The sequence below is a fragment of the Magnetovibrio sp. genome (genome assembly GCF_036568125.1).
In the GTDB taxonomy this organism is placed as follows: domain Bacteria; phylum Pseudomonadota; class Alphaproteobacteria; order Rhodospirillales; family Magnetovibrionaceae; genus Magnetovibrio.
In genome coordinates, this window is the sequence record NZ_DATCTF010000013.1 from 113,343 (window position 1) to 168,086 (window position 54,744).

Consider the following 54,744-nt stretch of genomic DNA (forward strand, 5'->3'; position numbering starts at 1 on the left):
TGTTGATCTCTTCCAGGTACGAGTTCTTGGTCAGCATGGTCAGGCTGGCGAACCCGCCGATCACCAATGCGCCGACCGGCAACACCATGTGCCATAAATAGTCAGTGATTTTACCGAACGTGCTCAAATCCGACCAATTGTCCGACGTCAGTCCGCGCAACGGAAACCAATCGAAATAGCGACCGCCCGCGAACAAGATGATCAGCAAGATGGCGAACAGAAAGCTGGGGATGGCGTTGCCGACGATCACCACCGACGAGGTCGCGATGTCGAAGCGCGAGCCGTCCTTGACCGCTTTCAAGATGCCCAACGGGATCGAAATCAGATACACCAGCAGCGTGGTCCATAGTCCCAGCGAAATCGATACCGGCATTTTGTCGAGCACCAGATCCACCACCTTGCGGTCGCGGAAATAGCTTTCGCCGAAATCGAAGGTGGCGTAGTTCTTCATCATCATCCAAAAGCGTTCGTGCGCGGGCTTGTCGAAGCCGTACATTTTTTCGATTTCAGCGATGAATTCCGGGTCCAGACCTTGCGCGCCGCGGTACTTGCTCTGCCCGCCGCCTTGAGATGTGGTTTTGCTTCCGCCGCCGCCGCTGCCGCTGCCGACTTCGCCGCCGTTGGACCCGGCGATGCGCGCCGTCGCGCCGACGTCGAGGCCTTGGATCTGGGCAATCATCTGTTCCACCGGACCGCCGGGCGCGGCTTGGATGACCGCGAAGTTGATGACCATGATCCCAAATAGGGTCGGAATGATCAGGGCCAGGCGGCGGAGGATGTATGCGAACATGACGGCTGTTTACTTCTTGCCTTGCGCGGCGGCCAGCTTCGCGGCCTTGGCCTCGTCGTACCACCACGTGCCGATTTGCGTGCCTTGCATCGGCACGATGTCGGGGCGGGTGAACTTGTTCCAGTAAATCAGGCGATCATAAGGGATGTGCCAGTGCGGCACCACGTAGTGGCCCCATTGCAGCACCCGGTCCAGGGCATGCACGCGGGTCACCAGATCTTCGCGGGTGCCGGCGGAAATGATCCCGTCGATCAACGCATCGATCACCGGATCCTTGATGCCGATGAGGTTGCGGCTGCCGGGGGTGTCGGCGGCGGCGGTGCCCCAAAAGCCGCGCTGTTCGTTACCCGGCGACATGGATTGTCCCCAACTGCTGACCACGATGTCGAAATCGAAGCTGCGGATGCGCTCGATGTATTGAGCGGTGTCGATGGTGCGCACCCGGGCCTTGACGCCGAGGCGTTCGAGATTCTTGGCGAACGGCAGCACCACGCGTTCGAATTCGGGCTGGATCAACAGCACCTCGAATTCCATAACCTCGCCGGTGGCGGTGTTGACGCGCTGCTTGTCCTTGATCTCCCAGCCCGCTTCCTTGAGTAGGCGGTCGGCCTGCCTGAGATTGTCGCGGATGCGGCCGTCGCCTTGAGTGGCCGGGGGGTGGAATTCGGTGGTGAACACTTCATCGGGGATGAGCCCGCGGTAGGGTTCGAGAATTTTCAATTCGTCCGCGCTGGGCAAGCCGGTGGCGGCCAGTTCGGAATTGTCGAAGAAGCTGCGGCTGCGGGTGTATTGGCCGTAAAACAGGTTCTTGTTGGCCCATTCGAAATCGAACGCGTAGCTCAGTGCTTGGCGCACTCGGGCATCTTTGAAAATGGCGCGCCGCGTGTTGGGCACGAAGCCCTGCATGCCTTGGGGACGTTCGTGGCCGACCTCTTCCTTGACAATCAGGCCGTTCGCGACTTCGGGCATGTCATAAGAGGTGGCCCAGATTTTCGAGGTGTTTTCGCTGCGAAAATCGATCGCGCCGCCCTTGAACGCTTCGACCGAAACGCTGGCATCGCGGAAATATTCGTAGCGGATTTCGTTGAAATTGTTGTGTCCGACGTTGACCGGCAAATTCCGCCCCCAATAGTCTTCGACGCGTGTGTAGGTGACGGACCGTCCGACGTCGAAGGCGGTGAGCTTGTAGGGGCCGGAACCCAGCGGCGGCTCCAGCGAGGTTTTTTCGAAATCGCGCGTCGCCCAATAGTGCTTGGGCAGCACCGCCATTTGCCCGATGATCAAGGGCAGTTCACGATTTTCCTTGGTCTTGAAGGTGAATTTGACGCTCAACGGGTCGATCACGTCGACCTTGTCCACATCGGCGTAATAAAAGCGGTACGACGGCGCGCCCTTTTCGATCAGGGTTTCGAACGTCCATTTGACGTCTTCGGCGGTGATCGGCTGACCGTCGTGCCATTTGGCCTCGGGACGCATGTGGAAGACGATCCAGGAGCGATCTTCGGGAACTTCGACGCTTTCGGCCAGCAAACCGTATTCGGTGAAGGCTTCGTCGGCCGAAGAGGTCAGCAATGAATCGTACAAAGAACCGATGCCGTCCGCGACCTCGCCTTTGGAAATGAAGCCGTTGAAACTGTCGAAGCTGCCCAGCCCGCCGTAGCGGATCGAACCGCCCTTAGGAGCGTTCGGATTGACGTAGTCGAAGTGCTTGAAGTCGGGGCCGTATTTCGGCGCGCCGTGCATGGCGATGGCGTGGATGGGTGCGATGTCAGCCGCCCACGTCGATGGCATTGAGAATACGACACTCAACACGGCGGCGGTTGCACAGAAAGCGCTCTTCAAGCTTGGCATGGAGGTCCCCGTTAACGGCTTGGCCTAAATCGCTTTTGAATGTGCACGTTGATTGTGGCCGGATCAAGGACATGTTGGCATTTAGCGCCCTTTGCCTTTGAGATCTTTGTAGAATTTGTAGTTGTTACGGCCTTCTTCCTTGACCGCGTACATGGCCTCGTCGGCGGCGCGGGCCAGCTCGTCCATGGTCTTGCCGTCCTCGGGGAACACGCTGATGCCGATGGATGCGCCCACCACGGCGTGTTGGCCGCCCGGCACTTCGATGTTTTCGGTCAGCTTGGAGATGACCTTTTTCGCGACCACTGCGGCGCTGTCGGGATGGTCGAGGTTTTCCAAGATGGCGACAAACTCATCGCCACCGAAGCGTGCCACGGTGTCCGATTGACGCACACAAGACAACATTCGTTCCGCCACGGTTTTGAGCACCGCATCGCCCGCTTCATGGCCCAGTTCGTCGTTGATGGGCTTGAACTTGTCCAAATCCACGAACATCAAGGCCAATGGCTTGTTGGAGCGCTCGGATCGATAAATCGCGCGTTCGACGCGCTCGATGTACAGATTGCGGTTGGGCAGTTTGGTCAGGGCGTCGTGGTGGGCGAGATAATGAATTTTATCGAGCGCTTTTTTGCGCTCGGTGATGTCGCGGACCACCCCGGTGAACAGGCGTTGATTGCCTTCCATCATTTCTGTGACCGAAAGCTCAATGGGGAAAACTGCGCCGTTGGCATGCTGGCCTTCGAATTCCATCGCCGAATTTATGATCTCGCCCTCGCCGGTTTTGACGTAACGATCCAGGTAATTGTCGTGATGGTCGGCGTATTGTTTGGGCATCAGCATTTTGATGTTTTGTCCCAAAACATGAGTTCTGGGATAACCGAACAAGCGCTCACCCGCGGCGTTGATCGATTGTACGTTGCCTTTTTGGTCGATGGTGATGATGGCGTCGCGCACCGTGCCGAGCACGTTGGCGAGGCGTTGCTCGCGCTTGCGGGCGTCTTCAGACGCACGGATGTAATTGCTGATATCGCGGCATTCGACCATGTAGCTTTTGGCTTGGCTCTCGAGTGCGCGCACCCGCATCAACACGTCGATGGGGACGGCGTTCAACGGACGCAGCTTCAGCGGCACACCCGCCTCTTCCTCGGCGAACGCGTCTATGCCCAGCGCGATCAAGTCGGCGTAGTCGGCGTGGATAAACTCCGCCAGCCCATGTCCGAGCACGGCGTTTTCATCACTCGCGCCGAGCATGTCGACGCCGGCGGGATTGATGTAGGTCAGGCGACCGTCTTTCAGCACGGCCACCAAATTGGAAATGGCGCGCAGAAGTTCGGAATCGCAGTCGTTCCGTGTTGTGTCGTTCACTCATTTCTCCCTTTGGGGAGTTGCGATTAGCTTTGAAGCTGTTTAAGGGCCGCCGAGTGTGTGTTTTTGTCTCCCGCCGCGAGCACGCGACCGTCTGATTGAAGCGTGACCGGGGCGCCATCCCAGTCGGTGATGATGCCGCCGGCGCCTTCGATCACAGGCGCCAGGGCAGCGAAATCGTATGTGCCGAGGCTGGCTTCGCAGACCAGATCGACATGACCGGCCGCGAGCAGGCCGTAAGCGTAGCAGTCGCCGCCGTAAACCGTGCGCCATGCCGCCTTGGACAAACGTTCGAAGGCCTCTTGGTTGGCGCCGGAAAACATTGCCGGCGTGGTGGCATAGAGCCAGGCGGTGTCCAGGGCGGTGCCCGTGCGGGTTTTGATGACCTTGCCGTTCAGCGTGGTGGGATAGCCTTGCGCACCGACCCAGCGCTCGTCCATGCCGGGCGCATCGATCACGCCGACGATGGGTTTGCCGTTTTGGCACAGCGCGATCAGGGTGCCGAACAGCGGCTTGCCGGTGACGAACGAATTGGTGCCGTCGATGGGGTCGAGAACCCAGACGAATTCGGCGTCGACGTTTTCGCTGCCGTATTCTTCGCCCAAGATGCCGTGGTCGGGATACGTATCGGTGATGATCTTGCGCATCACCCGTTCGGCGCTACGGTCGGCTTCGGTGACCGGCGAGGCGTCCGATTTCGCGTCGACGGCGATGCCGGTGCGAAAGCGGCTCATGATCTCCGGGCGCGCGGCATTGGCGAGCACCACGGCCAAGTCGATGAAGTTCTGCATGGCGGCCATAATGCGTCAATCCGCGAGGGTTTTGAGGAATGCCAACACATTGGCACGGTCTTTGGCGTCCTTCAATCCGGCAAAGGTCATTTTGGTGTCCGGCACAAAGGTCCGCGGTCCGGCGATGAACGAATTGATTTCGGCTTCTGTCCAGGTGCCGCCGAACATCGTCAGGGTCTTGGAATAACGGAAGGTTTCAGAAGCCGCTTTGTTGCGCCCGACGATGCCCCACAGATTGGGGCCGGTGCGGTCCTTGCCGCCTTTGTCGAAGGTGTGGCAGCTCATACATTTTTTGCGAAACAGGCTTTTGCCGCTTTCCGCGTCGCCACCCGCCGCCACCGCCGCGATTTCGGCGACCGGCTCGGTTGGTGCGGGCGCAGGGGCGGGCTCGGGCGTAGCTTCGGCAACCGGCTCTGCTGCAGGGGCAGGCGCGGGTTCTGCAGCCGGTTCCGGTGTTGGTTCGGGAGCAGGTGCAGGTTCTGGGGCTGGCTCCATTGCGGGCTCCGTCGTCTCTTCGGCGACCTGCGGCTCCGAGGTGCCGTGCTTGGGAATCGCCATGTCGCCGACGTAATTGACAAACGCGAACACCGCGAGGGTGAACAGGATGGCGCCGAGAACGTTTTTGATCATGAGAAAGCCCGCTTTTTTTATCTGCTGTAACGACCCGTGTCCCATCGCCGCACGCCTGTAAGTTGCCCGGATGCGCCGATGTGCGACTTTAACCACAAGACCGCATCAACATCAATGGTGCCAAGGCCTTGAATATGCGTAAGCTATATGGTCTCGTGACGGCAGTTTGACAATCCTTGAGGTCTCGCAGATGTCCAAATTGAACCCCATTGTGATCGTTCCCGCGCGGATGGCGTCGACGCGCCTGCCCGGCAAACCGCTGGCCGACATCGCCGGGTTGCCGATGATCGTGCAAGTTCTCAAGCGTGCCGAGGAAGCCGCCATCGGCCCCGTGGTCGTGGCGTGCGCGGAACGCGAAATCAAGGATGCGGTCGAGGCGGTAGGCGGGCGGGCGGTGTTGACGGACCCCAACCACCCGTCGGGTTCGGACCGTATTTTCGAGGCACTGCAAACATGCGACCCCACTGGCAACTTCGATGCCATCGTCAATCTGCAAGGCGACCTGCCGGTGCTCGATCCCGCCGTGGTGCGCGCCGCGCTCAGCCCGCTGGACGACGCGGATGTCGATATCGCGACCTTGGTGGCCGAAATCGAGTTGGAAGAAGAAAAGACCAACCCCAACGTGGTCAAGGCCGTGGTCGGCTTCAAGGATGGCGCGCGCATCGGGCGGGCGCTGTATTTTTCCCGCGCCACCGTGCCCCATGGCGACGGCCCGCTGTATCACCACATCGGCATCTACGCCTATCGCCGCAATGCGCTGGAACGGTTCGTCGGCTTGAGCCCCGGAATTTTGGAACAACGCGAGAAATTGGAGCAATTGCGCGCCTTGGAAAACGGCATGCGCATCGATGCGGCGCGCGTTGACACGGTTCCGTTCGGGGTTGATACTCCCGCCGACCTGGAGCGGGCCCGGCAGATTTTAGCCGCCCAATAACGTATATAGAGAGCAAGCTATGAGCGCAGACAACACCATCGCTTTTCAAGGCGAACTTGGGGCCAATTCCGACATGGCGTGCCGCGCCGTGTTCCCGGACATGCAGACGCTCGCTTGCTATACCTTCGACGACGCTTTTTCGGCGGTGCGTGACGGTCGGGCGCGTTTGGCGATGATTCCCATCGACAATTCGGTGGCCGGTCGTGTTGCCGACATTCACCACCTGCTGCCCAATTCCGGCCTGCACATCATCGGCGAGCATTTTCAGCGCATCGATCATCATCTGTTGGCGGTCAAGGGTGCGCGCATCGAGGATCTGACCCATGTGCACAGTCACGTGCACGCGCTCAACCAATGCCGCGGCATCATCCGCGAATTGAAGTTGGAGCCGGTGGTGCATGCCGACACGGCGGGCGCTGCGCACATGATCAGCGTGCGGGGCGACAAAACCCAAGGCGCGATCGCTTCGAAACTCGCCGGTGAAATCTATGGCCTGGAAGACCTGCGCGCCAACATCGAGGACGCCGAACACAACACCACGCGGTTTCTCATCATGGCCAAGGAAGCCATCATGCCGCCGCAGGGCGAAGGCTTGGTGATGACCAGCTTCGTGTTTCGCGTGCAAAGCATTCCCGCAGCGCTCTACAAGGCGCTCGGCGGCTTCGCCACCAACGGCATCAACATGACCAAGTTGGAAAGCTACATCATCGACGGCAGCTTTCAGGCCGCCCAGTTCTATGCCGAAGTCGAAGGCCATCCCTTTGACGAAAGCATGAAGCTGGCGTTCAACGAACTGCGTTTCTTCACCCACGAAGTCAAAATCATGGGCACCTATCCGGCGTCGTCCGTGCGCGCGGAGATGGGCTGAGCGTCGACCAAGTGATTGCGCCTTAGGTCTTGCAAAGGGGGGGCGTTTCGCCTTATCTCATCCCCACGCACATGCTAGACTATCCAGACTATAGGCCATCATTGAAGCGGGGACAGTGCAGATGTTGAGGCGTGAGCCTGATAAATTGGCGTTTCAAGGCATGGATCCTGCGAAGGACCCGCTTAAAATCCTGCGCATGACCGGCTTCAGCGCCCTGGACGAAGCGACGCTGTTGGGCGCGCTGTTGGATCTGAAAGCCCACATGCGCAAAGACGGCGTGATGGAAGACCTGCACAACAAAGGCCGCGAAGCCTTGCGGGTGCTGGCGGCGCGCAAAAGCAAGCCCTGACGCAGGACCGCGCACCTTGCAAGCAGCGCTGTATCTCGTGCGTCGAGCGATGTGCGGTTCCGTGCATATTTTAAACGAAATCAGTGTTTTCTGTCTTGGATCGGCGGGGCCGTGCTGGTACTGTGCATACGCGCCGTTAACGTAGGGGATTCTGCGTGCCTAAGTCCGTGTTTCAAATCAAGCCGATAGAGGGGATGTCTATGCTCTCCCGGCTCGCCAAATCCATGCGTGTCGCGGCTGTGCCTGCGGCGGCGTCTGTTTTGGCGGCGGTGGCTTTGTCGGGCTGCACGACCTTTCTCACCAACACCTCCGAAGCGTTTTTGGAAGAATGCATCAACGACCGACTCGACATCGTTGAAAACGTCGATTGGTCCACGGTTCCGTCCAACCGCATGCGCATCGTCGACAACAACTTCCGTCCGATGGTGATGTATCTGGAAAAGGGCCGCCCCTATAGCTTGACGGTGGAAAACGCCGATCCGGTGGTGCACGACATATGGGCGCCCGGCCTGTTCAAGCACGGCGTGGCGCTGGAGAGCGTGCAGATCGGCGACAAGACCCCGGCCAAGGGTTGCGTCAACGGCGTGCGAATCGAACCGCGCAGTACCGTGACGTTGCGATTCGTCCCGGTTTGGGAAGGCCGTTACGAATTTCGCGACAGCATCCTGGCGCTGATGCCCGGCCAATACGCCGACGGCGTGTTTCACATCGTCGAGCCGCGTCTCGGTTTGGCCGTCAACTGATTCGCCTTTCCCCTAACTTACTTCTGACTTTTCAATGCGTTGGAAGCGGCTGGGCCGACTTTGCACCGATCCGTCAAATAAACTTTGTTATGGGCTTTGCAGCGGGCGGGCGGCCTTGATATACTCCGCGCGGGAGATCGGCGCGGACGAAGTTCTCGCGAACCCGGTCAGGTCCGGAAGGAAGCAGCCGCAACGAGTTTCGCTTCGGGTCGCTGCTGGTCTCCCACCTCTTCTTTGCCTAGGACCTGAAGGCAGGCTCAGCGAACCATGTCCGACGAGACCAAACCAGACGCGCCCGCTGAAGAATACCGGGTCCTGGCGCGCAAATACCGTCCCACGGATTTCAACACCCTGATCGGCCAGGAAGCGTTGGTGCGCACCCTGACCAACGCCATTCAGTCGGGCCGTTTGGCCCACGCGTTCATGCTGACCGGCGTGCGCGGCGTGGGCAAAACCACCACCGCGCGGATCATCGCGCGCGCGCTCAACTGCATCGGTCCCGACGGTCAAGGCGGCGAAACGGCCGAGCCCTGCGGTGTGTGCGAAAACTGCACCGCCATCGCCGAAGACCGCCACGTCGACGTGATGGAAATGGACGCCGCGTCCAGAACCGGCGTCGACGATATCCGCGAAATCATCGAAGGCGTGCGCTACAAGCCCGTTTCGGCGCGCTACAAAGTCTACATCATCGACGAAGTGCACATGCTGTCCAAAAACGCCTTCAACGCGTTGTTGAAGACGTTGGAAGAACCGCCCGAGCACGTCAAATTCATCTTCGCCACCACCGAAATCCGCAAGGTTCCGGTGACGGTGCTGTCGCGCTGTCAACGATTCGACTTGCGCCGCATCGACATGGACACCTTGTCGGCGCACTTCAAAGGCATCGTCGCAAAAGAAGGCGCATCGGTCACCGACGGCGCGTTGGCGCTGATTTCGCGCGCCGCCGACGGCTCGGTCCGCGACGGTCTGTCGCTGCTGGACCAGGCGATCGCCCATACCGCCGGTGAAGTCGGCGAAGACGCGGTGCGCGACATGCTGGGCTTGGCGGACCGGGCGCGCACCTTCGATCTGTTGGATGCGGTGATGAAGGGCGATGTCGAAGAGGCGCTCGGCCAATTGGCATCGCAATACGACAGCGGCGCCGATCCGGCCCAGGTTCTCGAAGACATGTTGGAATTGGTGCATTGGCTGACCCGCATCAAGGTCACGCCGTCTGCTGCCGATGCTCCCGGCGTGCCGGAAATGGAACGCACCCGCGGCGGTGAGATGGCTCGCGGACTGTCGATGGCGGCATTGACGCGGGGCTGGCAGATGTTGCTCAAGGGCTTGGGCGAAGTGCGCTCCGCGCCCAGCGCGCTGCAAGCCGCTGAAATGATTTTGGTGCGTCTGATGTACGGCTTGGAATTGCCCGGCCCGGCGGATGTGCTCAAGAAATTGCAAGACGCGCCCACGACGCAACCGTCCTCGCCCGGTGGCGGCGGTGCTGCGATGGGCGGTGGCGGCATGACGACGATGGCGTCGGGTGCGCCGACCCAGCCGAGTGCGCCAACCACGACCCACGGCCCGACCATGTCGTCGGGTTTCGGCGCGCAGGCGCAAACCCAGGCCCAGGCCGAAATCAAGCCGCTGAGCGTGTCTGAGTTGCAGTTGCCCGATCCGCAAACCTTCGCCCAGGTGGTCGAGCTGGCCGAGACGGTCGGTGAGATGATCTTGCACGCCAACCTGATTTCCAATGTCCATCTGGTCAGCTTCCAGCCCGGGCGCATGGAATACCACCCGACCGAACACGCGCCCGGCGATCTGGCCCAGCGCTTGGGCAAGATGCTCAACGATCACACCACGCGCCGCTGGGTGGTGTCGATTTCCAACCAGCCGGGCCAGCCGACACTGCGCCAGCAAGCACAAGCCGCCGAGGCCGCCGAAAAGGCCCACGCCGCGGAAGATCCGCTGGTGCGCGCCGTGCTCGAAGCCTTTCCCGGTTCGGAAATCGGCGAAGTGAAAGACACCCGCGCCGAAATTCCGCCGCTCACCCGCCCGCTCGAAGATGAAGAGCTGGACGACGACGTTTAAAGGACGAAACGCGGGTGTATGAGCTTTACTATTATCCCGGTAATGCCAGCATAACGCCTCACGTGCTGTTGGAAGAGATCGGCGCGCCGTTTCAATTGCATCTGGTCGAGCGCGCGCGCAATGAGCAAAAGTCCGTAGCGTACAAAAAACTCAACCCACGCGGTTTGATCCCTGTGTTGGTGGACGGCGACACGGTTCTGTATGAGACCGCGGCGATCTGTCTTTATCTCAGCGACAAGCACCCCGACGCCGCGCTCGCACCGCCTTGCGGAACGGCGGAACGCGGGCATTTTTACAAATGGCTGATGTTTCTCGCCAACACCGTTCACCCCGACACGCTGATCTATTTCTACCCCGAGCGCTACACCCTTGAGGCAACAGGCGACGTCGGCGTCGGCGCGATCAAGGATGCGGTCGAAGAACGCCTGACGGAGATGTTCCAATTCATCGACGCACAGCTCGTCAAAGGCGGTCCGTACTTGATGGGTGAACAGGTTTCGCTTGCCGACCACTACCTGCTGATGTTGGCGCGCTGGGGGCGCAACATGAAAACGCCGCCGCGCGATATGCGACATCTGCGGCGCAATGTGGAGCTGATGCTTGCGCGTCCCGCCGTGCAGCGCGCGCTTGCGACCGAGGGCTTGTCAGCCCCCATTTTCTGATCGCAATAGCACACCGCGCGACGATACCTCAATCGGGAAGCGTCAGATCCAACGAGGCTTTCGCGCCATCGGTTAGGCTGGCGATGACGGTGATGTCGGTGCCGGCGTTGAATTCGCTTTCAAACTTGACCTTCCATTCGCCGTTGTCGCCGGCGGTGGTGTTCAGGTCGGCCGACATCACGCCGCTGGCCGGAATTTCGTAGTGCACGTGCACCCGTTCGCCCGCCGTGGCGGTGCCGCTGACGTCCAGACCGGTGTAATAGGGCGCGGTGCCGATGCCTTGTGCCTTGGAAATGGTGATGGTGGACATGATGCCTCCTCAAAGTTGGATTTCACGATTTGGGGTTTTCATTCCCGTTGACGAATCAGACGGGTCTTTGTGATGGAGAAACCGTGGAGCGGTTTAGCTTAAGCCTTGAATTTCTGTTCGGTTTTGACGCCGTTGCACACGATGGTCAGGACTTTTTCACCGCGGCTGTACATCTGTGAGTTCGAGACCGTCCACGTGTTGCCGCCGCAATGGGTCATGGGAATGCCCATGCCTTGGGCCGGGAAAAACACTCTGGGGGTGTGTCCTCGGGTGTTGGTGATGTCACAGGTGACGGTGACCTGGATCTCGGCCGGCGGCTTGGGGCCGTGGGTGGTGATGCGGATGTTGCCGATCGTGGTCGCATCGTCATCCGGCGCGGGCGGCAAAGGGACGAGATCATCGGCAATCGTGTCGCGATCGTCGCGATCGGCGCGATCCATCGGGACCGTGCCTTGTCCGTCGTCGTTCTGAACGCCGTCCTGGCTCCGTTCGAACGGATCGTCGGTGGATGCGCCTTGAGCTGAGCCGCCAGTGATGAGGGTGATTTGAATCTCGCGCGGGGGATTTGGTCCATCGGTGGTGATGCTGATGGTGTTGGTCGTGCTCATGGCGTCCTCCTGAACCGTAAACGGGTACGGCCTCTCCCCGGCGGACAGGGGTCAGTTTGCACAACCTATAATATATGTCAAATAATTATTCACGCATCACGTGCCAGAGCGTCTTGGCCGATTGGCCCCGGGAGGCCGCGTGCGTCAGTCCAGAAGGAAGACGTTATTGGCCGCTTCGCCCCACGCTTCGAAGAATTGGCCGAGGTGCGGGCGGGCTTCGCGCTCAGCCTCGATCAGCGCAATGACGTCGGCGACGGCACGGTTGTAGCCATCTTTGGTCACACGTCCGCGGGTCAGCTGATAGCGCAGATATACCAGATAGGTGTTGAGCACATCGGTTTCGCAGTAGTCGCGAATTTCGTCGATGCGGCCCTCGTCGTACATGGGCGCGACTTGCGAGCCGTCGACGCCGAACTTGCCGGGGAAATTCAACACTGCGCAGACTTCGTTGAGCTTCAGGCCGCGCGACGCGGCACCGAAATCGGTCAGCGCCTCCTGCAGATCGCAATGCCAATCCAAGGCGTAGCGCGAGGTGTAGTTTTCCCATTTGTTGGAGGTGTCGTGAAAACCGCCCGCCGTGATGCCGCACACCATGGCACGATGACGCAGGACGGGCAGGTCGAAACCACGCCCATTGTAGCTCACCAGACGGGGGTGTTTGCGGTCGATGAATTGGTAAAAGCCGCCGACCAAATCGCGCTCGGGGCTCTCAGATGTACCCCCGGAACGCAGTTCCTTGAGGTAATAGGTTTCAAAGCGGCCGTCGTATTCGATTTCTGCGGACAGAAAACTGACCGCCACCACCTTGTGAAACGGCTGGCGGGGAAAGGCGTTTTGCCCGCCGGTGGCTTCCAAATGATAGGCTTCCAGCGCCGCACGTCGTTCGGCGGCGTCGGGTCCGATATCGCGGCCAATCAAGTTGGGCACGGCGTCGGTGTCGGGTACGGTTTCGATGTCGAAGACGAACAGGCTTTGGTGTTGCATGAACGCAATGCTATACACGGACGAAACCGGACGCCAGTCTCTCTGGCGTCAGAGTTGTGGATAACGGAGCAAATATGAAGAATCTCGGCCAGATGATGAAGCAGGCGCAGCAGATGCAAGCCCGCATGAGCGAAATGCAAGAAGAGATGGAAGCCCACGAAGTGGTTGGTGCATCGGGCGGCGGCATGGTCAATGTGCGCGTCAACGGCAAGTTCGACGTGCGCTCCGTGAGCATCGACCCAAGCATCATCGATCCCAGCGAACCGGAAATGCTCGAAGATCTGGTCGCCGCGGCCATCAACGACGCGAAAACCAAAATCGACGCCTTCAAGCAAGAAAAGATCGCCGAAATGACTGGCGGTTTGCCGTTGCCGCCGGGCTTCAAGTTGCCGTTCTGAGGCGGCGGAGTATTTCGTTATGGTCAACCCCGGGCGTTCCAGCGGGATCGAAGCACTGATCCAGCTTTTGGCCAAGGTGCCGGGGCTGGGACCTCGTTCGGCGCGCCGCGCCGCGCTGCACTTGATCAAGCGGCGCGAATCGCTGATGGAACCGCTGGCCCGGGCGCTGACGCAAACCGCTGAAAACGTCAAAACCTGTTCGGTGTGTCAAAATATCGACGTCACCGATCCATGTTCCATTTGCACCGATCCGAAACGCGACCGCAGCCAGATCTGCGTGGTCGAAGAGGTCGGCGATCTGTGGGCGATGGAGCGCGTTGTCGGTTTTCGCGGTCTCTATCACGTGTTGGGCGGCACGCTTTCGGCGTTGGACGGCATCGGGCCCCAAGATCTGCATATCGGCGCCTTGGTCGAACGCGCTCGCGACCCCGGCGTCACGGAAGTGATCCTGGCCACCAACGCCACCGTCGATGGCCAGACCACCGCCCATTACATCGCCGATCGCCTGAGCGACGCCAACGTCACCATTTCCGGCTTGGCGCATGGGGTGCCAATGGGCGGCGAGCTGGATTATCTGGACGAAGGTACGCTTTCGGCGGCGCTGAAAGCGCGCAAACCCGTGTAGGCGCGGTTCATTATTTGCAATGCAATCAAAGGGAGAGTTGTAACAAAAAATTCTCCGAATGCATGATTTCCTTCTTTGATAGATATAGACAATATGATACAACCGGTGGTGAGCAGATAAGGCATTTCCTATCTGCTTCCGTTCCCATCAACTTTTTCCCATTCCGGGGGGTCTGGGTTGAAGTTGAAACTGCGAACGTTATCCACCTCAACACCCCCTCCGGATAACGTTCACCCCATGACCGCACCGACCCATGCCCGGGGCCGGTGCGGTCGCTTTTTGGGGGACACCACATGTCGAATGGATGCGAGAAGCGCGTTTCAGGAAAAGATAGCCAGACGCTAAAGATGCAGGGGGAACTGGGTGGATTTAGTCGATCCCGCTGGCATTTTGAACGGTACGGATAAACAGCGTGACGTCGTCGATTTGCTGTTCTGTTATATTCTTCACCGGTTCCATCGGGCCAAAGCGCCAGTTCTTTTCGCGCTTGCCTTCGCGCAGCACTTTTTTCAGCACATAATCGGGATAGAGATTTTCGCGATACATCGGATGGATCAGCGGCGGACCGGTGCGCGTGCCGCCCGCGCCGTCGACGCCGTGGCATTCTTGGCACGATTGTGCGAACACCTCACGGCCACGTTGCGCGGCTTCGCTCAGCGGCGGGATGGTGACCGACGCCTTGATGGAGACCTTTTCCTTACCCCACATGGAAATCGTGGTCAGCACCACCAACGTCACCATCACCAAAGCCATCCATTTGATCGGTGAGCCATGGCGCGGCGCATCCGGGTGCAGGCCTTGGGCATCCATGAGTTCGGGGGCCGGTTGCGTTTTTGGGGCTTGATCGGGCGCCATCGGGCTGATCCTTAACAGTGGTGTGAGCGTGTGCGGGTATAGTCCGCTAATGGACGGGGCGGATTATGGCTCGTTTGCCGTCGGTCCGGCAACCGTTCCTTGCGGTAGGCTCGGTTGCAACGCTTCGGCGGGGCCGTCGTCGGCCAATTGCACGGCTTCGATCTTTTCGCCCTGGCGGGTGACCTTGTCCGTGGAAATGCGGATTTGGCGGATGTCTTCTTCGGTCATGGTGAAATGTTTTTGCAACTTGGCGACCCGGTCGTCCAAGCGGGTCACGTCGTCGAGCATTTTTAGGACTTCCGCCTGGATGACCCCGGCCTGTTCGCGCATGTGGGCGTCTTTGAGCACCGCACGCACGGTGTTCAGCGTCGCCATCAAGGTGGTGGGGGAAACGATCCACACCCGTGCGCGATAGGATTTTTCCACCACGTCGGGAAGCGATGCGTGCAGTTCGGCGTAAACCGCCTCACTGGGCAGGAACATCAACGCGCTTTCCGCCGTTTCGCCCGCAACGATGTATTTTTCGGCGATGGTGCGCACGTGGTTGAGCACGTCGGTGCCGAAACTGCGCAACGCCACTTTGCGTACATCGTCGTTTTCGGCGTTGCGCAACGCCAGATAACTTTCCAACGGAAACTTGGAATCGATGACGATGGATCCGGGTGGATTGGGCAGCTTGAGCAAGCAATCGGCGCGCTTGCCGTTTTTCAAGGTCGCCTGGAATGTATAAGCCGACGGCGGCAGGGCATCGGTGACCAGATCGTTCAATTGAATTTCGCCGAACGCGCCGCGCGCTTGCTTGTTGGACAGGATGTCTTGCAAGCCGACCATTTGATCGGTCAGGGTGCTGAGGTTCTTTTGCGCCGCGTCGATAACCGCCAAGCGTTCGTGAACCTGCTTGATGACGTCGCCGGTGCGTTGGCTGTGCTCGCTGAGACCGTCGCCGAGGCGTTTGCTGACATGCTCGAAACGTTGTTCCAAGGTGCGCGTCAGCTGGCCCTGGCTCTCGGTCATCATCTGCAAGCGCGCCGCCAGATCGGCTTGGTTCGCGGACAGTTGCGCGATCAGCGCGTTGTGTGCGGCTTCCTGCGCTTGAGCGTGGTCGGTCGGTGCACGGCGACCGAACGCCGCCCACAATGCCACGATCAGGGCTGCGCCAGCTAAAACGATGAGGATGAGGCTCTGCGAATCCATGTTTGAAACAGTGCCTCAACGCGCCGGGAAAGGCAAACGCAGGAACAGTTGTTAAAGCCTATTCTGCAGCATGGGCGACGTCGCCGAATTTGTCGGCGATGTCCTTGAATTCGGTTTCGACGGCATCCAGGGCGTCGATGATGTCGGGGTCGAAATGGCTGCCCCGGCCCTCGCGGATGATGCCCATGGCTTTGTCGTGGGAAAAAGCCGGTTTGTAGACGCGTTTGGAAATCAGGGCGTCATAGACGTCGGCCACCGCCATCAAGCGCCCGGAGATGGGGATCGCGTCGCCCTTCAGTCCGTTGGGGTAGCCCGAACCGTCCCATTTCTCGTGGTGGGTGGCGGCGATTTCGCGGGCGTAGCGCATGAACGAATTGCTGCCCAGTTCACGTTCGGCGACCTCAAGCGCTTCGGCGCCGAGGCTGGCGTGGGTTTTCATGATGACGAATTCGTCGTCGGTGAGTTTGCCCGGTTTGAGCAAGATCGCGTCTGGGATGCCGACCTTGCCGACATCGTGCAGCGGCGCGGACTTGTACAACAGATCGATGGTTTCGGCATTGAGTTCGTGGGCGAAATTGGGGTGGTCCTTGAGACGTTCGGCCAATGCCCGCACGTAGCGCTGGGTGCGCAAGATATGTGCGCCGGTTTCATTGTCGCGGGTTTCGGCCAAGGTGGCGAGCGACAGGATGGTGACGTCGCGGGTGCGCGCCAGTTCGGCGGTGCGGTCCTTGATGCGATCGACCATGGTGTTGGTGTGCGCGGCGATCACGCCAAACTCGTCGTTGCTGGCGACGGGAACGTGCAGATCGTAATCGCCCAAGGTCACGCGGCTGAGCACCGAGGTCTGGTTGTTGAGGATGCGGTGTAAATTGTGGGCGTAGGATCGAATGATGTTCAGGGTGTGGGGCAACACCACCGCCAGGACAAAGGCGAATTCCTTCAAGATCGAAGCTTGTGCATCCTTCAAGGTGACCTCAGCGCCGACGCGAATGATCCAGTCCAGATCCTTGATCACCAGCAGCATGAACACGCCGACCAGGGCGGTGATGGAGATCGATGAAAACAACGCAACCTTGCGCGTCAGCGGGAAATAGTTTTCGTCGGGGTCAATGGTGATGTGTTCGCGTTCGATCCGATCGGCGACGGCGCGTTCTTTTTCCAACGCGATGTCGGCGGCGGCGTAGTAGCCCAGGCCGCTCAGCCCAAAGAGAACTTTCAGGCCGCTTTCCAAGAATGGGAAGCCGTACAAAATTTCATTGTAGGCCATGACCACCAATGCGCTGATGGTGAACATGGTGAGCTCAAGCCAAAACAACCGTTTGACCTGGCGTTTCAGCGGCGCAGCATCGACCAGCCGCGCGATCAGGGGTTTGCGTACCATGAATTGCAGCGCAAGCATGAAGATAATGGGCGTTGCGACCTGAAGCGGCGTCAGGGTTTCGATAAATGGGCACACCCGTATGCCATAAAACGGAATGATCACCATGGCTGTCAGGTAGTGCAAAATCGCGCGCATATGTCCCCTCAGCTTTCTCGATCCGGTTGTGTGTCGCCAGTATATAGGTTTTGCGGTGGTGGTGTTAAAGGAACCAAGTTTTGAACTTTTCTTGACGGACGCGGGTTGGAGCCTTAAGTCCTCTCGCATACACTGAGTTCGCTGCAAGACTAGGTAAAGTTACATGGCCGTATTGCCCATTTTGGTCGCTCCCGACCCCAGATTGAAAACCCAGGCCCAGTCGGTCGAAAAGGTCGATGGTGAAATTCGCCAGCTCATGGACGACATGTTGGAAACCATGTATGCGGCCAACGGCATCGGTTTGGCCGCCCCGCAAGTGGGGGTGAGCAAGCGTGTCCTGGTCATCGACGTTGCCCGCGACGATGAAAAGCCCAATCCCATTCGCATGGCCAACCCCGAAATCGTGTGGGCGTCAGAAACCGAGCAGTTGCACGAAGAAGGCTGTCTGTCGCTGCCCGAACAATTTGCCGAGGTGATGCGCCCGACGGCGGTGCGGGTGCGCTATCTGGATCATGAAAACGAAATCCGCGAAATCGAGGCGGACGAAATTCTGGGTATCTGCGTGCAGCACGAAATGGACCACCTGGACGGCACGCTGTTCGTCGACCATCTGTCGAACCTCAAACGCAACATGATCTTGCGCAAACTGCAAAAGGCGCGGCGCGGCCAGCCGGCCACGGTTTAAGCCCGATGCCCTTGAGATGCCCTTGAAAGGTGAAGCGATGAGCGATACCAAGCTGCGCCTTGTGTTTATGGGCACCCCGGATTTTTCCGTGCCGGCCCTCAAGGCCCTGCTCGACGCGGGGCACCACGTGCTCGCCGTCTACAGCCAGCCGCCGCGCAAATCGGGGCGTGGACAAAAGCTCACGCCATCGCCGGTGCATGCCTTCGCCGAGTCCCAAGGGATCGAGGTGCGCAACCCGCACTCGCTCAAAGACCCAGACGAACAGGAAGCCTTTGCCGCCTTGAATGCAGATGCCGCCGTGGTGGTGGCCTACGGTCTGATTTTGCCGCAAGCGATCTTGGACGCGCCGAAAATGGGCTGTTTCAACATTCACGCCTCGCTGTTGCCGCGCTGGCGGGGTGCTGCGCCCATTCAGCGCGCCATCGAGGCGGGCGACCTTGAGACCGGTGTGACCATCATGCAGATGGACGCCGGGCTCGATACAGGGCCTATGCTGCTCAGCGAAACCATCGCCATCACAGCGGACATGAACGCCCAACAGCTTCACGATGCCTTGTGCACGATGGGCGGGCGTTTGATCGTCGAGGCGTTGGCGGGTGTAATCGAAGGGCGCATCGTTCCCCAAACCCAGCCTGAAGACGGCGTGACGTACGCGAAAAAAATCGACAAGGCCGAGACCCGTATCGATTGGCGGCGACCCGCCGACGAGCTTGCCCGGTCGGTGCGGGCAATGTATCCGATGACATGGTTCGAACGTGACGGCCAGCGCGTGCGGGTGCTGCGCGCCGTGGCCGAAGATGCAGCCGGCACGCCGGGAGCCGTGCTCGACGATGCGCTGTTGGTGGCGTGTGGCGATGGTGCGTTGCGTCTGGTCGAGGTTCAGCCTGCGGGCAAGGCGGCGATGGCGGCCGACGCCTATCTGCGCGGCAATCCCCTCAAAGCGGGCACGGTCCTCGATTAAGCGGTTTTAAAAGCGGTCCGGATCGGGAATTTCATCGCCGATCACCGGCGCTTTGGTGACCCCGCGCGCGGCAGCGGCGCGTTCTTCCTGGCCTTGGGCGTAGGTCTTGAATTTCGACTGGCGGCGCACGTTGGGCTTGCTTTCCTTGGCCGATTTCAAAATCTTGCGCACCTCTTCGATGCCTTGGCGCATTTCCAGCATGATGAATTCAGACCGCTTCACCGGCCCGCCGACGCTGTCGCGCGGGAACAGGTTGTGCCATGCACCCATTTTGACCGACAACGCGCACAGCACCGCGCCGATGGTGGTGTGGTAGCTTTCGATCAGCGCCTCGACCTGGCGGAAGCGTTCGGCGGATACGTCGCTCCAGAAATCCTTGGTGCTGGCGTCGAATTCATCGAACAGGCGCTTGAGGTGCGCGCTCAATCCGGTGAAGGTCTTTTCCAGCATGTCGCAGGTTTTCATCAGATTCTGATCGCTTTTCAGTTCCCAATTGGCGCGGATTTTCTTCAAGCTGTCGAGGAAGCCCTGGGTGATCGGCGCGGTTTCGTCCAGGCAATGTTTGTAGTACGCCAGCGACAGGAAAATATCGCCGTAATCTTCCAAAAAGCGCGGCAGTTCCATCAAGTCGATGTCGAGCTTCTTGGCCATCATGTCGAGCTTTTCGCGTGCCATTTTGACGTCGGGATTGCGAAACAGATTGAGCAGGTCGTCGAATTCCTGCACCTGCACGTCGGTGCTGCCGTAAATGTCGCGGATCAGCGGGAAGGTGAAATCCTTCATATAACCGGCCAGTTCCTGGCTTTTTTTCGCCGACAGTTTCAACGCCGTGATGTCGTTGACCGGGATGTCTTGCTCCCTGAGCGAGACCCGCAGGCTGTAGACGTCGTAAGACGGCAGTCGGGCCAATTTGCGCAACAGCGTGATGTCGTGCGGCGAAGCGTTGGCGTGTTCGCGCAATTGCCGCGCGGCGGCGTCCACGGTCATTTGTCCGCTGCCGGCATCGACGTCTTGAAACAACTCGATCATGGTTTGCAAACGCGCGTTCTTGATCATCCGTGCGCGCGACAGCGAACGGTTTTCGAACGGGATGATGCTCATCGGCATGATGTGGAGGGTATCGAGATCACTTTCGAGGGTATCGGACATGGTCTTTCCTGCAACGCGGCGGGATAAGGATTGAAAACTCAATACCATATGTACGCCCGCCAAGGGGGGTAACGCAATACACGTCCCAAAAATGTGGATATTCGGTGCACTTGTAAAACATCTCGCGCTTGGGGGGGCAGTTGCTCTAAAACAGGCCCATGGTTCGATATCGGTTAACAGTTGAATATGACGGCGGCCCGTTTGTCGGCTGGCAGAGGCAGGACACCGGCCTCGGCGTGCAGCAGGTGGTGGAGGACGCAATTCCCGCGTTCAGCGGCGAACACCCGCGCGTCCATTGCGCCGGGCGCACCGACGCGGGCGTTCATGCCTATGGCCAAGTGATTCATTTTGACCTCGCGCGCACGGATATGAACGCAAAGACCGTGCGTGACGCCCTCAATCACCATATGAAACCGCGCCCGGTCAGCATCGTCGAAGTCGAGATCGTCGATGAGAACTTTCATGCGCGCTTTTCGGCGACGGAGCGCGCATACCTCTACCGTATTCTCAATCGCCGCGCCCGTCCGGCGATCGAGCGCGGTCACGTGTGGTGGGTGGCGCAGCCGTTGAACGCCGAAGCCATGCACGCGGCCGCGCAAGTACTGGTCGGACGACACGATTTCACCACCTTTCGCGCCACCATGTGTCAAGCCAAATCGCCCATCAAGACCTTGAATGAATTGACGGTATCGCGCAGCGGCGACGAAATCCGCATCAAGGCGCGGGCCCGGTCGTTCTTGCACCATCAGGTGCGCAATCTGGTCGGCACGCTCAGGCTGGTGGGCGAGGGCAAATGGACGGCGGACGACCTCAAGGCGGCGCTTGACGCCAAAGACCGCGCCGCGGGCGGTCCCACTGCGCCGCCGGACGGCCTGTATCTGATGCGCGTTGGCTATGATCCGTTTACGAGCGATGATGAGATATAGGTTTAATTTCAAAAATGTATATACATTGCAATCTCAATGTATATATAATGCATTGCGTTCATGAGGAGCGAGCCCGGTTATGACCGAAAAAACAAAGCCCAAAAAGAAGATCAAAAAGGATAGCCAGTTGGTGATCCGGATCAGCGGCGAGGTACGGGATCAATTCGTGGCATTGTGTGATGAGCTTGATACGAGCGCGGCGCGCGAAATCCGTCGTTTCATACAAGACTTCCTGCGTGAACATAAGGCTCAGGGCTAGAGGCCTTGCGCGTTTGCAACCCACATCAGGAGACACCAACATGTCCAAGAAGTCGAAAATCAAAAGCCTGAAAAAAGAAGTCAAGCAACGCAAGGCGAAAGTCGCCAAGCAAGAAAGCAAGCTGAAAAAAGCCAAAAAAGCGCTGAAGAAAGCCGCTTAACGGGTTTTTCAAAACACCGCAAAGAAGGCCGGCGATAACGCCGGCCTTCTTTTTTGCCAGGGTGTTGAGAGCCGGGTGGCTGGTAACTAGGCCTTATAGCCCATGCGCAACCCACCCCAGTGCCGCCCCTTGACGGTGATCGGCGCGGACACGTCTTTCATCACCGTCATGACCCCGCCGCCCATGTCGCGTTTGTAGGTTTTGAGCAAAAACGACTTGGTCTGGTTTTGCCCCGCCCCAAGTCCGGTCGGGTCGTCGAAGATGCGCCGGTTGCGGCAGTTGGCCATGTTCCACACCGGATCGTTCGATTGCGGTTGGGAATATTTTTTGTTGTGAGTCGGCAGATAGCCGTTGCGATCCACCGGCGCACTGAAGGTGACGCGGTCGTCCAGGTCGAGCAACGGTTCTTGGATCGGTGGCAGGACACGGTCGGTGAAGGGCACCATCTTGGCCATCACCTGTTGGGGGTCGGTGCCGGGGATTGGCTGGTAGTTTTCGTCGAACAGCTCGTCCATGGTGATTTCGCCCGCATCCACCGCAGCCTCAAAGGTGGTGCTGATTTGCTGCGCCGCCTTTCGCACCGCCACGATGAAGGGGGTGTCGTCGATTTCCAGGCCGTTTTCAACCACCTGCTCGATCAAATCTTCGCTGAGGCTCAGCAACCGCCCGACATGATCGTTGGCGACGTTCAGACGACGACTTTCATCGGTGACCTCAACGGCGAAGTTGCCGAGGCTGTCGGAAACGTGGGTGCACACCGACAAGTTGGCTTGCGACTGTTCGTGGATGTCCGCAACATGGGCCTTGAGCAGGTCGAAGATGGTCTCCAAATCGTCCATGGCCTCGGCGACCTTGGCTGTGTCTTGGCTGGCTGTATCGGCTTTTTCGAGGCTTGTGGCGCTGTCCGTGGCCAGCATCTCGATTTGCGTGCGCAATTCGGACACCGTATCGCTGATGTCGGTGGTGGCATCGCTGGTTTGCTTGGACAAGTTTTTGACTTCCCCCGCGACCACGGCGAAACCCTTGCCTGCCGCACCGGCGCGCGCCGCTTCGATGGTGGCGTTGAGCGCCAACAGATTGGTTTGTTTGGCAATGGCCTCGATGTTCTGCGCCACGCCGGAGACACGCTCCAAGGCGTGGGTCAAGGCATCCAAGCGCGCCGAGATCCCCGACACCGATTCGATCAGGCCGCCGATGCTGCGCGTACTGTCTTCGATGGTGCGCGACGTTTCCTCGGTACTGGACGTGGCTTGCGACGCGATGGAATTGGCCGTGGTCGCCAATTCTGAAATTTGGGCGTTGGATTCGTGCAGCCCGTCCATGTCGGATTTCAGGTCGTCCAAGTGCTGGGTCTTGCCGCTCACCGCGGCGGTGATGTCGTCGAGATCGATAGAAATCTCCGCCAGTTCACCCCACACGCCGGCGATTTGACGTGCGGCTTGTGCGCCAAAATCGGAGCCGACAGGACCAGAGCTGGATGTGTGCGATGTGTCGGTAGGATGGGAAGACGGTTCGGAATCCGAAATGGATTCATGTGTGGTGGTGCTTATGGTGTTCATGGTGGCTCCCCATTGGTCGTGTGCCGTCTGTTCGGCGCAATATACGCTCCTACCCGTATGGGCAGCATCATAACGACTTATTCAATTCTGCAAAGAGCGAAAAAGTAGGTGCGGATACCCAGAAAGTAGGTGTGAAGGTCTAGGGATTGACGGCAGCCATCTTGTTTTGCCTTCACCGCCGTGTCGCGATAGGATTGAAACATGACGGAAAAAGAACCCCTGATGACTTTGAGAACCCGTCCCGCCGCCGGGACTGTGGATGCTGCCGCTGGCGATGCGTCTCATGGCGGTGCGCACGGGGCGTATGGCGACGGGACTTACACCAGCAGCGACGGCTTGCCGTTACTCGGTTTGTTTGCGGTGGGCTTCGGGCTACTGAGCATCTTCACCATCGGGCCGGTGTTCGTGCCGTTGGCATTAATTTTTGGTCTGGTGGCGATTTTTGCGGGGCAGATACTTTTGGGGCTGACGGCGGTTGTGTTGTCATTGATTGGTGTTTTGACCTCGCCCACGTTGATGGTGGTGCTGGGCATCGGCGCATTCGCCGCCTGGCTGGGCATCCCGCTGCCGTTTTAATTCGACTACCTTGCTGCAATCTGATCGTAACGTTCAGGCGTCGTTCATGCGCGCAACGTTATGACGGTCTCAATCGCACACCACACCTCTCAGGTTGGAGACACAGATGTTGAAATCCATTCCTCTCGCCGCCGCATTTGGCGCCTTCGTTCTCGCGACAACCCCGGCCCGTTCAGCAGACACTGACTTCGGCGCGACCGCAGCGGACCCTATCACGGCAAAAGAATGCGGCGACTGTCATATGGCTTTTGCACCGATCAAGCTACCGGGGCGCTCGTGGGTGAAGATCATGGGCGATCTGGCCAACCACTTTGGCGAAGATGCCAGTCTCGACCCGGCCACGGCCAAGCACATTGAGGAATACCTGGTGTCCAAATCCATGGACGGCGGCGGTACCATGTTCGGCAAGATCAGCTACAAAAAGCTGATGAAAAAGCAGCCCAAGGATTACACCCCGATCCGCATCACCGAAACCCGGGACTGGCTCGGCGATCACCGGTCGGAAAAGTACAAGCGTATGCTGTCGGAAAAAAAGATGAATTCAGGCGCCAATTGCGTGCTTTGTCACAAAGGCGCGCCGGAGGGCAAATATGAAGAATTCGACAAGCTGCCGAAATAAGCGGCGCTTAAATCAATAACACCGCGCCCCAATAGCGGATCATAAAATTGATCATAACCGACAACGCCACCACCCCGCTGGCGGCCAATCCGGTGATGTTCAAGGTGTGACGCGCCACGAACCACGACAGGCCGAGGCTGTAGACGATCACCGACGCCAGCATGAACGACATGGCGCTGCCGGTAAGCACGCCCGTGGTGATGGCGATCTGCACGGGGATAGCGAACGCCGAAACGATCAGGTCGGCCCAGTTGTTGGCGACGCCGAACACCAAAAAACGTTGCGACCAGCCCATCAGGCGGCATACGTAAACCATCGCCAGCGGAAATGCGACCCAACCCATCGCGTACATGATGATTTCGACAGAAAAGTAACGCAGCCCCGGCGCGGAGACATCTTCCAAATTCCAGCGCAAGACGAATTCGAGAAAATACAAAGGCGCGATCAACGCAGCGACCCAGAACGAATTCCAAAAGCCTTGCAAGGTGGTGTTGAAAAACAATGCGCCTTTTTCGTCGAAACGCGCCAGCCGCAGTGCGCCCATCAGCGACAGAGTGGCTTCGCGCGGCGATATCATGCGCTTTGGCTTTCATTGGATGATAAAAAATAGCCGACTATCATTTCATAGTAAATGTCGGCCAGTTTGCGGATATCTTCGACGCTGGCGCGTTCGTCGACCTTGTGCGCGGTTTGGTTCATTAGGCCGAATTCCGCGACGGCGGCGTGGTCTTTGATGAAGCGCGCGTCCGAGGTGCCGCCCGAGGTGCTGAGTTCCGGCGTCAATCCGGTAATCTTGTGCACGGCCTGGGTCATCACGTCGGATAGAAGGCCCGGCGGGGTGAGGAAGCTGTCGCCCGAGACGCTGAATTCCAAATCGAAGTTGTCGCCCGCAGCGTTCAACTGATCGCGCAGGCGCTTTTTCAGGGTTTCAGGTGTGTAGGTGTCGTTAAACCGCACGTTGAACACCGCGCGCGCGGTGTTGGGAATGACGTTGGTGGCGGGATTGCCGACATCGACGGTGGTGACTTCCAGGTTGGAAGGCTGAAAATGTTCGGTGCCCAGATCCAGCGGTTCAGCGTAGAGCGCGCTCAGCAGCTTGACCAGTTTTGGCACCGGATTGTCGGCATGCTGCGGATAGGCGACATGGCCCTGGGTGCCGTGCTGGGTGATATAGCCCGTCAGGCTGCCGCGGCGGCCGATCTTGATGGTTTCACCCAAAGTGTCGGTGTTGGTCGGTTCGCCGACGATGCACGCGTCGACGGTTTCGCCGCGTGCGACCATCCAGTCGAGCATTTTGACGGTGCCGTTGATGGCCGGACCTTCTTCATCGCCGGTGATGAGGAACGACAACGAGCCCTTGAACGCATCGCCGCATTCGTCGAGATAACGCGCCGCCGCAGATGCAAAGCAAGCTATGGCCGCCTTCATGTCCACCGCGCCGCGGCCGTAAAGGACGCCGTTATGGATTTCCGCGCCGAACGGCGGGTGGGTCCACGCATCCGCATCGCCAACCGGCACCACGTCGGTATGACCGGCAAAGCAGAGGTTCGGCCCACCGTCGCCAAAACGCGCGTAGAGATTATCGACGTCCGGGGTGCCGTCTTCGGCAAAGGGCAGACGGTGACAGGTGAAGCCCAGTGGCGTCAGGGCGCTTTCCAGAACGCCCAACGCACCCTCATCGACGGGGGTGACGCTGGGGCACTGGATCAGCGCCTGAGTCAGCTCGATGGGGTCAATGAGCTTTGTGCCTGTCACGTTCGCGTGCTCCGATCAGTCGCGCAGCAGTTCGTTGATGCCGGTTTTGGCGCGGGTTTTTTCATCAACGCGTTTGACGATCACGGCGCAATAGAGGTTCGGTGCAGGCTCGCCCGTCGGCATGGTGCGGTGCGACGGCATGGAGCCCGATACCACAACCGAATAGGCCGGAACGCGGCCGTAGAAGACTTCGCCGGTGTTGCGGTCGACGACCTTGGTCGAGGCGGAAATGAACACACCCATGCCTAGCACCGAGCCTTCTTCGACGATCACGCCTTCGGCGACCTCGGCGCGCGCGCCGATGAAGCAGTTGTCCTCGATGATGGTCGGATTGGCTTGCAGAGGTTCCAACACCCCGCCGATACCGGCGCCGCCGGAAATGTGAACGTTCTTGCCGATCTGCGCGCACGAACCCACGGTCGACCAGCCGTCGACCATGGTGCCGCTATCAACATACGCGCCGAGGTTTACGAAGCTCGGCATCAGCACCACGCCGGGCGCGATGTAGGCGCCGCGCCGCGCGATGCAGTTGGGCACCGCACGGATGCCCGATGCGCGAAATTGGGCGTCGTCCCAGCCTTTGAATTTGCTGTCGACCTTGTCGAACCAATGTGCGCCGCCGGGACCGTTTTCGATCATCTTCATGTCGTTGAGGCGGAACGACAGCAAAACGGCCTTTTTCAGCCACTGGTTCACTTGCCATTCACCCACCGCGATACGTTCGGCGACGCGGGCCTTGCCGCTGTCGAGCAGCTCGGTGGCCTCTTCGACGGCTTCGCGGATGGCGCCTTGGGTGGTCAGGCTGACGTTGTCGCGGTCTTCCCAGGCGGCGTTGATGGTGTTTTCAAGGTCGGTGTAGCTCATGGTGCTCGCTCTTAAATCAAATGGGGGCAATTGGGGCTCGAAATTGGGGCTGGTCCGCTGAAAAGCTCCCGGAACATACGGTGTCCGGCGCGGCCTGTCCAGCATATGGGTGCACTTACAATGCGCGCAGCCACGCAACCAGATCGTCGGTGACGAAATCGACGTGATCGCCTTCGGGGGCTTCCTTGCACACAGCGCATTCGGTCACCGGGCGCACCCACACCGTGGCCATGCCGAGCTTGGCGGCGGGTTCTAGGTTGCGGGCGATGTCTTCGACCATCACCGCGCCTTGAGGCGCGATGTCGAAACGCTTGACCAGCTTGTCATAGATTTCCGGTTCCGGCTTGGGGATGAAGTCGGCTTCAACAATATCGAAGATGGCATCGAAATGATCCGCGACGCCGAGCCGCGCCATCACCCGTTCGGCATGGGCGACATCGGCGTTGGTGAAGATGATCTTGCGTCCCGGCAAGCGCGCCAAGGCGGCATCCAGCGCTGGATCGGCGGGAATCAGGGAAATATCGATGTCGTGTACATAATTCAGATACGGCGTCGGGTCCATGGCGTGATTGAGCATCATACCGCGCAGCGTGGTGCCGTATTGGCGAAAATAACTTTTTTGCACCCGGTGCGCTTCGTCTTCGTCGATCTCGAGAAAGCGCGCCAAGTAGCTGCGCATGCGCGCGTCGATTTGTTCGAACAAGCCATGCACACCACAATATAGCGTGTTGTCGAGGTCAAAGACCCATGTATGTGCGCGTATCAGATGCGCAGTGTCGGGTAACGGCGTGTGGTGTGATGATGAGTTCTGAACCATAGCGTCTCAAAGGTGGCGGGCGCGGCTCTGAAACGCAAGGGTGTTGTGCTCGAATTGTGATATTATGGTAGTCAAATATGCGTACTGTGATGAAAAAAAGGTTGTGCTATTTTAAATTTATAATCGTTTGAATTCATTGATGCGCACTTGACGTGATAGTTCATAGTGTAAGGCAGAGCCACAGGCAGAAGGGGGGGGGTGTATGCCGCAGGCAAGTACAGTTACGCCTCCACCTCAGAATCCAGGGCTGGACCTCAAGGCCGAGCGCGACCGCTTCGTCGCGCTGGCGTTTTGCTGGGCGGACTTCCTGCTTGAAGTGGATATGAACGAAGCCATCGTGTTCGCGGGCGGGCCGTGGCAGGCGATCACCGGCATGACCACGCAACAACTTGTCGGCAAAAAACTCGACGACATCGTGCTGGCCGAAGACATGGGATTGATGCGCAGCCTGCTTGGCGTCGCGCGCCGCCAAGGACGTATCGAAGACGTCGACATTCGTTTTAAGGGGCAGCGCAAATCGGGGCTGCCGTTCGGGTTTGCCGGTTACTTTCTGGAAGATCTGGGCAATCACTATTTTCTCGCCCTGCGGGTATCGCGCAATCCCGGCGCGGGATTGGTTCACGGTGGGCAAAAGGCAACCGAGAGCAATCTGTACGACGCCAATTCCTTCGCCGACGTGCTGGGCGGCAAGCTCAAATCGGCGAAGCCGGGCGAAGACAACCAACTGACCTTGATCAACATGCCGGGCATGGCGGAGTTGAAAGCGCGCCTCGATGCCGACCAGACGGCGGAATTGGATAAGATCTTAGGCACCTATCTGCGGGCCAACTCGGTGGATGGCGACAGCGCCGCAGAGTTGGATGAAGGCAAATTCGGCTTGGTCCACGCCGACGATTTGGACGTCAGCAGCCTGGAAAGCCAACTGGCCAACGTGGCCAAGGATTTCGACCCGGACAAAAAGGGCATCAGCGTCGAAGCCGCAACCATGGCTGTGGACGCGGAAAACATTTCCGAAGAAGACATGGCCAACGGGCTGGTCTACGCCATCAACCGCTTCAAGGAATCGGGCGGCAGCGCCGGCTTCAACATGCAGGAATTATCATCCAACCTGTCCAGTCTGGTCAGCGAGGCGGCGGAAAAAGTTTCCACTTTCAAGGCCACGGTGGCGAACAAGAATTTCCATCTGGTCTACCACCCGATCGTCAACGTCATGACCGGTGCGGTGCATCACTACGAAGCTCTGACCCGTTTCGAAGAAGGCGTGTCGCCTTACGAGATTATCACCATGGCCGAAGAAACCGGTTTGATCCCGGAATTCGATCTGGCGGTGGTGGAAAAGGGGTTGGAATTCCTCAACACCATCCCGCGCAACAATCCGATGTCCATTGCGGTGAACATTTCCGGCCAGTCCGTTGCGTCGGAATGGTACGTGAACGCCTTGCACAATATCATGAGCGACAACAAGTGGGCCAAGGGGCGGATGGTGTTCGAAATCACCGAGTCGGCGAAAATGGAAGACCTGGAAAGCGCCAACAATTTCATTCAGCGCTTGCGCAAGGACGGCTATCCGGTGTGCTTGGACGATTTCGGCGCGGGCGCGGCGAGCTTCGGTTATCTGATGCGTCTGGAAGTGGACGTGGTCAAGATCGACGGTCCGGTGGTCAAGGACGCCCAGCGCGCCCGGCGCGGCAAGGCGTTGTTCGAAAGCATGGCGACGCTATGCAAGAACCTCGGCATCGAAACCATTGCCGAAATGGTCGACGATCAGCAAGGTTTGGATTTCGTGCGCAAATGCGGCATCGATTTCGCCCAGGGCTATCTGTTCGGCAAGCCCAACGCCAACACCAAGGCCTTCAACATGGCCAAGCACATTCACATGTTTCCCAATCCAGCGTTTTCCACCGGACGGACATGGTGACGTCGGTAGCTTCATTTCGCCGCTGAGGCGCTGGGCATTAGGCGCGCGGGAATCGCTTTGCTATTGCGAATTTCCCTAAAAAACAGTATGTTCAGTACACGTTGCACTTTCGTCTAGTGTTCCCTGCTGACCGCGTTTGACTTTCTTCTGCGGCCCAACATGTTACCTCCTGACATTGTGAGCGTTACCAAAGCGGGCCGCCAAGGTGGTTGCCCGCCATTTCTCTATGTCAAAGGAATACAAGTTATGGCTAAAGGTACCGTGAAGTGGTTCGACGCCACCAAAGGTTTTGGTTTCATTGAGCCGGAAGACGGTTCTAAGGACGCATTCGTCCACATCACGGCTGTTGAGCGCGCTGGTCTGTCCGGTCTGCGCGATGGCCAAAAGGTCGAATTCGACCTGACCGCCGGCAAGAACGGCAAAATGGCGGCCGATAACATCGTCGCCCTGGACTAAGTCTCCGACTTAAGATCCAGACGGGGCTCGCGGGGCGTGGTCTCAATCAGAGGCCGCGCCCGCGCCTTTTGCCCCAATTTATGAAAAGAGATTATATGACTGATTTTAAAGGGCTCGGATTGATCGAGCCCCTAATGCGCGCTGTTGAGGCCGAGGGCTATACCACGCCCACGCCCATTCAAGCGCAATCCATTCCGGCCCTGTTGAAGGGCCGCGACCTGCTGGGTGTTGCCCAGACGGGTACGGGCAAGACGGCATCGTTCGTGCTGCCCCTGTTGCAGCGCTTGAACGAAGCCAACGCCCAGCCGGCCCGCAAAACGCCGCGCGTGTTGATTTTGGCGCCGACGCGCGAATTAGCGCTGCAAATTCACGACAGTATTGAAACCTACGCCCGCTTTCTCGACATCCGCTCAGCCGTGGTGTTCGGCGGCGTGCCGTTGCTCAAACAGGCGAAAGCCTTGGGCCAAGGCGTGCATATCGTCGTCGCGACGCCGGGCCGCTTGATGGACCTGATGAACCAAGACAAGGTCCGCCTCAATCGGGTGGAGACGTTTATCTTGGACGAAGCGGATCGCATGCTCGACATGGGATTCGTCAACGACGTGCGTAAGATTTCCGCCCAAGTGCCGGACAAACGCCAAACCGTGCTGTTTTCCGCGACCATGCCCGACAACGTGCGCAAGCTCGCCGACGGCCTGACCGACAACCCGGTGCAGATTGAGGTTACCCCGCAATCGACCACCGCCGAACGTATCGGCCAGCGGGTGTTGTTCGTGCCCAAGCAGAAAAAGCGCGAACTTCTGACCACGGTCCTCAAAGACAAAGACGTCAAACGCGTCTTGGTCTTCACCCGCACCAAGCACTCGGCCGATCGCGTGGCGCGCCATCTGGAACAAGGCGGCATCCGCGCCGGTGCGATCCATGGCAATAAAACCCAAAACGCCCGTCAGCGCGCGCTGGAAGGCTTCCGTAAGGGCCAACTGCGCGCCCTGGTGGCCACCGACATCGCCGCACGCGGTATCGACGTCGACGGCGTGACCCACGTCATCAACTTCGACCTGCCCAACGATGCGGAAAACTACGTACACCGCATCGGCCGCACGGCACGTGGTGGCGAAACAGGTGAAGCGATCTCGTTCTGCGACGCCGAAGAGCGTGGCTATCTGCGCGGCATCGAAAAAGCCATCCGCCAAGCGGTGGATGTGTTTGCCGATCATCCGTTCCATGCCGAAGCCATCGCCGAGCCGGAGCAGGACCCGCCCAAGCAAGGCGGCAATCGTGGCGGCGGACGCGGTGGTGGACAAGGTCGTCCGCAAGGCCGTGCCGGCCAGCCTGCCAAGGGCAAAGGCCACCGTCCCAAGGACGGCAAACGTCACAGTGACAAAGGCCATGGCGGTCATGGGCATGGCTCGACCGGTGCGGGGGCGAAAAACCACGGCGCCAAACGCGGCAGCGGTGGTAATCGCGCGAAAAGCGGCGGCCCACGCGCAGCCTAAAACGCATTATCGAAAAAAAAAGACCGGCCAATAGGCCGGTCTTTTGCGTTCACGGATCGTACGAGGCGCTTATTCCGACGTAATCAGCGTGCCCGCGCCGTGTTTGGTGAACAGTTCCAAAAGCACCGCGTGGGGGATGCGGCCGTCAATGATGACGGCGGCTTCCACGCCCCCGTCGATGGCGTCGAGGCAGGTTTCCACCTTGGGGATCATGCCGCCCTTGATGACGCCTTTTTTGATCAGGTCGCGGGCCTGGGTGGCGGTCATGCGGGCAATCAGTTTGCCATCTTCGTCCAGCACACCCTTGACGTCGGTCAGCATCAACAAACGCTTGGCGTTCATTTCGGCGGCGATGGCGCCGGCCGCCGTGTCGGCGTTGATGTTGAGGGTTTCGCCGTTGGGACCGACGCCGATCGGCGCGATCACCGGGGTGATGTCGCTTTGTTCGAAAAAGTCCAGAACGTGCGGGGTGATCGAGGTGGGCTCGCCGACCAAACCCAGATCGAGAATGCGCTCAATGTTGGAATCGGGATCTTGCACCGTGCGGCGCAGCTTTTCGGCGCGGATCAGGTTGCCGTCCTTGCCCGACAGGCCGACGGCAAAGCCGCCCGCAGCGTTGATTTCGGTGACGATGTGCTTGTTGATCGAGCCCGCCAGGACCATTTCGACCACGTCCACGGTTTCTTTGTCGGTGACCCGCAGACCGTGGATGAATTCGCTTTCGATTTTCAGCTTGTCGAGCATTGCGCCGATTTGCGGTCCGCCGCCGTGCACCACGATGGGGTTCGCGCCGACTTGGCGCAACAGGGCGATGTCGCGGGCGAACAATTCGGCCAAGGACGGATCGCCCATGGCGTTGCCGCCGTATTTGATCACCAGCGTCTCGCCCGAATAGCGGCGCATGTAGGGCAGCGCCTCGGACAAGGTTTTGGCTTGGTTCAACCAAGCTTCGGGCGGGGCTTCGGGATCGATTTTGATTTTTGCGTCATCTGCCATAATGGCCTCAAATTACATGAGTTGTTGCAAGTCCGCTAGAGACTTATAGCTAGGCCTGGACGAGCTGCGCCAGCTCGGCGCGCAGTTCTTCGATGCCGATTTTCTTGGCCGAACTGGTACAGCGCACGATGGGATGCGCAGCGACGTGGCGGGCCAATTCTGCGTGGGTGGTTTCGAGCAGCTTTTCCAGCGGCCCGGCCTTGATCTTGTCGACCTTGGTCAGCACCACCTGATAGGACACCGCCGCGGTGTCGAGCATCTTCATCACGCCGCGGTCGACGTCCTTGATGCCATGGCGCGCGTCGATCAGCACCAGCACGCGGCGCAATTCCTGACGGCCCTTCAGATAGGCGTTGACCAACCGGGTCCACTTGGCGACCTGGTCCTTGGGCGCTTTGGCGTATCCATAGCCGGGCAGGTCGGCGATGATCATCTTCGCGCCGAGATCGAAAAAGTTGATCTGCTGGGTGCGCCCCGGGGTGTGTGATGTGCGCGCAATCGACTTGCGCCCGGTCAGGGCATTGACCAACGACGACTTGCCGACGTTTGAGCGTCCGGCGAAGGCGATTTCGGGCAGGTCGGTGCCGGGAATTTGGCTCAGTCCAGCCGCGCCGAGCATGAACGTACACTCGCCCGCGAACATGACGCGTCCGGCTTCGATTTGTTCGGGCTCGAAGCTGTCGTCGAGGGGAAGTGGTTGAATGTCGTTCATTTCAGGACCTGACCGGCGGGGGACTTAGTCCCCCACCTTTACGCCCATGCGGCGCATGATCAGCCACTGCTGCAAGATGCTCAGCGTGTTGTTCCAGGCCCAGTAGATCACCAAACCGGCGGAGAACGATGCCAGCAAGAAGGTGAAGATGAACGGCAGGTACATGAACACCTTGGCCTGCACCGGGTCGGTGGGCTGGGGGTTCAGGCGCTGTTGCAGCCACATGGTGAAGCCCATGATGATCGGCCAGATGCCGATGTCGATGGGCCCGGGGATGTAGGCGAGGTAGTTCCAATCGACCAGACCGAACAGCGTCCAGACGCTGGCGGGGTCCTTCGCCGAGAGATCTTGAATCCAGCCGAAAAACGGCGCGTGGCGCATTTCGATGGTGACCAACAGCACCTTGTAGAGCGCGAAGAAAATTGGGATCTGCACCAAGATCGGCAAGCAACCCGCCGCCGGGTTGGCCTTTTCCTTCTTGTACAGCGCCATCATTTCCTGGTTCAGGCGCATTTTGTCTTCTTTGAAGCGTTCCTGCAGCTTTTTGATTTCCGGCTGCAGTTTCTTCATTTTGCTCATCGCAACGTAGGACTTGTTGGCCAGCGGGAACAAAACCGCCTTGATCGCCACGGTGAGCAGCAAGATGGCGATGCCGAAGTTACCCAGGACACCGTGCAAATAGTGCAGACCATAGAAAATCGGCTTGGTGAGGAAGTAGAACATGCCGAAATCGACCGCCAGATCGAAATTCACGATGCCGAGATTTTCAGCGTAGCTGTCGAGCAACGTGACACGCTTGGCGCCGGCGAAGAAGCGCGAGGTGTTTTCGGCGCTGGCGCCGGGTTGCACGTCCATCTGTTGGCCGGCGAAATCGCTTTGGTATTTTTCAATCACGCCGGATTTGGAATACAGCATGCGCGTGTTCACGGCTTTGGCCTGATCGGGGATCAAGGCCGTCAGCCAGTATTTGTCGGTAAAGCCAAGCCAGCCGCCGGTGGTGGGGATCTTCATTTCCCCATCGGATTGAACGTCGTCGTATCCAACCTCTTTCAGTGTGCCGTCGAACACACCGAGTGGACCTTCGTGCAGGATGTACAGACCGGACCCTTGCGGCGTGCCCCAACGCGTCACCAGGCCGTAAGGGCTCAACGTCACCGGCTGCGCGGAATGGTTTTCAACCCGCTGGGTGATGGTGAACATGAAATCCTTGTCGATTTCGATGATGCGTTTGAAGATCAAGCCTTGGCCGTTGTCCCAGCTCAACGTCACCGGAGCAGCGGGGGACAAAACGCCCTTGTCGGCGCTCCACACCGTGTCGTTGCCCGGCAGCTTGACGTTCTGGCCGACCCAGCCGTATTCGGCATAGTAGGCGTCTTCGGTGCCGCGCGGCTTGAGCAGGCGGATCTTGGCGCTGTCTTTGTCCAAGGTTTCGTTGTAGCCGTTCAAAATCAAATCGTCGATGCGCCCGCCCTTGAGAGCGATGGAGCCGGTGACGCTGGGCGACGTGATGGACACACGCGCGCCTTGGCCGAGGATTTGTTCGATACTTTGCGTGGCATCGACAACCGGCACGTCGGACATGGGCGCCACGCCGGGCTGGGCGGTGGACTGGGGTGCCGCCGGCATCTGAGGGGCGGTGGACGGGGGCGCGTCCGGGCTCGGCTGGCCGGTCGTCGTCGCGACGTTCGCCGGTTGCGGCGGTGCGGACGGAAACAGCGTCTCAAAGCCCAGCAGAATGGCGACGGAGAGCACGATCGCCAGTATCAGATTGCGGTTGTCCATGTTTAAGTCCAGTCCCCAGTGGCCCGCGCAATGGCGTTGGCCCCGTTTTATATACGTTTCGTGTTAAGCTTTAGGGTCCGCCCCGCAGCATATGTCGCCTGACGTGCCGTGATGGTCGTGCCGATGTGCGTGGGTGTGCATATCCGTGCCCGGAACGGGATCGAACCCGCCGTCGTTCCACGGATGGCAGCGGGCAAAGCGCTTCAGCCCCAGCCAGCCGCCTTTCAGCGCGCCGTGGGTCTCAAGGGCTTGCAGGGTGTACGATGAGCACGTGGGATAGAAGCGGCAGCTCCCCGGCAGAACCGGTGAGATGATCCACTTGTAGCCCAAAACCAAGGCGCGCATGACAAATGCGAGCGGGTTCATTGTGCGTCCTCTTGTTGTGGCGCGTCGACCGCGATGCCCATCTTGCGCAGCGCTTTCAACAAATCGTCGACCAACTTAGGGTAAGGCCGGGTCAATGTCGCGCGTCGTCCGATGATCACCAAGTCGTACCCGGCCAAATTCGGCTCCTGATCGCCGCCAATCAAGCAGCGGGGTAGAATTTCTGCGGCCAAGGCCCGTAACCGGCGTTTGGCGCGATTGCGCGCGACCGAATTTCCGACCTTGCGGCTGACCGTGAAGCCAACACGCAAAAAGCCATCCGTGCGGGCCGATAGACCGTCCGCCGGGTGGCTTTTGACCTGGAGGATTAACCCAGGAGAGGCCCACTTCTTACGCGTCGCCGCAACCCGGAGAAATTCCGGGCGCGTCTTTAGGCGCTCGATCCGGGGCCTCATGTCACCGGGAATTAAGCGGACAGGCGTTTGCGACCCTTGGCGCGACGTGCGGCCAGGATGCGGCGGCCACCAACGGTCGCCATGCGGCTACGGAAGCCATGGCGGCGTTTGCGAACCAGTTTGCTCGGTTGATACGTGCGTTTCACGTGACGTCTCCGTTATCTGAAATCAAGGTGCGGTGTATACGGGCTCAGCGCCCGGAAGTCAACGGCTGGGGAGTCTTTTCACTCAGCTTTTTTTTCGGCGTTTTCATTGCATTTCAAATGTGTTGGCTGGGCGGGCATGATAATTATTTAACTGATCGTTCCATATTGGCTGGGCTTTAAGGGTGCTATACTCACGACTATGGGCACTGAAATGGGGTGGAAAGATGGTCGATAGCCGACAAAATGGGGGCGAATTGCCACGCCCGCGCGACAAAGGCCTGAAGCGTTTTGCGCCGATCGCGGTGGTGCTTGTGGGGGTGATCGCCTTTTTCGCCAGCGGCGCGCACAACTATCTGAGCTTCGAGGCCTTGGCGCGTCACCGCGCCGATTTATTGGATTACGCCCAACAGCATGCTGTCGCCGCGGTGGTGGTGTTCATGCTGGCGTATGTGGTGGTGATCGGGTTTTCCTTGCCGGGCGGGGTGTGGCTGACCTTGGCGGGCGGCTTCGTGTTCGGCGGTTGGGCGACGGGGATTTACGTCGTGTTCAGCGCCACCGTCGGCGCAACCTTGATTTTTTTGGCCGCGCGATATGCCTTTGCCGACCTGTTTCGCGCCCGTGCCGGTTCGGCGCTGGCGAAGATGGAAGCGGGATTTTGCGAAAACGCCTTCAATTATCTGTTGGTGTTGCGCCTGGTGCCGTTGTTTCCGTTCTGGCTGGTTAATCTGGTTCCGGCGTTGCTGGACGTGCGTTTGCGGACGTATGTCGTGGCGACGTTCCTGGGCATCATTCCCGGCACCTTCGTTTACGCCCATGTGGGCGCGGGGCTGGGGGCGGTGTTCGACAGCGGCGGCGAGCCCGATTTGGGGGTGATTTTTCAGCCTGCGGTGTTGTTGCCGATCCTCGCTCTCGCGGCGTTGTCGTTGGTGCCGATTGCCTATCAAAAGCTGAAAGGTGCGTCATGAGCAATTCAGTGGTCTTCGATCTGTGCGTCATCGGCGCGGGGTCCGGCGGATTGTCGGTCGCCGCGGGCGCGGCGCAAATGGGCGCCAGCGTGGTGTTAATTGAAAAAGCCAAGATGGGCGGCGATTGCCTCAACACCGGCTGCGTGCCGTCCAAGGCTTTGCTGGCAGCGGGGCGTGCGGCGGAAAGCGCACGCCGTGCGGACCGTTTCGGCATCAAGACCGGCAAGGTCGGCGCCAACGGCAAAAAGGTCTTTGCCCACGTCGAAGACGTGATCGCGCGGATCGCGCCCCACGACAGTGTCGAGCGGTTCGAAAGCTTGGGCGTCACGGTCATTCAAGGCGCCGCCCGCTTCACCGCTCCCGATACGGTCGAGGCGGCGGGCGAGAGCGTGGTGGCGCGCAAATTTGTCATCGCCACGGGTTCAAGTCCGCGCATTCCGGCCATCGACGGGCTCGATGATCTGAACCTGCTCACCAACGAAAACATATTCGATCTCAAAGAAATACCGGATCACTTGATTGTCATCGGCGGCGGTCCCATCGGCTGCGAAATGGCCCAGGCGTTTCGTCATTTGGGTGCCGAGGTGACGCTGTTGGAAATGGCCAAGATCCTGCCCAACGACGATCCCGAACTGGTCGGCACAGTGCGGATGCGGCTGTTGGAAGATGGCGTGGTGATTCACGAAGACGCCCAGGTGGTGCGCACGAGCGGCACGGCTCAAGCGCCGGAAGTGGTCGTCGTCGACGAGGATGGACGCGAGCATCTGATCCAAGGCACCCATCTGTTGGTGGCCGCCGGACGCCAGCCCAACGTGATGGGACTGGGGCTGGAGCACGCGGGCGTTAATTTCACCCCCAAAGGGATCGAGGTCGACACGCGCTTGCGCACCAGCAACAAACGCATCTTTGCCATCGGCGACGTGGCGGGCGGGCTGCAATTCACACACGTCGCCAGCCATCACGCCGGCGTGGTGATCCGCAACGTACTGTTCAAGTGGCCATCAAGGACCAAGCTCGACCATGTGCCGTGGGTCACGTACACCGACCCCGAACTGGCCCAGGCGGGGCTCACCGAAGCCCAGGCGCGGACACGCTTCGGCGCGCGGGTCAAAGTTTTGACGTGGCCGTTTGCGGACAACGATCGCGCCCAAGCGGAACGCGAGACCGAGGGGCTGATCAAGGTCGTGCTGTCGTCGCGGGGTAAGATTCTCGGTGCCGGTATCTGTGGCCCGCATGCGGGGGATTTGATCCAGCCTTGGGTATTGGCCATGGAGCAAGGGCTGAAAATCGGCGCGATGGCATCAACCATAGCACCCTATCCAACGTTCGGAGAAATCTCCAAGCGCGCTGCGGGCGGCTATTTTACGGCGTTTTTGTACGGCCCGCGGATGCGCAAGATCGTGGGCGTTTTGCAGAAATGTTTCTAGGCTGTTACACGGTAATTCTTCGTTGTGTCACAGGTCCTTGATATACTGGATATCCCCGGTAAATGTGGGACTTGTCCGTGGAGGATGCCATGAACGCTGAGAAAACCCCCGTCAAAAAAACCAGTTATCGCGCCATGACCTCGTTGGTGACGACGTGGTCGTTTATCATCGCCACGGTCACCGGGGTGGTGTTGTACATCGTGCCGCAAGGGCGCATTGCATACTGGGTAAATTGGAAATTGTGGGAGCTGACCAAGGACGGTTGGACCGACCTACACGTGATTTTTTCCGTGGTGTTCGTGGTCGTCGGCGTGGCCCACCTAGCCTACAACTGGAAGCCGTTCAAAAATTACATGGCCGAACGCGCCGCGGGTCACGTTCACGTCAAACGCACGGTCTACGGCTCGCTGGCCATTACGGCGGTGTTTTTCGGGCTGTCGATTTTCAATCTGCCGCCCGCCAACTGGATTTTCGATCTCGGTGACTATTTCAAGGAAGGCTGGATCGTTTCCGCCGATTACGAACCGCCGTTCGGTCACGCCGAAGAGGTCTCTTTGGCCGGGTTCGCCCAACGCCAGCGCATCGACTTGAAAGCCGCAATTGCCGAATTGGAGGCTGCGGGCATCAAGGTGCCCGAGCAGCAGATGAAGCTCAAAGACATCGCGGCGCTCAATTCCATCACCCCGATGCAGATTTACTTGGTGATCAAGCCGCTGGAACAACGCCCCAAGCTTAAGGCCAGCTTCAAACCCGAAGACGTCGAGGCGCAATTTTCCGGAACCGGCATCGGCCGCAAAACTCTGGCCGAAATGGCCGCCGAGCTGAAATTAGACGTCGCCACCGCCGAGGCCCGCCTAGCCATGGCGGGCGTCAAAGGCAAAGCCGTCGACAAGATGAAAGCCATCGGCGAAGCGCATGATCTGGATGCCATCGAACTGGTGAAGATCTTGCTGATCGAAGGCTATCGCCCATGAGCGCAGCCAGCCCCCAGGCATGGGATCCCGGCACGTATTTGCAATTCGAAGACCTGCGCCTGCGCCCAGCCCTGGATTTGCTGGCGCGGGTGGGGTTGGAGCAGGCGGCGCGGATCACCGATCTCGGCTGTGGCGCAGGCAACGTCACGCCATTTTTGCGCCGCCGCTGGCCGGATGCGCAGATCACTGCGCTGGACAGCTCTGCCGAGATGCTGGCGCGCGCCAAGGCCGACCATGTGGACCTCACCGTCACGTGGCGGCAGGCCGACGTGCGCACCTGGGCCGCCGGCGAAACGCAAGACCTGATCTATTCCAACGCGGTGCTGCACTGGCTGGATGATCACGAAAACCTCTTTCCGCGTTTGATGGGGGAACTCAACCCCGGCGGCGTGCTGGCGGTGCAGATGCCCGATCAGTTCGCCCAACCGTCCCATGTGTTGATGCGTCAGGTGGCGGCTGAAGGACCGTGGGCGGCGACCTTGACGCCGTTGCTGCGCCCCGCACCGGTGGCGCATCCGGGGGCGTATTACGATTGGTTGCGCCCTCACGCCGCCAGTCTCGACATTTGGCAAACCACCTATACCCAGGTGCTGGATGGCGACGACGCGGTGCTCAACTGGATTTCGTCGACCGCGCTGAAACCACTGACGGAAGCCTTGGACGACGAGATGCGCCAAGCCTTCACGGATGCGCTGGGGGCCGAACTGCGCCGCGCCTATCCCAAACGCGCCGACGGCAAGACTTTATTTGCCTTTCAGAGGTTGTTCGTGGTTGTCGCGAAGACCTGATATACTAAGGCGGTGCTTTGCAATTTTCTGCGTTTAAGCGTATATTGTGCATTGCAACATAACTGAGGCGGGCCCGAAAGAGGCCCATCAGATCTGGGAATCGACATGAGCACACATAAACCCATCGATATCGAAGGCGCGTTGCGCAAGCTGACCGTGCCCGACATCCGCGCGCGCAAGCGCCGCGACGGGGCCGAGCCGCTGGTGTGTCTGACCGCTTACACCGTGTTGACGGCGCGTTTGTTGGATGCGCACACCGATCTGTTGCTGGTGGGCGATAGCCTCGGCATGGTGATCTATGGCCTCGACACCACCGTCGGCGTGACCATGGATATGATGATCGCCCACGGCCAAGCGGTGATGCGCGGCGCCAAGCGCTCGTGCGTGATCGTCGACATGCCGTTCGGCTCGTATCAGGAAAGCCCCGAAATCGCCTTTCGCAATGCCGCACGCATCATGAAGGAAGTGGGCTGCGCCGGAATCAAGATCGAAGGCGGTGTGGAAATGGCTGCGACGGTCAAATTCTTGTCCGAGCGCGGCATTCCGGTGCTCGGCCACGTTGGTTTGATGCCCCAATCGGTCAACACCGCAGGTGGTTTCAAAGCCCAAGGCCGCGGTGAAGCGGAAGCGGAAAAAATCGTCGAAGATGCCAAGGCGCTGGCCGACGCGGGCGCGTTCGCCATCGTCGTCGAAGGCACCATGGAACCGATTGCGCGCCGTATCACCGACGAAATCGACGTGCCGACCATCGGCATCGGCGGCTCACCGGCTTGCGACGGGCAGATTCTGGTGACCGAGGACATGGCCGGACTGTTCACCGAGTTCAAACCGAAATTCGTCAAACGGTATATGGATCTTGGCGCGGGTTTGGCCGAAGCGGCGCGTTTGTACGCCGAAGAGGTGCGCACGGGCGCATTTCCATCCGATGAGCACTGTTTCGGCGTAAAGAAAAAGGACCATCGCTGAGCGCGATTGGGCCCGATATGACGATCTCCACTCTTCGCACCGTAGCAGAGCTTCGCGCCACCGTGCGCGCCTGGCGTGACGCTGGGCTCAGCGTCGGTTTGGTGCCGACCATGGGGGCCCTGCACAGCGGTCATTTGCGACTGGTCGAAACCGCCCTGCAAGCCTGCGACCGGGTGATCGTGACGTTGTTCGTCAACCCCACCCAGTTCGGCGAAGGCGAAGATTTTTCCGTCTATCCGCGCGACGAAGACCGCGACCGCAGTCTGGCCGAAAACCAAGGCGCGCACGTGCTGTTCGCGCCGACGGTCGATGAGATGTATCCGCCCGGTAGTGTGACCGAAGTCCATGTGCCGGGCCTCGACAGCGTGCTGGAAGGCGCATTTCGACCCGGCCACTTCACCGGCGTCGCCACGGTGGTGACCAAATTGTTGTCGATGGCTGGGGCCGACCGTGCGTTTTTCGGCGAAAAGGATTATCAGCAACTTCAGGTCATCAAAATCTTGGCCCGCGACCTGTGCATCCCCACGATCATCGAAGGCGTTCCCACCGTGCGCGAAGCCGACGGTCTGGCGTTGTCGTCGCGCAATGCCTATCTCAGCGCGGCGGAGCGTCTCACCGCCCCCAAGCTCAACGCCGTGCTGCGCCGGACGGCAAACGAATTTCGCGCGGGTGGCGCGGGCGAGGCGCTGTCGCGTGCGGCGGAGCGGGAGTTGAGCGCGCTGGGCTTCGGTCCGGTGGATTATGTCGCCATCGTCGATGCTGCGACCTTGCAGCCTTTGGAGCGCTATGACGACCAGCGCCCCGCGCGGGTTTTGGCGGCGGCCAAATTGGGGCGCACGCGGCTGATCGACAATATTGCCGTAGACAGCGCATCTTAATGCGCTAGGTTCTCCGTCATGAATGGATACGTAGGCCTGTTCCTGTCGGCGTTTCTCGCCGCGACCATCTTGCCGTTTTCGTCCGAAGCCGTGCTCGCGGGGTTGAGCGTCGCGGGTGGGCTGGACGCGGCGCTGCTGTGGGCCGTGGCCACGGCGGGCAACACCCTCGGCGCGCTGGTCAACTGGGTGCTCGGGCGGTGGTGCTTGCATTGGCAGGACCGCAAATGGTTTCCGTTCAAATCCGATGATCTGGACAAGGCCGACGCTTGGTTCGCTAAGTGGGGCGTGTGGTCGCTGCTGCTCAGTTGGGTGCCGATCATCGGTGATCCCATCACCTTCGCGGCGGGCTTTTTACGGGTCCACCTGGGCGTGTTTTTGCTGTTGGTGACGATTGCCAAGGGCGGGCGCTATGTGGTGGTTCTGGCGATCGCTCAGGGCTTTTTGTAGGTGACCCGGTAAATCAGCCCCGCCGCATCGTCGCTGATCAACAGCGAACCGTCGGGCAGTTCTTCCAAATCCACCGGGCGGCCGGTGACGTCGCCGTTTGGCCGCAGCCAGCCTTCGATAAACGGTTCATGCCCGACGACCCGGCCCGTATCGTCGAAACGCACCCGCATGATCAAGTAACCCACCGGGCTGGAGCGATTCCACGAGCCATGCTGCGCGACGAAGGCATCGCCGCGGTACTCTTCGGGAAACATGCGCCCGTCGTAAAAATCCAGTCCTAAGGGCGCGACGTGGGCCTGAAAGCGCACCACCGGCGGGATCATGCCGCTTGGCACCGGCAAAAGCCGGAAATGCGGGGCGCGGTCTTCACCGCCGCCATACCAGGGGAACCCGTAATGTGCGCCGGGCGCGGCCATCGCGTTCAGCTCATCGGGCGGGCTGTCGTCGCCCATGCCGTCGGCGCCGTTGTCGGTGAAAAAGATCTGTCCGGTGGTGGGATGGTAATCGATGCCGACCGTATTGCGCACCCCGGTGGCGACGAGTTCCGGCTTGTCCCACTGTCCCGGGGTGAATTTCAAGATGCCGCCTTCATAGCCGCTGAGGCTGCACACGTTGCACGGCGCGCCGACGCCGACATAAAGCGCGCCGTCCGCGCCGAAGCGGATATAGCGGTTGCCGTGCCAGTCCTTGTCCGGCAGATCGTCGAACAGGACTTCGGGTTGGGCGTCGGTCAGCGCATCGATGGACGGCACGTGGTAGCGGGTCACGCGGTGCTGTTCGACGACGTAGAGGTAGCCGTCCTTCCACGCAATGCCGTTGGGCGACGTCAGACCGCGCAACACCGGATACGTGGGGCGCAGGTCGTCGTCATCGCTCAGCGGGACGGCGTATACGGTGTCGTGGCGGGTGCTGACGAACAGCACGCCCAAATCTTCGGCCAACGCCAGAGAGCGCGCTGCTGGGGCTTTGGCGAACACGGAAATGGAAAAATTGGGCGGCAGCTTCAGGCCATAGGCGGCGTGGGCGGCATGCCCAGACAAGGCACAAACGGACAGTATGACGCCCATCAGCAATCGCTTCGGGCGGGCTTTGCGCCAGATGGTTGCGATCAAATCCATGGCCGAATTTTGCCCGTTGTCCGCCAGCCATGCAATCCACAAAAAAACTGCCCATGGACCGAGCCATGGGCAGTTTTCATTGGATAGATTTCTAAGCGAACTTAGAAATCGTAGCTGATGCCGACTTCGAAATCGTGCTGCTTCATTTGCAGATCGATCGGAGCAGCTGCGCCACCAAAGATGTGGTTGACGTTGACGCCGGTGATGTTGGCGTTGAACGCGTGGGTGTAGGACATCGACAGAGCCAGGTTCGGGGCCATGTCGTAGGTGCCGCCAACGCTGACGTGCGTGTTCACAACGGCCGGGGCAAGGATGTTGAACAGCGTTTCGTGTTGGGAGAACGCCGCCGAGTTGTGGCTGATGCCAGCGCGCAGGTCGAGATCGTCACTGTACTTGTACTGTCCGCCAAGTTTAACAACGTCCATGTTCTGCCAGCCGAAGCCGATACCCTGGCTGTTACCAAGCGAGTTGTTACCGATCTTACCACCGGCACCGGTGTGGAACGACGCAACCGAGATGTTGTGGCTGTTCGCGATCGAGGGCACCGTGCTGTAGAAAATGCGCTGCAGGTCGACGGCCATCGTCAACTTGTCGTCAACTTTGTAAGACCCACCGAAGCTGACGGTCGGGGGAATGTCGAAATCACCCTTTTCAGCAAACAGACCGGCGTACTTGTCGAACTTCTGCATGTACATTTTCGTTTGAGCCATGGCGCCCAAGGTCAGCTTGTCGTTGATTTCACCCAACCAGCCCAAACGCACACCGTAACCGTAGGAATAATCGTATCCATTGTCGGTCAGTTTGGTGTTATCCGAAGAGATCGAACCAAAGCCTTGCAGACCCGTTGCCTTGAACCGCTGAGCGGCAAAGGTCGGGGTGATGCCGATGGAGTGGATGCTGTCGATCTGGTGGGCGTAGGTTAAGCCCAAGAAAGCCTGTGCAAGATCGATGCCGGTACGGCCGCTGGTGCCGCCGGTGAAGACGTTGGTGGCATAATCCGTGTTCATGCCGCCGTTGGCCGACAGCGTCACGCCGAGGGAATAATCGCCCATGTCCCAGTTCACGCCGAAGCTCGGGACGTAGAAGATGTTGTTGCTGCTCTTCTGGTCGTTGTCGTTCATGAAGTTCGTGGCGGCAGCGCCTGCAGTCGAATATTTGCGAAGCGGCGAGAAGATGGCCACAGCGCCCTCAACCTTGTTGCCGATTTTTTTCATGCCGGCAGGGTTGTTCATCGCGGCTTGGGTATCTTGCGGCATAGCCATGCCTGCGCCGGCCATACCTTTGGCTTTGGTGCCGTAGGCGTTGGAAAAATAGCCGTTGGTGGCGCTGGCCGTACCTGCAAATGCCATGACTACGGCGGCTGCGGCAACACCTGACAGTAGGGTCAGCTTAAAGTTGCTCTTCATATTATGTATTCCCCCTTGGTGCCGGTCTTCGTGGCTGAGCCCACGGTCGGGCCGGCATCGTTACGTTTGTGGTGCGTGCTGAGTATAGATCAATAAGTGCAATTTGATCCAGGTGTTCATCGTCAATATAACCGACCATAAATCCTGTTCAGCAGAATGTGTCAGAAATCTAACGGATTTTATTAGATTATGAGTAGTATCTATGTAGCACTGTAATGGATTTTTCTAATGTGTTGCCAATGTGCAACATTGCGAAACTGACCGAATCGAAAGGTGATTGGCTCACCTCGATCATTTTTAGGGTGATTTTGTTAAATTCACATTTTCTAATGTTAAATTATCGATGATCTATCGGAGCGAGTTTGCGCCGAAAAAAAACGCCGACCGGATGAGTGGTCGGCGCTTTTGATTGTCGGTTGCAAACCTCTTAACGCAGATAGAGATGAACCTCGTTGGTCGATGCGCTGGAAGCGGTTTTGCCGGACACGGCGACACGTGCGGGCGGCAGGCCCATTTCCACAAGCGAGCGCAGCACGTCTTCGGCGTGGCGACGGGCTTTGGTGGAATTCAACGCTACCCGCGCGGGGCCGCCCGATGCAGGCGCCACGGCGACCAGGTCGAACGCGGCGTTGGGGCGACGTTCGAGAACCTTACCCACGGCATTGTAAAGAGCCTGTTGATAGGGAACCTTGTCGCGATCAAAGCGAATCACAACCAGCGGGCGGCGACCGGACGTATCCATCGGCTTGCCTGCAACGGGGCCGGGGCCAGCGGCGCTTTGCGCCACGTTGGACAGGCTCGCACCATAAATTTCGCCGGTTTTGATGCCGGCGGCGAGCGTGTTCAGGTTGGAGCGTTCGGAAGCCACGTAGCTGCTTTGACGACGGATGTCGTCGGTGGATTCTTTAAGCAGGCGTTCGATCAAAACAACAGTCTGGTCGACTTCGTCTTGCAAAATCGTCAATTGGCGATGGTCTTCGTCCACCGCGCCCGACACGCCAAAGGCCGCGCGGGTCGATTCGGCCAGATACGACGACATGGTCGACATGCCCGCCACCGCGGTGGCCAGCTTATTCATCGCGGCGATACCGACGTTGAGGTTATCCAACGAAGTTTGCGCGGTGTTGAACTGTTGCACCAAAATCGGGTTGCCCGGCGTGGTGCCGACCTGAAGGCGGGAATTCACCGCCGCGACCGTGTTGTGGTAGTTCTGCGCGCTGGCGACCATTTCGGCACGCTGCGTTTGCAGTTGAGCATTGTGGGTGCTGACCTGGTCTTGCAGGCGCTGCAGCTCGGCCCTCAGTTCGGCGACCTTGCGGCCGACGAAGGTCCCGGTGTCTTGTCCTGGCGTAACGCCGACAGGCCGGAAATCCGTGGTGCCGAGTTGCGGCGGCGGCGAACCAGCGCCATCGATTGCCTCGGTCTGCGTGGTCTGAGCCATCGATGCGGGCATGGTGGCCTGAGGCGGAGTTTCCGCCGTCGGGTCTTCGCCTGTCAAAGAAGGCCACAGGGCTGATTCAGAAAACGAGCAGGCCGGCAGCAGAAAAGCGGCCCCTACGATCATTGCCCGGAACTTCGAAAAATCCATTTCGCGCGTTCGCCTTTAACTTGGAACCTAAGAGTCGGAGTCTAAAAAAGATCATCCCCCACAGAGTGAAGCAAGTCCTTCAAAGCGTTTGAATAACATGTCTCACAGCGATTTTTGCAGCGATCTTACTCAATGCCCAAAGCTGCGGCAAGGACGGATTTCGATAATTGCCAAGGCTTTATGCGCATTTGTAAATAGCGGGCTTTTAACTTGGTTCATAAAGTTGAAAAAAACTGTGACGTTACCCCTTGCCAACCGGGCAGGGCTGGAGTAGGTTCCGCCCGCTTCCGCTGCAAGGCGGTGACGCACCTAAGGACCCTTAGCTCAGCTGGATAGAGCATCTGACTACGAATCAGAAGGTCGGGCGTTCGAATCGCTCAGGGTCCGCCAAAAACAAGCCTCAGAGATCGGCCGCCGCGCGGTTTTGAGCTCTGAGGCTTTTGTTTTTTGCCCCGATCACGGTATCCGGTTTAAGGCGTCCATGACGATTCGTGCCAGTTTCGGCATAGCGTCTTGCAGCGCAGGCGCGTCGAAACCGCAAAATCCGAGCAACAAACCGCGTCTTGGGTGTGCCCCCGCGCAGTAGGTCGATAGTGCCGGGCACGACAGGCCTGCGTCAGTGGCGCGCGCCGCGATTTCGACGTCGTCGCAATCGGACGGCAGATGCACGACCAAGTGCATGCCGCTGTGATGATCGCGCCACTGCACCCGCTCATCAATGAAATGATCGCGGAACAATCCGATCAAGACGCGGCGGCGTTCCGCATAGATGCGGCGCATGCGCCGGATATGGCGATAAAACCCACCGTCTTGCATGAACACGCCCAACGGGCGTTGGCCGATCAGGGACGCTTTTGAGCCAAACCGCGCCAAGGTCGCGCCGATGTTCGGGATGAGGTGGCGGGGCATCACCAAAAAGCCCAGCCGCAAGGTATCGGAAAAAACTTTCGAAAAGCTGCCGATATAAAGCGTGCGGCCATGATTGTCGAAACTGGACAAGGCGGGAATCGGGCGCCCACCGTAGCGAAACTCGCTGTCGTAATCGTCTTCGACGATCCAACCGCCATGATGTTCGCTCCAGGCCAAAAAATCGCGCCGCCGCGCCAACGGCATCGCACCGCCGAGGGGATATTGCGACGACGGGGTCAGCACGCTCATCAATGGCACCGGCGTTGCGGTTGGCAGTTGCGCGCCGTGTTCATCCACATCCAGCCAGATGGTTTGCAGGCCGAGACTTTGAATCAGTGCCCGCAGCACCCGGTAGCCGGGATTTTCCAAAGCGACCGAATCTCCCGGTTGGGCCAGGGTGCGTACACAGATTTCGAGGGCGTCGCTGGCCCCTGCGGTGATCAAAATTTGTTCGGGCGAAACTTTCATCGCCCGCCATTCGGCGAGGTAATCGGCAATGGCGGTGCGCAACAAAAGATCGCCGAACGGATCAGTCTGGATCGCCAAGGCCTGCGGATCGGTGCGTGCCACGCGCGCCAAGCACTGTCCCCATTGGCGGTGAGGAAATAAGCGCATATCCGGATGGCCGGGATGAAAGGGGCGCAAGGCAGACGGTTGCGCAAGGGCAGGCGTCTCGGCGACGGAGCGTGGTTGAGGGGCGGGTGCGATTTCGACCGTACCGATGTCGCTGACGTAAACGCCCGAACCAGTGCGCCCCTCGGCAAAGCCTTCGGCAATCAACTGGTCGTAAGCGGTGACGACGGTGGTGCGCGACACACCCAATTCTTCGGCAAAACTGCGCGATGGCGGCAAGCGTCGGCCCGCACCGATTTCACCGCACACGATACGCTGGCGCAAGGCGTCATAGATCTGCGCGAACATCGCCGTGGGTGCGTTCGGGTCGAGGGACAGGCCGATGAGGGGGTGATCTGGCAAAATTGGACCTATTAATAAATATATTTTTGGACATTTCAAAGATGCCAATATTTTCGTATGGGTCAATCGTCATCTGCACGAGGAGAGCTTCGATGAACGACGAATTGACCGTAACCGAGCGCACCCGGTTGCGCCGCCTGCACCAGCGCGGCAGCTTCGACCGCAAAACCATCCATGCGATTTTGGACGCGATGGCGCTGTGCCACGTCGGCTTCGTGCTGGACGGTAAGCCGGTGGTGATCCCGACGTTTCAATGGCGCGAAGGCAATCACGTCTACTGGCACGGCTCGGCGGCCAGCCGGGGCATTCGTGCGTCACAAGATCGGGATGTCTGTCTGACGGTGTCGCTGTTGGACGGCATGGTGTTGGCGCGCTCGGCCATGCACCACTCGGCGAACTTTCGGTCGGTGATGATTTATGGCCGCCCGACGATCGTCGACGACCCCGACCGCAAAGCGGCAAGTCTGAACGCGTTCATCGACAAGCTTTATCCCGGACGCAGCGCCCTGTTGCGGCCCATGACCGCGCAGGAAGCCAAAGCGACGACGGTGCTGTCCATGCCGATCGACGAGGCCTCGGCCAAGATCCGCGACGACGGCGTGTGCGACGATGAAGAAGACTACGCCCTGCCGATCTGGGCGGGCGTGCTGCCGGTCCGGTACATTGTCGGCGATCCGGTCCCCGATCCGCGCAACGTGGCGGGCGTCGAAATGCCCGCGCACGTCAAAGCGTTTACATTGGGGTGAGATCAACCGCTCACGGCTGTGGGGAAACGGCGCAGGTGTGGCCGGTGATTTTGCACAGTCCGCGATCGGCGGCCAGCCAGCCCGGACCGCGGGCCAAAATGAACATCAGCACCGCCGCCCACAACAAATGGTCGGGCCAACTGCCTGGGTAGACGAACACCTGGATCACCAGCGTCATGCCCAGCAGTCCCAACGCCGACAAGCGGGTCGCCAAGCCGACGATCAACAGCGCGCCGAGTACGTGTTCCGCGGCGGTCGCCGTGTAGGCGGCGACTTCGGGCGACAGCAGGGGGACTTTGTATTCTTCGCGAAACAGATACAAGGTGGTGTCGGTGAGATTGAAATCGCCGTCCACTTTGGTTTGTCCGGCGCGCACAAAAAACGCGCCCAAGCCAACCCGCGCCATCAGCACCATCAGGCCGTCAGGGATTGCTTTGAGACGTTGCACGGCGCGGCAATACAAGCCGGAAAGAGCGGGCATGGCGAGAGTTCCTTTTTAAGATTTCAAAGTAAAACTGCAAAATGCGCCGACGCCGAGCAACACCGCCAAAGTCGCGGCGGGATCGAAGTTTGGCATGACGGTTTGGGCGGCGGCGAAAGCGCCCTCCAGCCTGTCGCCGGCGACTAGGCGTTCGGCCAAAACGAACCCGGCTGGGGAAAGCTCGACCATTTCGACGGTTGCTTTCGGGCGCAGCACCGCCAGCGCTTGCCCTCCTTCGTCGAGGTCGACCATCGCATCCGGATCGGCGTTGCATTGGTTGATGTCCCAGATTTCCTTGATGGGGTAAGGCGATCGGACCAACTGCACGCTCGGGTGCGGCGTAAAAACCAAATCGCCGCAGATATCCGGGGCCACGCCGGTCAGGGCGACGGCGCTCAGGGCCGGGGCGTCGGCAGCGTGAAACGCGGTGTTCCAAGCCCATTCCAATTTTGCCACGTCGGGCAGATACGGCAATTCGGCGACAGAGGGCATCGTGGCGAGAAAATCGCCGAACCCTTCACCGTATTCGAACAGGCACGGCGAACGCGGTGGTTGGGCGCGCACGTAGAGGCGCGCGACGGCGTCGAAAAATTCCTCGCCGACCAATTTTTTGACCACCGAATAGGTCCCGCCCAAGGCATCGCTCAGCAAGATGGTGGTGTTGTTGCGATGCACGTTGAGGCGCTGTTCGGGCGCAAAGCCGTCGCCGATGATGGCGGCGGCCAACCCACCGGCATCGCCGCCCAACGACACGTCGCGCAGCGCGCTTTGCAGATCGGACAAACGATCAGACAAGGGCGGCATGGCGAACCTCTTCGGTTGCGCTGGCGCGCGCCAGAATGCGGTCGGCCTTGGCGGCTTCATCGAGCAGCACGTCGAGTTCGGGGATATTGCTGTCCCACTCGATCAAGGTCGGCTTGGGGCCCGTACGTTTGATAACGTGCTCATAAAGAGCCCAAACCGCGTCGCAGACCTGCGAGCCATGATCGTCGATGCGCAGGATGCGGTCATCGAAAGCTACCTCGCTGTGGCCACCGAGGTGAATTTCGCCGATGGCGTCGGCGGGAATTTGATCGACATAGGCGATCGGGTCGAACCCGTGGTTCATGGCGCTGACATAGACGTTGTTGACGTCGAGCAGCACCGCGCAATCGCTTTTGTCGATGACGTTGAGCAGGAATTCGGGTTCGGAAATGACCGAGTGTTCGTAGCGCAGGTACGACGACGGGTTTTCGATCAGCACCCGGCGTTTGAGCGCATCTTGCATTTCAACCACGTGGGTCGAGAAAATTTCGAGAGCTTCTTCGGTATAGGGCAGGGCGATCAGGTCATTGAGGTAAATGCCGTCGGCGATGCTCCACGACAAATGTTCGGATACCGAGCCGGGTTCGATGCGGCGCTCAAGCTCGACCAGTCGCTTCAGGTGCGTTTTGTCCAACGGCCCGGCACTGCCGAGCGACAAGCCGACGCCGTGCAGCGACAGCGGATAGCGGTCACGCATGGCGTTCAGCCACGCTTTGGTGGGGCCGCCCGCGCACATGTAATTTTCACTGTGTACTTCCAGCCAACCGATATCGGGATTGCGGTCATGGATATCTTTATAGTGTTGCGCCTTGAGCCCGATTCCGGACTGCGCGGGTAGTGACGCGGCCGAAATCGGGCTGGCAAGACGGTGCGCGGTGTGAGCCAAATTGGTCATCTCGCGCATCCCTTTTACATAGACTTCGTGGAACCGCCGGCGATCTTCGCGCAGGTGCCTTTGGGCACGGCGACGAAGGCGTCTTTTTGGCCGTCCATTTTCGACGTGCCGGCGCACGACGAGTTTGCGGTCTGGCAATCGTTGTGACCGGCTTTGGCGACGCCGTAGCACTTTTCCATTTCCATTTCCGCGGCGCTGGCTTGCTGCACGGCGGCGGTGGACAGGGCGACGGCCATGGCGGCGGCGAGCAGCGGGGTTTTGCTGATGGATTTAACGGACATGTAATCCTCCTAAAATAAGATTGACTTGGTTGGGGACCCATTTAGGGTCGGGGCCTAAGATCTGGACACGTCGTTTCGTGCCCTTCCCCAACCAGTTCGTTGCCAAGCCCGATGGGGTTACACATTTTTTTTGACGCCGAGCAAAGACGGCTCGATTCAGCGAAAAAGCGCGTATCGGAAAAGTATGACGGAGTCTCTCAATACGCCCGATCCGAAGTTCGACCCTAAGGCGGAACAAGATCGCCAGTGGTCGGAATGGATGACGCTGGCGCAAGACGGCGACGCGGCGGCGTATCAAAAGTTACTCGGCGCGGTGGTGCCTTTCGTGCGCGCCATCGTCGGCAAACGCATCAATGATCCCGATAAAATCGAAGATGTGGTGCAAGACGTATTGTTGTCGGTGCACAAAAACCGACACACCTATGATCCCAATTTGGCGTTCAAGCCATGGATCGGCACCATCGCCCAGCGCCGCACCATCGATGCGTTGCGTACGATCTACCGTCAAGGCGCGCGGGAAACGCTGGTGGACGAATATCCTGAAACCTTTTTGTCGGACGAAACGAATATCCTTCCTGAGGATGATCTTGTTTTTGCGTCTGGCGATGATCTCAACCGGGCCCTCGAGACGTTGCCCGCCGGGCAACGCACCGCAGTGGAACTGTTGAAATTGCGTGAAATGAGCCTTAAAGAGGCATCCGAAGCCAGCGGCATGTCCGTTGCCGCGCTGAAAGTGGCGATGCACCGGGCACTCAAAAGTCTACGCGCCGAAATGGCTCCGAAAGCGGAACGGTAAGAAAAATATGAGCACGTCGACCGAAAACTTAATCGCTTCCTTGTCCCAGGACCTGACGCCGGTAAAGCGTTTGCCGTCTCCGGGCAAGCGGTTGTTGGGTTGGGTGGCGATGGCGTTACCGGTGTCGCTGATTTTGGGTGCCCTGGTCGAACAACAATCGTTCGCCTTGGTCTTTGAAGAACGGCAATCCTTCCAATTGGCGGTCGAACGCCTCACCACCATGCGCAGCTTGTCTGAATTGGCGGCGATCTTGTTGACGGCGGTGACAGCGGGCTATGCGGCGCTGTCCAGCAGTCAGCCGGGCCGTAGCCAGAAAGTCTGGATGCTGCCGGTGGCGCCGTTTTTCGTCTGGTTGGCGTTGATCACCGAAAGCTGCTGGCAGTTGTTCGAACAGGTGGGGCCCGATCAGTTCTCCTTCGCGCCGCATTGGACGTGCTATCCGTCCGTGGTGGCGACCGGCGCGGCCCCGGCGCTGGTGATGGTGATCTTGCTCAAGCGCGGCCTTTTGACGTCGCCGACCCTGACCGTCGGTTTGGCGGTGTTGGCGGCCTCGGCGCTGGGCGCGGTTGGCTTGCGTTTGTTCCATCCCCCCGATGCCACGGTGATGCTGTTGATGTGGCAGCTGATCGCGACGGTGACGTTCCTGGGCCTGTCGTCGCTGATCAGCGCCTTTTGGTCGCGCTGGGCGAAATAAAGCGCGTCGCACGCCCAGATCGGCTTTTTCCCGTCAGCTTTTTTGCGCCGGGTCTTCTTCTTCCAGCCACCACATGGATGCGTCTTTTTGTGCGCCTTTGCCGGCGCCGTCGGGAAGTCGTTCTTCGGCGTGGGCGATGTTCTTTTCGGTGATTTCGACCATGCGGGTCAGGCCCAAGGAGGTGTAGACCTCGCGCGCGCCCATGAAGGCATTGAGCGCCTCTTCGAAATATTTATCCGCGTTGGTCATGCGGCCTAAAATGAACAGCGCACTGCCCATGTTGTTTTGCGTTGCGGCCCACAAGGTCGGCTGGGTATCGCGTTTGCGGATCAGCAGCGCTTGTTTGTAGGCCGTGACCGCGCGCTCTAGCACGTCTTCATTGTTCAGTTCACGGCCCAGCATCTGTGCGGCTTGGCCGAGATTGTTCATGGTCTCGCTCCACAGCAACGGCATGGAGCGTTTGGTCAGAACCTTGAGCGCGCCTTGATAAATGACCAGTGCTTCCTTGAGGCCCTTGGTGTCGCCGCTTTTGCTGTCGAGGCGGTAGAGCACCTCGCCAAGGCGGTTTTGCGTGGTCGCCCACGGAAACGGTGTCGCTTCGAGGCTGAAGACTTCCAACGCGGCGCGATAGGCGGCGGCAGCCTGATCAAGCGTATCGACATCGTCGGTGCGTTCGCCCAATGCCTGTAGCACGGTGCCCAGATTGCGCTGCAGATAGGCCCAGTTGGTGGGACTTTCGGACCGCAACGTACCTTTGATGGCCTTGGTGTAGGCCAGCGAGGCGCGATGATAGACCTCGGTGCCGGGGAACAAATGACCGAACGACGCCAGAGAGTTGGCGAACATCGCTTGGATGGACGCCTGCTCACGGGTGGTGAAGTCGGACGGAATGCGCTCGATCGCTTCCGCCGCGTGCTCCAGGGCTTCCGCCACCAGGCTGCGGCGGCTTTGGCGTTTGGCGTCGCTTTTGGGGTTCATCGCCGCCAGCGCCGCAGCCAACAACAGCGCACCTAAATCCTCGGGATCGAAACCCACTGGTAGGGTCAGGGCTTGGAACGGTGAAATGGTTCCGGCCGGATCCTCGTCGACCGGCGGCGGCGCGGCGAAGTGGATGTAGAGCGTGGTGCCCGGCGGCGGAACGTCGCCCCACAACACTAGATCGGCGTTGAACTTGCTGACCCAGTGCATGGCTTGGCCGCAGGCGGCGGGCAGATGTTCGGCGCGTGGCGATTCTGGCGTCAGAATAGGCTTTTCGCGCAGATGCTTGGTGCGCACGCCATCCAAATCGGCAAACACCGCGCTGAGGCTGCGGGCATGATCGACCCCGGCGATGTCGACGAACGGGGCGATGGCGATTTCCAATTCCGCGCCGGTTGCGGCGCGGCCAAACAGGCGCGAAAACAGCCCTGGCTTTTTCGCCGGGGCGGTATCCGGCTCAACGGGCCCTTGGG

General features: G+C 59.5%; 59 protein-coding genes, 1 tRNA gene and 1 other RNA gene (2 of these 61 running past the window's edge). 29 read left to right on the plus strand and 32 right to left on the minus strand.

The features are described 5' to 3' along the window. From VIN96_RS11155 to VIN96_RS11175, 5 genes are all read right to left on the minus strand, one after another. Positions 1-790, minus strand: the 5' portion of a protein-coding gene (locus VIN96_RS11155; RefSeq protein WP_331896236.1) for a microcin C ABC transporter permease YejB. 332 nt of this gene lie to the left of the window's left edge; the window shows 790 of its 1,122 coding nt (coding positions 1-790); its start codon is at positions 788-790; its stop codon lies off the left edge, out of view. A gap of 9 nt (positions 791-799) precedes the next feature. Next, positions 800-2,641, minus strand: coding sequence for an extracellular solute-binding protein (locus tag VIN96_RS11160; RefSeq protein WP_331896238.1), 1,842 nt, complete (start codon positions 2,639-2,641; stop codon positions 800-802). An 81-nt stretch (positions 2,642-2,722) separates the two neighbouring features. Next, positions 2,723-4,003, minus strand: a complete 1,281-nt coding sequence (locus tag VIN96_RS11165; RefSeq protein WP_331896239.1) for a diguanylate cyclase domain-containing protein — start codon at positions 4,001-4,003, stop codon at positions 2,723-2,725. 26 nt (positions 4,004-4,029) lie between these two features. Beyond that, on the minus strand, positions 4,030-4,803 hold the full coding sequence (gene hisN, locus VIN96_RS11170) for a histidinol-phosphatase (RefSeq protein WP_331896240.1): 774 nt from the start codon (positions 4,801-4,803) through the stop codon (positions 4,030-4,032). Positions 4,804-4,809: 6 nt separating this feature from the next. Next, the gene (locus VIN96_RS11175; RefSeq protein WP_331896241.1) at positions 4,810-5,424 is read right to left on the minus strand and encodes a cytochrome c family protein; all 615 of its coding nucleotides are present in this window, start codon (positions 5,422-5,424) and stop codon (positions 4,810-4,812) included. A 190-nt stretch (positions 5,425-5,614) separates the two neighbouring features. On the opposite strand from VIN96_RS11175, the gene VIN96_RS11180 reads away from it, so the two are divergent. The 7 genes from VIN96_RS11180 (at position 5,615) to VIN96_RS11210 (ending at position 11,050) form a co-directional block, all read left to right on the plus strand. Further along, positions 5,615-6,358: a 3-deoxy-manno-octulosonate cytidylyltransferase gene (locus tag VIN96_RS11180; protein ID WP_331896242.1), complete on the plus strand. Its 744-nt coding sequence runs from the start codon at positions 5,615-5,617 to the stop codon at positions 6,356-6,358. Positions 6,359-6,377: 19 nt separating this feature from the next. Beyond that, entirely contained in the window at positions 6,378-7,226 is an 849-nt protein-coding gene (locus tag VIN96_RS11185; RefSeq protein WP_331896244.1) for a prephenate dehydratase, read from the plus strand. 160 nt (positions 7,227-7,386) lie between these two features. Continuing rightward, positions 7,387-7,575: a conjugal transfer protein TraD gene (gene traD / locus VIN96_RS11190; RefSeq protein ID WP_331896245.1), complete on the plus strand. Its 189-nt coding sequence runs from the start codon at positions 7,387-7,389 to the stop codon at positions 7,573-7,575. Between the two features lie 200 nt (positions 7,576-7,775). Continuing rightward, positions 7,776-8,318 carry a hypothetical protein gene (locus VIN96_RS11195; RefSeq protein WP_331896247.1) on the plus strand — a complete coding sequence of 181 codons (543 nt, stop codon included), beginning with the start codon at positions 7,776-7,778 and terminating at the stop codon, positions 8,316-8,318. A gap of 129 nt (positions 8,319-8,447) precedes the next feature. Then, positions 8,448-8,548, plus strand: an RNA gene (gene ffs / locus VIN96_RS11200) — signal recognition particle sRNA small type. Positions 8,549-8,585: 37 nt separating this feature from the next. Then, positions 8,586-10,388 carry a DNA polymerase III subunit gamma/tau gene (locus tag VIN96_RS11205; protein ID WP_331896249.1) on the plus strand — a complete coding sequence of 601 codons (1,803 nt, stop codon included), beginning with the start codon at positions 8,586-8,588 and terminating at the stop codon, positions 10,386-10,388. A gap of 14 nt (positions 10,389-10,402) precedes the next feature. Further along, positions 10,403-11,050, plus strand: a complete 648-nt coding sequence (locus VIN96_RS11210; RefSeq protein ID WP_331896251.1) for a glutathione S-transferase family protein — start codon at positions 10,403-10,405, stop codon at positions 11,048-11,050. Between the two features lie 28 nt (positions 11,051-11,078). Here the strand turns inward: VIN96_RS11210 and VIN96_RS11215 are convergent, their stop codons facing one another. The 3 genes from VIN96_RS11215 to VIN96_RS11225 form a co-directional block, all read right to left on the minus strand. Next, positions 11,079-11,360 carry a hypothetical protein gene (locus VIN96_RS11215; RefSeq protein ID WP_331896252.1) on the minus strand — a complete coding sequence of 94 codons (282 nt, stop codon included), beginning with the start codon at positions 11,358-11,360 and terminating at the stop codon, positions 11,079-11,081. A gap of 98 nt (positions 11,361-11,458) precedes the next feature. Continuing rightward, positions 11,459-11,968, minus strand: coding sequence for a hypothetical protein (locus VIN96_RS11220; protein WP_331896254.1), 510 nt, complete (start codon positions 11,966-11,968; stop codon positions 11,459-11,461). A 144-nt stretch (positions 11,969-12,112) separates the two neighbouring features. Then, on the minus strand, positions 12,113-12,952 hold the full coding sequence (locus VIN96_RS11225) for a 3'-5' exonuclease (RefSeq protein WP_331896256.1): 840 nt from the start codon (positions 12,950-12,952) through the stop codon (positions 12,113-12,115). Between the two features lie 74 nt (positions 12,953-13,026). On the opposite strand from VIN96_RS11225, the gene VIN96_RS11230 reads away from it, so the two are divergent. Next, positions 13,027-13,350: a YbaB/EbfC family nucleoid-associated protein gene (locus VIN96_RS11230; protein WP_331896258.1), complete on the plus strand. Its 324-nt coding sequence runs from the start codon at positions 13,027-13,029 to the stop codon at positions 13,348-13,350. A gap of 19 nt (positions 13,351-13,369) precedes the next feature. Then, entirely contained in the window at positions 13,370-13,975 is a 606-nt protein-coding gene (gene recR / locus VIN96_RS11235) for a recombination mediator RecR (protein WP_331896259.1), read from the plus strand. 369 nt (positions 13,976-14,344) lie between these two features. On the opposite strand, the gene VIN96_RS11240 is transcribed toward recR, so the two are convergent. The 3 genes from VIN96_RS11240 to VIN96_RS11250 all read right to left on the minus strand — a co-directional run bounded on the left by VIN96_RS11240 (position 14,345) and on the right by VIN96_RS11250 (position 17,540). Further along, a complete protein-coding gene (locus VIN96_RS11240) occupies positions 14,345-14,830 on the minus strand; it encodes a cytochrome c (protein WP_331896260.1) in 486 nt (161 codons plus the stop codon). Positions 14,831-14,893: 63 nt separating this feature from the next. Further along, entirely contained in the window at positions 14,894-16,024 is a 1,131-nt protein-coding gene (locus VIN96_RS11245; protein WP_331896262.1) for a DNA recombination protein RmuC, read from the minus strand. A 58-nt stretch (positions 16,025-16,082) separates the two neighbouring features. Next, on the minus strand, positions 16,083-17,540 hold the full coding sequence (locus tag VIN96_RS11250) for an HD domain-containing phosphohydrolase (protein WP_331896263.1): 1,458 nt from the start codon (positions 17,538-17,540) through the stop codon (positions 16,083-16,085). Between the two features lie 163 nt (positions 17,541-17,703). Between VIN96_RS11250 and def the strand changes: the two genes are divergently transcribed. Both def and fmt read left to right on the plus strand, forming a co-directional pair. Further along, a complete protein-coding gene (def, locus tag VIN96_RS11255; protein WP_331896264.1) occupies positions 17,704-18,225 on the plus strand; it encodes a peptide deformylase in 522 nt (173 codons plus the stop codon). A gap of 37 nt (positions 18,226-18,262) precedes the next feature. After that, on the plus strand, positions 18,263-19,186 hold the full coding sequence (gene fmt, locus VIN96_RS11260; protein WP_331896266.1) for a methionyl-tRNA formyltransferase: 924 nt from the start codon (positions 18,263-18,265) through the stop codon (positions 19,184-19,186). 6 nt (positions 19,187-19,192) lie between these two features. Here the strand turns inward: fmt and VIN96_RS11265 are convergent, their stop codons facing one another. Then, positions 19,193-20,335, minus strand: a complete 1,143-nt coding sequence (locus VIN96_RS11265; protein WP_331896267.1) for a hypothetical protein — start codon at positions 20,333-20,335, stop codon at positions 19,193-19,195. A 158-nt stretch (positions 20,336-20,493) separates the two neighbouring features. On the opposite strand from VIN96_RS11265, the gene truA reads away from it, so the two are divergent. After that, a complete protein-coding gene (gene truA / locus VIN96_RS11270) occupies positions 20,494-21,261 on the plus strand; it encodes a tRNA pseudouridine(38-40) synthase TruA (protein ID WP_331896268.1) in 768 nt (255 codons plus the stop codon). A gap of 79 nt (positions 21,262-21,340) precedes the next feature. Beyond that, positions 21,341-21,520 (plus strand): hypothetical protein, encoded by a 180-nt coding sequence (locus VIN96_RS11275; protein ID WP_331896269.1) that lies wholly within the window; start codon positions 21,341-21,343, stop codon positions 21,518-21,520. A gap of 246 nt (positions 21,521-21,766) precedes the next feature. Here the strand turns inward: VIN96_RS11275 and VIN96_RS11280 are convergent, their stop codons facing one another. Then, on the minus strand, positions 21,767-23,239 hold the full coding sequence (locus tag VIN96_RS11280; protein WP_331896270.1) for a methyl-accepting chemotaxis protein: 1,473 nt from the start codon (positions 23,237-23,239) through the stop codon (positions 21,767-21,769). Between the two features lie 201 nt (positions 23,240-23,440). Between VIN96_RS11280 and VIN96_RS11285 the strand changes: the two genes are divergently transcribed. Next, positions 23,441-23,815 carry a hypothetical protein gene (locus VIN96_RS11285; RefSeq protein ID WP_331896271.1) on the plus strand — a complete coding sequence of 125 codons (375 nt, stop codon included), beginning with the start codon at positions 23,441-23,443 and terminating at the stop codon, positions 23,813-23,815. Between the two features lie 106 nt (positions 23,816-23,921). Continuing rightward, a complete protein-coding gene (locus VIN96_RS11290; protein ID WP_331896272.1) occupies positions 23,922-24,434 on the plus strand; it encodes a cytochrome C in 513 nt (170 codons plus the stop codon). Positions 24,435-24,441: 7 nt separating this feature from the next. Here the strand turns inward: VIN96_RS11290 and VIN96_RS11295 are convergent, their stop codons facing one another. The 4 genes from VIN96_RS11295 to VIN96_RS11310 form a co-directional block, all read right to left on the minus strand. Next, complete coding sequence (locus tag VIN96_RS11295) at positions 24,442-25,011, minus strand: hypothetical protein (RefSeq protein WP_331896274.1); 570 nt, start codon at positions 25,009-25,011, stop codon at positions 24,442-24,444. Further along, a complete protein-coding gene (dapE, locus tag VIN96_RS11300) occupies positions 25,008-26,189 on the minus strand; it encodes a succinyl-diaminopimelate desuccinylase (protein ID WP_331896276.1) in 1,182 nt (393 codons plus the stop codon). Before dapE ends, VIN96_RS11295 begins: the two co-directional genes overlap by 4 nt. Before the next feature lie 15 nt (positions 26,190-26,204). After that, on the minus strand, positions 26,205-27,053 hold the full coding sequence (gene dapD, locus VIN96_RS11305) for a 2,3,4,5-tetrahydropyridine-2,6-dicarboxylate N-succinyltransferase (RefSeq protein WP_331896277.1): 849 nt from the start codon (positions 27,051-27,053) through the stop codon (positions 26,205-26,207). Between the two features lie 115 nt (positions 27,054-27,168). Beyond that, on the minus strand, positions 27,169-27,870 hold the full coding sequence (locus VIN96_RS11310) for a pyrimidine 5'-nucleotidase (RefSeq protein WP_414675608.1): 702 nt from the start codon (positions 27,868-27,870) through the stop codon (positions 27,169-27,171). Between the two features lie 202 nt (positions 27,871-28,072). Between VIN96_RS11310 and VIN96_RS11315 the strand changes: the two genes are divergently transcribed. The 3 genes from VIN96_RS11315 to VIN96_RS11325 all read left to right on the plus strand — a co-directional run bounded on the left by VIN96_RS11315 (position 28,073) and on the right by VIN96_RS11325 (position 31,740). Then, the gene (locus VIN96_RS11315) at positions 28,073-29,788 is read left to right on the plus strand and encodes a sensor domain-containing phosphodiesterase (protein WP_331896279.1); all 1,716 of its coding nucleotides are present in this window, start codon (positions 28,073-28,075) and stop codon (positions 29,786-29,788) included. Between the two features lie 246 nt (positions 29,789-30,034). Then, on the plus strand, positions 30,035-30,244 hold the full coding sequence (locus tag VIN96_RS11320; protein ID WP_331896282.1) for a cold-shock protein: 210 nt from the start codon (positions 30,035-30,037) through the stop codon (positions 30,242-30,244). A 95-nt stretch (positions 30,245-30,339) separates the two neighbouring features. After that, positions 30,340-31,740 (plus strand): DEAD/DEAH box helicase, encoded by a 1,401-nt coding sequence (locus VIN96_RS11325; protein WP_331896283.1) that lies wholly within the window; start codon positions 30,340-30,342, stop codon positions 31,738-31,740. Between the two features lie 69 nt (positions 31,741-31,809). Here the strand turns inward: VIN96_RS11325 and argB are convergent, their stop codons facing one another. The 6 genes from argB to rpmH form a co-directional block, all read right to left on the minus strand. Next, positions 31,810-32,736, minus strand: a complete 927-nt coding sequence (gene argB / locus VIN96_RS11330; RefSeq protein ID WP_331896285.1) for an acetylglutamate kinase — start codon at positions 32,734-32,736, stop codon at positions 31,810-31,812. A 49-nt stretch (positions 32,737-32,785) separates the two neighbouring features. Next, positions 32,786-33,448 carry a ribosome biogenesis GTP-binding protein YihA/YsxC gene (yihA, locus tag VIN96_RS11335; protein WP_331896287.1) on the minus strand — a complete coding sequence of 221 codons (663 nt, stop codon included), beginning with the start codon at positions 33,446-33,448 and terminating at the stop codon, positions 32,786-32,788. A gap of 24 nt (positions 33,449-33,472) precedes the next feature. Next, positions 33,473-35,230 carry a membrane protein insertase YidC gene (gene yidC / locus VIN96_RS11340; RefSeq protein ID WP_331896288.1) on the minus strand — a complete coding sequence of 586 codons (1,758 nt, stop codon included), beginning with the start codon at positions 35,228-35,230 and terminating at the stop codon, positions 33,473-33,475. A gap of 63 nt (positions 35,231-35,293) precedes the next feature. Beyond that, positions 35,294-35,596 carry a membrane protein insertion efficiency factor YidD gene (gene yidD / locus VIN96_RS11345; RefSeq protein WP_331896289.1) on the minus strand — a complete coding sequence of 101 codons (303 nt, stop codon included), beginning with the start codon at positions 35,594-35,596 and terminating at the stop codon, positions 35,294-35,296. Continuing rightward, positions 35,593-36,009, minus strand: coding sequence for a ribonuclease P protein component (gene rnpA / locus VIN96_RS11350; RefSeq protein ID WP_331896290.1), 417 nt, complete (start codon positions 36,007-36,009; stop codon positions 35,593-35,595). The genes yidD and rnpA overlap by 4 nt, the downstream gene beginning before the upstream one ends. A gap of 11 nt (positions 36,010-36,020) precedes the next feature. After that, the gene (gene rpmH / locus VIN96_RS11355; protein ID WP_331896291.1) at positions 36,021-36,155 is read right to left on the minus strand and encodes a 50S ribosomal protein L34; all 135 of its coding nucleotides are present in this window, start codon (positions 36,153-36,155) and stop codon (positions 36,021-36,023) included. Positions 36,156-36,379: 224 nt separating this feature from the next. On the opposite strand from rpmH, the gene VIN96_RS11360 reads away from it, so the two are divergent. The 7 genes from VIN96_RS11360 to VIN96_RS11390 all read left to right on the plus strand — a co-directional run bounded on the left by VIN96_RS11360 (position 36,380) and on the right by VIN96_RS11390 (position 42,600). Then, positions 36,380-37,120 carry a TVP38/TMEM64 family protein gene (locus tag VIN96_RS11360; protein ID WP_331896293.1) on the plus strand — a complete coding sequence of 247 codons (741 nt, stop codon included), beginning with the start codon at positions 36,380-36,382 and terminating at the stop codon, positions 37,118-37,120. Next, the gene (locus tag VIN96_RS11365) at positions 37,117-38,547 is read left to right on the plus strand and encodes a dihydrolipoyl dehydrogenase family protein (RefSeq protein ID WP_331896294.1); all 1,431 of its coding nucleotides are present in this window, start codon (positions 37,117-37,119) and stop codon (positions 38,545-38,547) included. The genes VIN96_RS11360 and VIN96_RS11365 overlap by 4 nt, the downstream gene beginning before the upstream one ends. Positions 38,548-38,636: 89 nt before the next feature. Then, positions 38,637-39,521 (plus strand): DUF4405 domain-containing protein, encoded by an 885-nt coding sequence (locus VIN96_RS11370; protein WP_331896295.1) that lies wholly within the window; start codon positions 38,637-38,639, stop codon positions 39,519-39,521. Continuing rightward, on the plus strand, positions 39,518-40,309 hold the full coding sequence (locus VIN96_RS11375) for a methyltransferase domain-containing protein (protein WP_331896297.1): 792 nt from the start codon (positions 39,518-39,520) through the stop codon (positions 40,307-40,309). The genes VIN96_RS11370 and VIN96_RS11375 overlap by 4 nt, the downstream gene beginning before the upstream one ends. 105 nt (positions 40,310-40,414) lie before the next feature. Next, the gene (gene panB, locus VIN96_RS11380) at positions 40,415-41,275 is read left to right on the plus strand and encodes a 3-methyl-2-oxobutanoate hydroxymethyltransferase (RefSeq protein ID WP_331896298.1); all 861 of its coding nucleotides are present in this window, start codon (positions 40,415-40,417) and stop codon (positions 41,273-41,275) included. Positions 41,276-41,292: 17 nt separating this feature from the next. Continuing rightward, positions 41,293-42,153, plus strand: a complete 861-nt coding sequence (panC, locus tag VIN96_RS11385) for a pantoate--beta-alanine ligase (RefSeq protein WP_331896300.1) — start codon at positions 41,293-41,295, stop codon at positions 42,151-42,153. A gap of 18 nt (positions 42,154-42,171) precedes the next feature. After that, positions 42,172-42,600, plus strand: a complete 429-nt coding sequence (locus VIN96_RS11390) for a YqaA family protein (RefSeq protein ID WP_331896302.1) — start codon at positions 42,172-42,174, stop codon at positions 42,598-42,600. On the opposite strand, the gene VIN96_RS11395 is transcribed toward VIN96_RS11390, so the two are convergent. From VIN96_RS11395 to VIN96_RS11405, 3 genes are all read right to left on the minus strand, one after another. Continuing rightward, entirely contained in the window at positions 42,585-43,718 is a 1,134-nt protein-coding gene (locus VIN96_RS11395; RefSeq protein ID WP_331896304.1) for a PQQ-dependent sugar dehydrogenase, read from the minus strand. The genes VIN96_RS11390 and VIN96_RS11395 overlap by 16 nt on opposite strands. Positions 43,719-43,819: 101 nt before the next feature. Then, positions 43,820-45,124 carry an OmpP1/FadL family transporter gene (locus tag VIN96_RS11400; RefSeq protein ID WP_331896306.1) on the minus strand — a complete coding sequence of 435 codons (1,305 nt, stop codon included), beginning with the start codon at positions 45,122-45,124 and terminating at the stop codon, positions 43,820-43,822. 427 nt (positions 45,125-45,551) lie between these two features. Then, on the minus strand, positions 45,552-46,565 hold the full coding sequence (locus VIN96_RS11405) for a hypothetical protein (protein ID WP_331896308.1): 1,014 nt from the start codon (positions 46,563-46,565) through the stop codon (positions 45,552-45,554). A 460-nt stretch (positions 46,566-47,025) separates the two neighbouring features. Between VIN96_RS11405 and VIN96_RS11410 the strand changes: the two genes are divergently transcribed. Next, a tRNA-Arg gene (locus tag VIN96_RS11410) sits at positions 47,026-47,102 on the plus strand. A gap of 66 nt (positions 47,103-47,168) precedes the next feature. Here VIN96_RS11410 and VIN96_RS11415 read toward each other — a convergent pair. Then, positions 47,169-48,596, minus strand: coding sequence for a PLP-dependent aminotransferase family protein (locus tag VIN96_RS11415; protein ID WP_331896310.1), 1,428 nt, complete (start codon positions 48,594-48,596; stop codon positions 47,169-47,171). A 92-nt stretch (positions 48,597-48,688) separates the two neighbouring features. Between VIN96_RS11415 and VIN96_RS11420 the strand changes: the two genes are divergently transcribed. After that, positions 48,689-49,342, plus strand: coding sequence for a pyridoxamine 5'-phosphate oxidase family protein (locus VIN96_RS11420; RefSeq protein WP_331896311.1), 654 nt, complete (start codon positions 48,689-48,691; stop codon positions 49,340-49,342). 10 nt (positions 49,343-49,352) lie between these two features. Here the strand turns inward: VIN96_RS11420 and VIN96_RS11425 are convergent, their stop codons facing one another. The 4 genes from VIN96_RS11425 to VIN96_RS11440 are packed head-to-tail and all read right to left on the minus strand — an operon-like array spanning position 49,353 to position 51,803. Then, positions 49,353-49,823 carry a DoxX family protein gene (locus VIN96_RS11425; RefSeq protein WP_331896312.1) on the minus strand — a complete coding sequence of 157 codons (471 nt, stop codon included), beginning with the start codon at positions 49,821-49,823 and terminating at the stop codon, positions 49,353-49,355. Between the two features lie 15 nt (positions 49,824-49,838). Next, a complete protein-coding gene (locus tag VIN96_RS11430; RefSeq protein ID WP_331896314.1) occupies positions 49,839-50,627 on the minus strand; it encodes a DNA-binding domain-containing protein in 789 nt (262 codons plus the stop codon). Beyond that, a complete protein-coding gene (locus tag VIN96_RS11435; RefSeq protein ID WP_331896316.1) occupies positions 50,611-51,522 on the minus strand; it encodes a DUF692 domain-containing protein in 912 nt (303 codons plus the stop codon). Before VIN96_RS11435 ends, VIN96_RS11430 begins: the two co-directional genes overlap by 17 nt. A 14-nt stretch (positions 51,523-51,536) precedes the next feature. After that, positions 51,537-51,803: a DUF2282 domain-containing protein gene (locus VIN96_RS11440; RefSeq protein WP_331896318.1), complete on the minus strand. Its 267-nt coding sequence runs from the start codon at positions 51,801-51,803 to the stop codon at positions 51,537-51,539. Between the two features lie 184 nt (positions 51,804-51,987). On the opposite strand from VIN96_RS11440, the gene VIN96_RS11445 reads away from it, so the two are divergent. Next, positions 51,988-52,599 carry a sigma-70 family RNA polymerase sigma factor gene (locus VIN96_RS11445; protein ID WP_331896320.1) on the plus strand — a complete coding sequence of 204 codons (612 nt, stop codon included), beginning with the start codon at positions 51,988-51,990 and terminating at the stop codon, positions 52,597-52,599. Between the two features lie 7 nt (positions 52,600-52,606). Further along, a complete protein-coding gene (locus VIN96_RS11450) occupies positions 52,607-53,293 on the plus strand; it encodes an NrsF family protein (protein ID WP_331896322.1) in 687 nt (228 codons plus the stop codon). A gap of 33 nt (positions 53,294-53,326) precedes the next feature. Here the strand turns inward: VIN96_RS11450 and VIN96_RS11455 are convergent, their stop codons facing one another. Beyond that, positions 53,327-54,744, minus strand: the 3' portion of a protein-coding gene (locus VIN96_RS11455; RefSeq protein ID WP_331896324.1) for a tetratricopeptide repeat protein. Its footprint extends 55 nt past the window's final position; only the last 1,418 of its 1,473 coding nucleotides appear in the window; its start codon lies off the right edge, out of view; it ends in the stop codon at positions 53,327-53,329.

Bases quoted from the DNA above. Each gene is read 5' to 3' on its own strand.
- VIN96_RS11160 (WP_331896238.1), bottom strand. From the start codon at position 2,641: ATGCCAAGCTTGAAGAGCGCTTTCTGTGCAACCGCCGCCGTGTTGAGT.
- hisN (WP_331896240.1), bottom strand. From the start codon at position 4,803: ATGGCCGCCATGCAGAACTTCATCGACTTGGCCGTGGTGCTCGCCAAT.
- VIN96_RS11175 (WP_331896241.1), bottom strand. From the start codon at position 5,424: ATGATCAAAAACGTTCTCGGCGCCATCCTGTTCACCCTCGCGGTGTTC.
- VIN96_RS11180 (WP_331896242.1), top strand. From the start codon at position 5,615: ATGTCCAAATTGAACCCCATTGTGATCGTTCCCGCGCGGATGGCGTCG.
- VIN96_RS11185 (WP_331896244.1), top strand. From the start codon at position 6,378: ATGAGCGCAGACAACACCATCGCTTTTCAAGGCGAACTTGGGGCCAAT.
- traD (WP_331896245.1), top strand. From the start codon at position 7,387: ATGGATCCTGCGAAGGACCCGCTTAAAATCCTGCGCATGACCGGCTTC.
- VIN96_RS11195 (WP_331896247.1), top strand. From the start codon at position 7,776: ATGCTCTCCCGGCTCGCCAAATCCATGCGTGTCGCGGCTGTGCCTGCG.
- VIN96_RS11205 (WP_331896249.1), top strand. From the start codon at position 8,586: ATGTCCGACGAGACCAAACCAGACGCGCCCGCTGAAGAATACCGGGTC.
- VIN96_RS11215 (WP_331896252.1), bottom strand. From the start codon at position 11,360: ATGTCCACCATCACCATTTCCAAGGCACAAGGCATCGGCACCGCGCCC.
- VIN96_RS11220 (WP_331896254.1), bottom strand. From the start codon at position 11,968: ATGAGCACGACCAACACCATCAGCATCACCACCGATGGACCAAATCCC.
- VIN96_RS11225 (WP_331896256.1), bottom strand. From the start codon at position 12,952: ATGCAACACCAAAGCCTGTTCGTCTTCGACATCGAAACCGTACCCGAC.
- VIN96_RS11230 (WP_331896258.1), top strand. From the start codon at position 13,027: ATGAAGAATCTCGGCCAGATGATGAAGCAGGCGCAGCAGATGCAAGCC.
- recR (WP_331896259.1), top strand. From the start codon at position 13,370: ATGGTCAACCCCGGGCGTTCCAGCGGGATCGAAGCACTGATCCAGCTT.
- VIN96_RS11240 (WP_331896260.1), bottom strand. From the start codon at position 14,830: ATGGCGCCCGATCAAGCCCCAAAAACGCAACCGGCCCCCGAACTCATG.
- VIN96_RS11245 (WP_331896262.1), bottom strand. From the start codon at position 16,024: ATGGATTCGCAGAGCCTCATCCTCATCGTTTTAGCTGGCGCAGCCCTG.
- VIN96_RS11250 (WP_331896263.1), bottom strand. From the start codon at position 17,540: ATGCGCGCGATTTTGCACTACCTGACAGCCATGGTGATCATTCCGTTT.
- def (WP_331896264.1), top strand. From the start codon at position 17,704: ATGGCCGTATTGCCCATTTTGGTCGCTCCCGACCCCAGATTGAAAACC.
- fmt (WP_331896266.1), top strand. From the start codon at position 18,263: ATGAGCGATACCAAGCTGCGCCTTGTGTTTATGGGCACCCCGGATTTT.
- VIN96_RS11265 (WP_331896267.1), bottom strand. From the start codon at position 20,335: ATGTCCGATACCCTCGAAAGTGATCTCGATACCCTCCACATCATGCCG.
- truA (WP_331896268.1), top strand. From the start codon at position 20,494: ATGGTTCGATATCGGTTAACAGTTGAATATGACGGCGGCCCGTTTGTC.
- VIN96_RS11275 (WP_331896269.1), top strand. From the start codon at position 21,341: ATGACCGAAAAAACAAAGCCCAAAAAGAAGATCAAAAAGGATAGCCAG.
- VIN96_RS11280 (WP_331896270.1), bottom strand. From the start codon at position 23,239: ATGAACACCATAAGCACCACCACACATGAATCCATTTCGGATTCCGAA.
- VIN96_RS11285 (WP_331896271.1), top strand. From the start codon at position 23,441: ATGACGGAAAAAGAACCCCTGATGACTTTGAGAACCCGTCCCGCCGCC.
- VIN96_RS11290 (WP_331896272.1), top strand. From the start codon at position 23,922: ATGTTGAAATCCATTCCTCTCGCCGCCGCATTTGGCGCCTTCGTTCTC.
- VIN96_RS11295 (WP_331896274.1), bottom strand. From the start codon at position 25,011: ATGATATCGCCGCGCGAAGCCACTCTGTCGCTGATGGGCGCACTGCGG.
- dapD (WP_331896277.1), bottom strand. From the start codon at position 27,053: ATGAGCTACACCGACCTTGAAAACACCATCAACGCCGCCTGGGAAGAC.
- VIN96_RS11310 (WP_414675608.1), bottom strand. From the start codon at position 27,870: ATGGTTCAGAACTCATCATCACACCACACGCCGTTACCCGACACTGCG.
- VIN96_RS11315 (WP_331896279.1), top strand. From the start codon at position 28,073: ATGCCGCAGGCAAGTACAGTTACGCCTCCACCTCAGAATCCAGGGCTG.
- VIN96_RS11320 (WP_331896282.1), top strand. From the start codon at position 30,035: ATGGCTAAAGGTACCGTGAAGTGGTTCGACGCCACCAAAGGTTTTGGT.
- VIN96_RS11325 (WP_331896283.1), top strand. From the start codon at position 30,340: ATGACTGATTTTAAAGGGCTCGGATTGATCGAGCCCCTAATGCGCGCT.
- argB (WP_331896285.1), bottom strand. From the start codon at position 32,736: ATGGCAGATGACGCAAAAATCAAAATCGATCCCGAAGCCCCGCCCGAA.
- yihA (WP_331896287.1), bottom strand. From the start codon at position 33,448: ATGAACGACATTCAACCACTTCCCCTCGACGACAGCTTCGAGCCCGAA.
- yidC (WP_331896288.1), bottom strand. From the start codon at position 35,230: ATGGACAACCGCAATCTGATACTGGCGATCGTGCTCTCCGTCGCCATT.
- yidD (WP_331896289.1), bottom strand. From the start codon at position 35,596: ATGAACCCGCTCGCATTTGTCATGCGCGCCTTGGTTTTGGGCTACAAG.
- rnpA (WP_331896290.1), bottom strand. From the start codon at position 36,009: ATGAGGCCCCGGATCGAGCGCCTAAAGACGCGCCCGGAATTTCTCCGG.
- VIN96_RS11360 (WP_331896293.1), top strand. From the start codon at position 36,380: ATGGTCGATAGCCGACAAAATGGGGGCGAATTGCCACGCCCGCGCGAC.
- VIN96_RS11365 (WP_331896294.1), top strand. From the start codon at position 37,117: ATGAGCAATTCAGTGGTCTTCGATCTGTGCGTCATCGGCGCGGGGTCC.
- VIN96_RS11370 (WP_331896295.1), top strand. From the start codon at position 38,637: ATGAACGCTGAGAAAACCCCCGTCAAAAAAACCAGTTATCGCGCCATG.
- VIN96_RS11375 (WP_331896297.1), top strand. From the start codon at position 39,518: ATGAGCGCAGCCAGCCCCCAGGCATGGGATCCCGGCACGTATTTGCAA.
- panB (WP_331896298.1), top strand. From the start codon at position 40,415: ATGAGCACACATAAACCCATCGATATCGAAGGCGCGTTGCGCAAGCTG.
- panC (WP_331896300.1), top strand. From the start codon at position 41,293: ATGACGATCTCCACTCTTCGCACCGTAGCAGAGCTTCGCGCCACCGTG.
- VIN96_RS11390 (WP_331896302.1), top strand. From the start codon at position 42,172: ATGAATGGATACGTAGGCCTGTTCCTGTCGGCGTTTCTCGCCGCGACC.
- VIN96_RS11395 (WP_331896304.1), bottom strand. From the start codon at position 43,718: ATGGATTTGATCGCAACCATCTGGCGCAAAGCCCGCCCGAAGCGATTG.
- VIN96_RS11400 (WP_331896306.1), bottom strand. From the start codon at position 45,124: ATGAAGAGCAACTTTAAGCTGACCCTACTGTCAGGTGTTGCCGCAGCC.
- VIN96_RS11405 (WP_331896308.1), bottom strand. From the start codon at position 46,565: ATGGCTCAGACCACGCAGACCGAGGCAATCGATGGCGCTGGTTCGCCG.
- VIN96_RS11420 (WP_331896311.1), top strand. From the start codon at position 48,689: ATGAACGACGAATTGACCGTAACCGAGCGCACCCGGTTGCGCCGCCTG.
- VIN96_RS11425 (WP_331896312.1), bottom strand. From the start codon at position 49,823: ATGCCCGCTCTTTCCGGCTTGTATTGCCGCGCCGTGCAACGTCTCAAA.
- VIN96_RS11430 (WP_331896314.1), bottom strand. From the start codon at position 50,627: ATGCCGCCCTTGTCTGATCGTTTGTCCGATCTGCAAAGCGCGCTGCGC.
- VIN96_RS11435 (WP_331896316.1), bottom strand. From the start codon at position 51,522: ATGACCAATTTGGCTCACACCGCGCACCGTCTTGCCAGCCCGATTTCG.
- VIN96_RS11440 (WP_331896318.1), bottom strand. From the start codon at position 51,803: ATGTCCGTTAAATCCATCAGCAAAACCCCGCTGCTCGCCGCCGCCATG.
- VIN96_RS11445 (WP_331896320.1), top strand. From the start codon at position 51,988: ATGACGGAGTCTCTCAATACGCCCGATCCGAAGTTCGACCCTAAGGCG.
- VIN96_RS11450 (WP_331896322.1), top strand. From the start codon at position 52,607: ATGAGCACGTCGACCGAAAACTTAATCGCTTCCTTGTCCCAGGACCTG.